General features: G+C 48.0%; 44 protein-coding genes (1 of these 44 running past the window's edge). 19 read left to right on the plus strand and 25 right to left on the minus strand.

What is annotated here, in order from left to right; all coding sequences use genetic code 11:
- From D9Y29_RS20025 to D9Y29_RS20045, 5 genes are all read right to left on the minus strand, one after another.
- Nucleotides 1–1,782, minus strand: the 5' portion of a protein-coding gene (locus D9Y29_RS20025) for an alpha-ketoacid dehydrogenase subunit alpha/beta (protein WP_127131574.1). The gene continues 210 nt to the left of window position 1, outside the view; the window shows 1,782 of its 1,992 coding nt (coding positions 1–1,782); the start codon lies at nt 1,780–1,782; its stop codon lies beyond the left edge, outside the window.
- Between the two features lie 36 nt (nt 1,783–1,818).
- Complete coding sequence (locus D9Y29_RS20030; RefSeq protein WP_127131576.1) at nt 1,819–2,175, minus strand: phage holin family protein; 357 nt, start codon at nt 2,173–2,175, stop codon at nt 1,819–1,821.
- 60 nt (nt 2,176–2,235) lie between these two features.
- Complete coding sequence (locus D9Y29_RS20035; protein ID WP_127131578.1) at nt 2,236–3,522, minus strand: M16 family metallopeptidase; 1,287 nt, start codon at nt 3,520–3,522, stop codon at nt 2,236–2,238.
- Between the two features lie 2 nt (nt 3,523–3,524).
- On the minus strand, nt 3,525–4,763 hold the full coding sequence (locus tag D9Y29_RS20040; RefSeq protein WP_127131580.1) for a M16 family metallopeptidase: 1,239 nt from the start codon (nt 4,761–4,763) through the stop codon (nt 3,525–3,527).
- Between the two features lie 82 nt (nt 4,764–4,845).
- Complete coding sequence (locus tag D9Y29_RS20045) at nt 4,846–6,045, minus strand: aspartyl protease family protein (RefSeq protein ID WP_127131582.1); 1,200 nt, start codon at nt 6,043–6,045, stop codon at nt 4,846–4,848.
- Nucleotides 6,046–6,244: 199 nt separating this feature from the next.
- On the opposite strand from D9Y29_RS20045, the gene mqnC reads away from it, so the two are divergent.
- The 3 genes from mqnC (at nt 6,245) to D9Y29_RS20060 (ending at nt 11,601) form a co-directional block, all read left to right on the plus strand.
- Nucleotides 6,245–7,369: a cyclic dehypoxanthinyl futalosine synthase gene (mqnC, locus tag D9Y29_RS20050; protein WP_127131584.1), complete on the plus strand. Its 1,125-nt coding sequence runs from the start codon at nt 6,245–6,247 to the stop codon at nt 7,367–7,369.
- A 186-nt stretch (nt 7,370–7,555) separates the two neighbouring features.
- Nucleotides 7,556–11,080, plus strand: coding sequence for a response regulator (locus D9Y29_RS20055; RefSeq protein WP_127131586.1), 3,525 nt, complete (start codon nt 7,556–7,558; stop codon nt 11,078–11,080).
- A 293-nt stretch (nt 11,081–11,373) separates the two neighbouring features.
- A complete protein-coding gene (locus D9Y29_RS20060) occupies nt 11,374–11,601 on the plus strand; it encodes a hypothetical protein (protein ID WP_241237993.1) in 228 nt (75 codons plus the stop codon).
- On the opposite strand, the gene D9Y29_RS20065 is transcribed toward D9Y29_RS20060, so the two are convergent.
- Nucleotides 11,564–12,259 (minus strand): response regulator transcription factor, encoded by a 696-nt coding sequence (locus D9Y29_RS20065; RefSeq protein WP_127131590.1) that lies wholly within the window; start codon nt 12,257–12,259, stop codon nt 11,564–11,566. The genes D9Y29_RS20060 and D9Y29_RS20065 overlap by 38 nt on opposite strands.
- Nucleotides 12,256–13,995 (minus strand): sensor histidine kinase, encoded by a 1,740-nt coding sequence (locus tag D9Y29_RS20070; protein WP_127131592.1) that lies wholly within the window; start codon nt 13,993–13,995, stop codon nt 12,256–12,258. The genes D9Y29_RS20065 and D9Y29_RS20070 overlap by 4 nt, the downstream gene beginning before the upstream one ends.
- A gap of 129 nt (nt 13,996–14,124) precedes the next feature.
- On the opposite strand from D9Y29_RS20070, the gene D9Y29_RS20075 reads away from it, so the two are divergent.
- The 4 genes from D9Y29_RS20075 (at nt 14,125) to D9Y29_RS20090 (ending at nt 18,143) form a co-directional block, all read left to right on the plus strand.
- Complete coding sequence (locus D9Y29_RS20075) at nt 14,125–14,958, plus strand: GLPGLI family protein (RefSeq protein ID WP_127131594.1); 834 nt, start codon at nt 14,125–14,127, stop codon at nt 14,956–14,958.
- A gap of 78 nt (nt 14,959–15,036) precedes the next feature.
- Nucleotides 15,037–15,783: a DUF3108 domain-containing protein gene (locus D9Y29_RS20080; protein ID WP_127131596.1), complete on the plus strand. Its 747-nt coding sequence runs from the start codon at nt 15,037–15,039 to the stop codon at nt 15,781–15,783.
- Nucleotides 15,784–15,876: 93 nt separating this feature from the next.
- A complete protein-coding gene (locus D9Y29_RS20085; RefSeq protein ID WP_127131598.1) occupies nt 15,877–17,073 on the plus strand; it encodes a multidrug effflux MFS transporter in 1,197 nt (398 codons plus the stop codon).
- A 32-nt stretch (nt 17,074–17,105) separates the two neighbouring features.
- On the plus strand, nt 17,106–18,143 hold the full coding sequence (locus D9Y29_RS20090) for an LLM class flavin-dependent oxidoreductase (RefSeq protein WP_127131600.1): 1,038 nt from the start codon (nt 17,106–17,108) through the stop codon (nt 18,141–18,143).
- Nucleotides 18,144–18,148: 5 nt separating this feature from the next.
- Here the strand turns inward: D9Y29_RS20090 and D9Y29_RS20095 are convergent, their stop codons facing one another.
- Genes D9Y29_RS20095 through D9Y29_RS20120 form a run of 6 tightly spaced genes read right to left on the minus strand, consistent with a single transcriptional unit; the run spans nt 18,149 to nt 23,942 of the window.
- Nucleotides 18,149–18,364 (minus strand): CsbD family protein, encoded by a 216-nt coding sequence (locus tag D9Y29_RS20095; RefSeq protein ID WP_127131602.1) that lies wholly within the window; start codon nt 18,362–18,364, stop codon nt 18,149–18,151.
- Between the two features lie 55 nt (nt 18,365–18,419).
- On the minus strand, nt 18,420–19,253 hold the full coding sequence (locus D9Y29_RS20100) for an endonuclease/exonuclease/phosphatase family protein (protein WP_127131604.1): 834 nt from the start codon (nt 19,251–19,253) through the stop codon (nt 18,420–18,422).
- Nucleotides 19,254–19,288: 35 nt separating this feature from the next.
- Nucleotides 19,289–19,852: a hypothetical protein gene (locus tag D9Y29_RS20105; protein WP_127131606.1), complete on the minus strand. Its 564-nt coding sequence runs from the start codon at nt 19,850–19,852 to the stop codon at nt 19,289–19,291.
- Nucleotides 19,853–19,910: 58 nt separating this feature from the next.
- Nucleotides 19,911–20,636, minus strand: coding sequence for a head GIN domain-containing protein (locus D9Y29_RS20110; RefSeq protein ID WP_127131608.1), 726 nt, complete (start codon nt 20,634–20,636; stop codon nt 19,911–19,913).
- Nucleotides 20,637–20,675: 39 nt separating this feature from the next.
- Nucleotides 20,676–21,542, minus strand: a complete 867-nt coding sequence (locus D9Y29_RS20115) for a DUF4249 domain-containing protein (protein WP_127131610.1) — start codon at nt 21,540–21,542, stop codon at nt 20,676–20,678.
- A 12-nt stretch (nt 21,543–21,554) separates the two neighbouring features.
- Entirely contained in the window at nt 21,555–23,942 is a 2,388-nt protein-coding gene (locus tag D9Y29_RS20120; RefSeq protein ID WP_127131612.1) for a TonB-dependent receptor, read from the minus strand.
- 184 nt (nt 23,943–24,126) lie between these two features.
- Here D9Y29_RS20120 and D9Y29_RS20125 point away from each other — a divergent pair, with 184 nt between their 5' ends.
- Together D9Y29_RS20125 and D9Y29_RS20130 are read left to right on the plus strand one after the other, a co-directional pair.
- Nucleotides 24,127–25,032 carry a DMT family transporter gene (locus tag D9Y29_RS20125; protein ID WP_241237994.1) on the plus strand — a complete coding sequence of 302 codons (906 nt, stop codon included), beginning with the start codon at nt 24,127–24,129 and terminating at the stop codon, nt 25,030–25,032.
- Between the two features lie 255 nt (nt 25,033–25,287).
- Entirely contained in the window at nt 25,288–27,564 is a 2,277-nt protein-coding gene (locus D9Y29_RS20130) for a PAS domain S-box protein (protein ID WP_127131614.1), read from the plus strand.
- Here D9Y29_RS20130 and D9Y29_RS20135 read toward each other — a convergent pair.
- A complete protein-coding gene (locus D9Y29_RS20135; RefSeq protein WP_127131616.1) occupies nt 27,527–27,997 on the minus strand; it encodes an acyl-CoA thioesterase in 471 nt (156 codons plus the stop codon). The genes D9Y29_RS20130 and D9Y29_RS20135 overlap by 38 nt on opposite strands.
- Before the next feature lie 341 nt (nt 27,998–28,338).
- Between D9Y29_RS20135 and D9Y29_RS20140 the strand changes: the two genes are divergently transcribed.
- From D9Y29_RS20140 to D9Y29_RS20150, 3 genes are all read left to right on the plus strand, one after another.
- Nucleotides 28,339–29,757 carry an MATE family efflux transporter gene (locus D9Y29_RS20140; RefSeq protein WP_127131618.1) on the plus strand — a complete coding sequence of 473 codons (1,419 nt, stop codon included), beginning with the start codon at nt 28,339–28,341 and terminating at the stop codon, nt 29,755–29,757.
- 52 nt (nt 29,758–29,809) lie between these two features.
- Nucleotides 29,810–30,847 (plus strand): AI-2E family transporter, encoded by a 1,038-nt coding sequence (locus tag D9Y29_RS20145; protein ID WP_127131620.1) that lies wholly within the window; start codon nt 29,810–29,812, stop codon nt 30,845–30,847.
- A gap of 176 nt (nt 30,848–31,023) precedes the next feature.
- Nucleotides 31,024–31,785, plus strand: coding sequence for a murein L,D-transpeptidase catalytic domain family protein (locus D9Y29_RS20150; RefSeq protein WP_127131622.1), 762 nt, complete (start codon nt 31,024–31,026; stop codon nt 31,783–31,785).
- Nucleotides 31,786–32,057: 272 nt separating this feature from the next.
- Here the strand turns inward: D9Y29_RS20150 and D9Y29_RS20155 are convergent, their stop codons facing one another.
- The gene (locus D9Y29_RS20155; protein ID WP_127131624.1) at nt 32,058–32,735 is read right to left on the minus strand and encodes a hypothetical protein; all 678 of its coding nucleotides are present in this window, start codon (nt 32,733–32,735) and stop codon (nt 32,058–32,060) included.
- On the minus strand, nt 32,735–34,225 hold the full coding sequence (rpoN, locus tag D9Y29_RS20160) for an RNA polymerase factor sigma-54 (RefSeq protein WP_127131626.1): 1,491 nt from the start codon (nt 34,223–34,225) through the stop codon (nt 32,735–32,737). Before rpoN ends, D9Y29_RS20155 begins: the two co-directional genes overlap by 1 nt.
- Before the next feature lie 93 nt (nt 34,226–34,318).
- Here rpoN and D9Y29_RS20165 point away from each other — a divergent pair, with 93 nt between their 5' ends.
- Complete coding sequence (locus D9Y29_RS20165; RefSeq protein ID WP_127131628.1) at nt 34,319–34,804, plus strand: hypothetical protein; 486 nt, start codon at nt 34,319–34,321, stop codon at nt 34,802–34,804.
- A gap of 25 nt (nt 34,805–34,829) precedes the next feature.
- On the opposite strand, the gene D9Y29_RS20170 is transcribed toward D9Y29_RS20165, so the two are convergent.
- The 5 genes from D9Y29_RS20170 to D9Y29_RS20190 form a co-directional block, all read right to left on the minus strand.
- Complete coding sequence (locus D9Y29_RS20170; protein ID WP_127131630.1) at nt 34,830–36,053, minus strand: DegT/DnrJ/EryC1/StrS family aminotransferase; 1,224 nt, start codon at nt 36,051–36,053, stop codon at nt 34,830–34,832.
- Nucleotides 36,054–36,134: 81 nt separating this feature from the next.
- Complete coding sequence (locus D9Y29_RS20175; RefSeq protein WP_127131632.1) at nt 36,135–37,679, minus strand: glycoside hydrolase family 10-like protein; 1,545 nt, start codon at nt 37,677–37,679, stop codon at nt 36,135–36,137.
- A 41-nt stretch (nt 37,680–37,720) separates the two neighbouring features.
- Entirely contained in the window at nt 37,721–38,173 is a 453-nt protein-coding gene (locus D9Y29_RS20180) for a MarR family winged helix-turn-helix transcriptional regulator (protein WP_127131634.1), read from the minus strand.
- 39 nt (nt 38,174–38,212) lie between these two features.
- Nucleotides 38,213–38,698, minus strand: a complete 486-nt coding sequence (locus D9Y29_RS20185; RefSeq protein ID WP_127131636.1) for a DinB family protein — start codon at nt 38,696–38,698, stop codon at nt 38,213–38,215.
- A 68-nt stretch (nt 38,699–38,766) separates the two neighbouring features.
- Nucleotides 38,767–39,798 (minus strand): radical SAM/SPASM domain-containing protein, encoded by a 1,032-nt coding sequence (locus tag D9Y29_RS20190; RefSeq protein ID WP_127131638.1) that lies wholly within the window; start codon nt 39,796–39,798, stop codon nt 38,767–38,769.
- A 148-nt stretch (nt 39,799–39,946) separates the two neighbouring features.
- Here D9Y29_RS20190 and D9Y29_RS20195 point away from each other — a divergent pair, with 148 nt between their 5' ends.
- Nucleotides 39,947–40,720 carry a glycoside hydrolase family 25 protein gene (locus D9Y29_RS20195; protein ID WP_127131640.1) on the plus strand — a complete coding sequence of 258 codons (774 nt, stop codon included), beginning with the start codon at nt 39,947–39,949 and terminating at the stop codon, nt 40,718–40,720.
- Nucleotides 40,721–40,861: 141 nt separating this feature from the next.
- On the opposite strand, the gene D9Y29_RS20200 is transcribed toward D9Y29_RS20195, so the two are convergent.
- The 4 genes from D9Y29_RS20200 to D9Y29_RS20215 are packed head-to-tail and all read right to left on the minus strand — an operon-like array spanning nt 40,862 to nt 44,633.
- Nucleotides 40,862–41,290, minus strand: a complete 429-nt coding sequence (locus tag D9Y29_RS20200; RefSeq protein WP_127131642.1) for a YybH family protein — start codon at nt 41,288–41,290, stop codon at nt 40,862–40,864.
- Between the two features lie 21 nt (nt 41,291–41,311).
- Complete coding sequence (locus D9Y29_RS20205) at nt 41,312–41,995, minus strand: gluconate 2-dehydrogenase subunit 3 family protein (protein ID WP_127131644.1); 684 nt, start codon at nt 41,993–41,995, stop codon at nt 41,312–41,314.
- A gap of 19 nt (nt 41,996–42,014) precedes the next feature.
- Nucleotides 42,015–43,694: a GMC oxidoreductase gene (locus D9Y29_RS20210; RefSeq protein WP_127131646.1), complete on the minus strand. Its 1,680-nt coding sequence runs from the start codon at nt 43,692–43,694 to the stop codon at nt 42,015–42,017.
- 51 nt (nt 43,695–43,745) lie between these two features.
- Nucleotides 43,746–44,633, minus strand: a complete 888-nt coding sequence (locus D9Y29_RS20215; protein WP_127131648.1) for a hydroxypyruvate isomerase family protein — start codon at nt 44,631–44,633, stop codon at nt 43,746–43,748.
- 62 nt (nt 44,634–44,695) lie between these two features.
- On the opposite strand from D9Y29_RS20215, the gene D9Y29_RS20220 reads away from it, so the two are divergent.
- The 5 genes from D9Y29_RS20220 (at nt 44,696) to D9Y29_RS20240 (ending at nt 49,049) form a co-directional block, all read left to right on the plus strand.
- Nucleotides 44,696–45,853 carry a Gfo/Idh/MocA family protein gene (locus tag D9Y29_RS20220; RefSeq protein WP_127131650.1) on the plus strand — a complete coding sequence of 386 codons (1,158 nt, stop codon included), beginning with the start codon at nt 44,696–44,698 and terminating at the stop codon, nt 45,851–45,853.
- Nucleotides 45,850–46,902 (plus strand): sugar phosphate isomerase/epimerase family protein, encoded by a 1,053-nt coding sequence (locus D9Y29_RS20225; protein WP_127131652.1) that lies wholly within the window; start codon nt 45,850–45,852, stop codon nt 46,900–46,902. Before D9Y29_RS20220 ends, D9Y29_RS20225 begins: the two co-directional genes overlap by 4 nt.
- A 44-nt stretch (nt 46,903–46,946) precedes the next feature.
- Entirely contained in the window at nt 46,947–47,339 is a 393-nt protein-coding gene (locus D9Y29_RS20230) for a c-type cytochrome (protein ID WP_127131654.1), read from the plus strand.
- Between the two features lie 150 nt (nt 47,340–47,489).
- The gene (locus D9Y29_RS20235) at nt 47,490–48,227 is read left to right on the plus strand and encodes a 3-keto-disaccharide hydrolase (protein ID WP_127131656.1); all 738 of its coding nucleotides are present in this window, start codon (nt 47,490–47,492) and stop codon (nt 48,225–48,227) included.
- 33 nt (nt 48,228–48,260) lie between these two features.
- Nucleotides 48,261–49,049: a 3-keto-disaccharide hydrolase gene (locus tag D9Y29_RS20240; protein ID WP_127131658.1), complete on the plus strand. Its 789-nt coding sequence runs from the start codon at nt 48,261–48,263 to the stop codon at nt 49,047–49,049.
- Nucleotides 49,050–49,203 lie beyond the last annotated feature (154 nt).

The raw sequence follows: 49,203 nt of genomic DNA on the forward strand, positions 1-49,203 counted from the left end.
CTTTCCGGTTGCCAGAACTGATTCACGGATGGCATCATAATCCAATGGCAATAACGTACGTAGGTCGAGTATATCGATAGAGATATCCGGATTTGCGGCCGCATATTGTTTTGCCCAATGCACACCGCTTCCATATGTGATGATGGAGATATCTGTTCCTTCCTGCACTTTCCTGGCTTTGCCGATGGGCGTTTCATAATATACATCGGGAACGTCGCCGCTTACGCTTCTGTAAAGGGCTTTGTGCTCGAAGAACATCACAGGATTGGGATCGTTGATAGCGGCTATGAGTAAGCCTTTGGCATCTTCAGGAGTAGAGGGGTATACCACTTTGAGACCGGGAGTATGCGTAAACCAGGCTTCATTGCTTTGTGAATGGAAAGGCCCGGCCCCAACTCCGCCGCCGGTTGGCATGCGTACCACTACATCGGCGGCATGGCCCCAGCGGTAATAGATCTTGGCCAGGTTATTTACGATCTGGTTGAAAGCCACAGACACAAAATCCGCAAACTGCATTTCCACGATACCCTTGTAACCTTCCAAACTCAGGCCAAGTGCGGTCCCTATGATTGCGCTTTCGCAAATTGGAGTATTCCGCACCCGGCTCTTTCCGTATTTCTCTACAAACCCTTCGGTGATCTTGAAAGCGCCACCGTATTCGGCAATATCCTGTCCCATGATAACGAGATTCGGATGGCGTTCCATGCTTTGGTCCAACCCTTCTTTCACGGCATCGATCAAACGAAGTTCATTTTTGTTTTCATCGTCCACCAAACTAACATCAGGCACATCGGTTTCCGGAACAGGCGCGTATACATCGGCGAGCTCTTTATTGGTGTCTATCCTCACAGAAGCTGACTCCTGCGCCATCGCCAGTTCCACTTCGATATATTCCCTGATATTCTCTTTGATGCCAGCAATCCGGTCTTCAGGTATGATCTGCTCTTCCAGCAACCATTGTTCAAAACTCTTCACGGGATCTTTCTTCTCCCATTCTTCAAACAGGTGTGGCGGAACATATTTAGTGCCGCTGGCTTCTTCATGACCCCGCATGCGGAATGTCATACATTCGATGAGATAGGGCTTTTGTTCGCGGATGCAGTATTCACGTACGCCCTTGATGGTATCGTATACGGTGAGGATATTGTTACCGTCGATCTGAACGCCTTCCATACCGTAGCCGCGTGCGCGGTCTACCAGGTTCCCGCAACGGTATTGCTCACTAACGGGAGTGCTTAGTCCATAACCATTATTCTCAATAAGAAAAATTACAGGCAGGTCCCAAACAGCAGCAGTATTGAGGGCTTCATGAAAATCACCTTCGCTGGTGCCACCTTCGCCGGTGAAGGCAAGCGAAACTTTCTGTTCATTACGAAGTTTAGCCGCCAGCGACACGCCATCAGCAATGGCCAGTTGCGGACCGAGGTGACTGATCATGCCACAGATATGATGTGATTTATTGCCGAAGTGAAAGCTTCTTTCGCGCCCATTGCTGTAGCCGTCCTGACTGCCTTGCCATTGCCTGAAGAGTTTGCTGAGCGGCATGTTGCGGGTAGTGAACACACCGAGATTACGATGCAGTGGCATGATCCACTCATCTGGTTGCAGCGCCAGGGTGGCTCCTACTGCAATGGCTTCCTGGCCAATGCCGCTGAACCATTTTGAAATTCGTCCCTGCCTCAATAAGACCAGCATCTTTTCTTCAATCATGCGCGGAAGCAACAGGCTTCTGTAAAATTGGACCAATTGATCATTGCCCAGGTCTTTGCGATCGAATTGCATACGGCATACAAATATGGAAGGTGAATGGAGTAAAGTCTATTGATCTGTGTTCCGCTCTTTATTGTCTTCCCTGTACAACATGGATGACACGATCGATAATAACAAAGAGAATAGCAACGCCCACCAGAAACCGTCCACCACAAAACCGGGGACCACTTTTTCCGCGAGCAGAATAATACAGGCATTGATTACGAACAGGAACAACCCGAATGTGACCAATGTGATGGGGAATGTAAGCAGAATGAGAATGGGTTTCAGTATGGCATTGAAAATGGCCAGCACAACAGCAAAGATGATGGCCGTCCAGAAAGTATCGATATGAACGCCGCTCAAAATATAAGAAAGTCCGAACGCGATAACGGAGGTAACTACTACCCGCATAATAAATTTCATAACTGCCGATTTACATCCGGGAGTTAAGTTACCAATATTTCCGTTATCCGGATCAGCTTTTTAGATCACAACCAGTTCGTAAAAATCGTCGGGCTGCAGGTAGGTATTGGCCAGGTCCTGCAACTCTTTTGCGGTAATGCTGCGCACTACCTGCAGGCTCTGGTAAAAATAGGCTTCATCAACACCGTTCAGGATCATATTCTTCCAGCGACCGATCACCTGGAACGGGCCATCCAGGTCGCCCAGCACTGTTCCGATGATGAAATTGCGGGTCATCATCAGTTCTTCTTCGTCCACTTCTTCTTCGCGGAGCAGGGCCATTTCATTGTAGATCTCTTTCACGGTCTCTTCCGCCACATCCCTACCGGCTTCGGTGGTGATCATCCAGCCGCTTTCGTGCACGAAGTTGAGGAGATAACTGTAGATGCCGTAGGTATAGCCTTTGTCTTCCCGGATATTACCCATCAATCTCGATCCGAAGAAACCACCAAGCACATTGTTGAGCACCTGCGCTTTTTGAAAATCCGGGTGGTGACGGTTCGGGAATGGACGCAGTAAACGTATGGCGGCCTGCACACCATTGGGATCGTTCATGATCCTGTACTTCTTCTGTGTGGCCGGTTCTATCTTGTGTTGCACGCCCACGACTGTTTCGCGGTGTTTGCGAACAGGAAGACTGCCGAAATATTTTTCAAGTTCGGCGATCATATTCTCCGGCAGTTTGCCGGCAGCAAAGATCACCATGCGGCCTTTGCGGTAATATTCTTCATAGAAGCCCACCAGGTCTTCCCGGGTGAGGGCTTCATAATCTTCTGCATTGTTGTATTTCCCGTAAGGATGTTTCTCACCGAAAAGATAGGAGTCGATGAGCCGGCCAGCTACAAATTCACTTTTCTGCAAATTCACTTTAAGACGTTGCAGCGAGTTCTGTTTGTAGATGGCGATCTCCTCTTCAGGAAAAGTAGCATCGGTGAACATTTCTGCAATCACGGGGATCAGCGCATGCACATGCTTGTTAAGGCAGTGCAGGGTTACTTCAGAAGTTTCCGAGTAACAACTACGGTTCACATATGCGCCGTAGTAATCGAAATGTTCATTGATCTCGAAAGCGGTGCGGCCGGATGTGCCATTCTTCATGAGGAAGTTGGTGGCGGCAGCCAGGGCTTTCTTTTTTTCGTACCAGGCGCCGGCATAGAACACCCAGTTGATCTGGAGCGTGTCCTCACTGCCCATATTGAGCGCGTACACTTCAACGCCATTACTGAGTACATGATGATCGCAGCGGGGCAGCGCCAATTCAAAGTCAACTGCATCTTTTATAGGAGGAGCGATAGTTCTGTTGGGCATAATTACTGTTTACTGTAATAACAAAGGGTACAACTGTTGTTCACATCAAAGTACTTGCGGCTGTAGTTGAGTACATCTTCCACGGTAACTGAAAAATACTTTTCACGGTCGCTGTTGAAAAGCGAGGCGTCTCCCAGCAGCTCATAGAAAGCGAGATTGTTACAGCGCGTCATCACACTCATGTCTTCGAACGCGATGGCAGACTCTGTTTTATTCTTCACCTTGGTGAGCTCTTTTTCGGATATGCCTTCGCGTTTGAGCTTCTCCAGCTCTTCTTCGATGGCGGCCTCCGCCTCTTCCATCTTCACGCCTTTCACCAGTTTTCCCTCGATGGTGAGCAGGCCCTTATCAACAGTCCCGAAATGATAGCATTCGATATTGCTGAACAGTTTCTTTTCTTTCACCAGGCTCTGGAACAAACGGGAAGATCCGCCGCCACCCATCACTTCAGTGATGAGATCGGCTACATAGTAACCATGACTAAGACGGTTATCCATATGGTATACCTTGTACAGCGCATCCAGCGGCACATCGGCATACACAATTTCCCTGCGGGGTGCAGTCTGTACCGGCTCTTCAGGAGTATGACGCTCCCATTTCTTTCCGGCAGGGATATCGCCGAACCATTTCTCCGTGAGCTCGCGCACCTGTGCGGTGTTTACATGTCCGCCCACTACCATAATGGCATTGGAAGGATTGTAATGTTCTGCAAAGAATGCTTTCACATCAGCGAGTGTGGCGTTCTCGATATGAGAGAGTTCCTTTCCGATGGTGAGCCAGCGGTAAGGATGCACTTTGTAAGCCATTTCGCGGAGCTTGAACCAGACATCGCCATAAGGCTTATTGATATAATGCTCTTTGAACTCTTCGCTTACTACTTTCCGTTGTACTTCCAGGCTTTTTTCGCTGAAAGCGAGGGAGAGCATCCGATCGCTTTCCAGCCAGAATGCGGTTTCCACATTCTCTGCCGGTAATTGCACGTAGTAGTTGGTAAGATCGTTGCTGGTATAGGCATTGTTTTCGCCGCCTGCCATCTGGAGGGGCGTTTCATAATCTTCTATGTTGATGGAGCCGCCGAACATCAGGTGCTCGAACAGGTGAGCAAATCCGGTTTTATTGGGGTCTTCATCCCTGGCGCCCACATCGTACATAATATTCACAACGGCCATAGGCGTGGTATGGTCTTCATGTACGATCACGCGTAAACCATTGGGGAGCGTGAATTTTTCAAATTGTATCATGTGTCATTTTCCTTTATGCGGACAGCAAATTAACGACACAAAGTACAATTTTGAACCTCCTATTGTTCGAAAAGCTTCGATATTACCTTCCGGTGAGGATATTTTTTACCTTGAGAGTGAGTACAACCGGGCCCTGGTCCCGCAGTACCAGCACTTTCAGCTTTTCACCGGGCGATTGCAGAAGATTTTTGTAGGCCTGGATATTCTTGCTGAAATTATTGCCAACGGCCAGTACGATATCCCCGGACTGGAAGCCGGCCTGTTCAGCGGGCGATCCCGGCATGATATCAACGATCTCGATCTCCCCGTCTACCAGGTACATGCCAAGCCCGGTATAAGAATAATCGAATATGTCTTTGAAGTGGGAATTGGGCGTCATGTAAATATCGCGGCGTTCGTAGTTGATGATGAGGTTGAAGCGCCGGAGAAGATCGTTACCGATCAGTCCACCCAGGTAAGGATAAGATGTAACATTGAATTCATCCTCGAAGATATAGGTGGGTACATTCCTGAATTTGTAAGGGCCGAGCTTTACCTGTTTGATCACGCCTTGCCGCATCGGGGCTTTACCACCCAGCCCTTCTGCCTGAGTGGCGTACCATCGCCTGCGCGGTTTGATCAGGGAACTGTCTGCAACAAAATCGGAGCTCAGTAACAGGCACATGCCAGCGCCGGTATCGAAATAGAAACGTGATGTGATATCTCTTTGATCTCGTATTTCAGTTTGCATGATAGGAATATTCACCAGCAGTGTCTTCAATAAAAATCCGCCCTTCGGATATTTGATGGTGCCTTTGGTGAGAACATGGATCATCGAGCTGTCGTAATCGATCTTCACAATATAGCGGCTGAGGAAACTGTAACCGATGATGCCATCGATCTTTTCACCATAGGCGCTGGTGAGCACCGTATAATCATTAACGTGAAAGTTGAGACTGTCTACATCCAGTCCGGGCAGGTGCAGGGTTTGATTGTAAACGAATTTTACGCGGCGGATGCCGGCAATGCCGCGGATGGTGCGGTCACTCAGCGTTGCGTTTATCTTGAGGGAGTCTACGGTGGAGGAATCGAGGGAGATGCCGCCACTGCCGGTGTCGAGAATGAAATTGAGTGTGTCAGGATAATGGCCCACTTTCGCTTTGAGGGTGATGATACCGCCCGTAAGCAAACGGAAAGGGAAGTGGGCGATCTCTTCAGCCGGAGGTCCGGAAATGATCTCCTGTGCAGGAAGCAATGGCCTGATAAGGGTTATTAGGAACAGAAAAATGGCAAGGCGTCGCATGCAGCTAGTTTAATACATTTCCCCGGAATGCTCACTGTTTTATCAACGAACGGCAGACTTCAGTGTACATATAACACGCAAGGCTGTCCTGTATTTTGACATTCAATAGTAAGTTAATAGATTTTAGGTTACAAAGCCTTACCGATGATATAAAATAAATACGGGGCCGATTGCGTATTTTTGTGGCTCAATAGTTCCTATGCACCTACAAGATTTGTATCAGAAGGCCCTGAACTTTGAGTTTCTGACCATTGAAGAAGGAATGATGCTGTTTGAAGAATCGCCCTTGTCAGAGCTGATGTTCGTAGCGGATGAGCTCCGTAAGAAACAGGTGCCGCACGGTAAAGTGACCTGGCAGATAGACCGCAACGTGAATACTACCAATGTTTGTATCGCCAATTGCAAATTCTGTAATTTCTATCGCATTCCCGGTCACGCTGAAGCGTACATTACAGATATCGAAACCTATAAAAAGAAGATCGAAGAAACCATCCGCTGGGGCGGCGACCAGTTGCTGCTGCAGGGTGGGCACCATCCCGGTCTTGGCCTTCAGTTCTATGTTGATCTCTTCAAACAACTGAAGCAACTCTATCCCAATATCAAATTGCATACACTCGGGCCACCCGAAGTGGCGCATATCACCAAGCTGGAAAAATCCACACACCGCGAAGTACTCAGCGCATTGAAAGAAGCAGGGATGGACAGCCTTCCCGGCGCCGGTGCGGAGATCCTGGTAGACCGTGTCCGCCGCCTCATCTCCAAAGGAAAATGCGGCGCACAGGAATGGCTCGATATCATGGCGGAGGCACATCAGCTGGACATCACCACTTCCGGCACCATGATGTTCGGTCATGTGGAAACCGTTCGTGAAAGATTCGAGCACCTGGTGAAGATCCGTGAAGTGCAATCCCGTAAGCCGGAACATGCCAATGGCTTCCTGGCTTTCATTCCCTGGACATTCCAGGATGTTGACACACTCCTCACCCGCATCCGCGGTGTGCAGAACCTCACCACTCCTGATGAATATATCCGCATGATCGCGATCAGCCGGATCATGCTGCCCAACGTGAAAAACATCCAGGCATCCTGGCTGACTGTTGGTAAAAAAACCGCACAGATCTGCCTGCATGCCGGCGCCAATGACTTCGGCAGCATCATGCTGGAAGAGAATGTAGTGAGTGCAGCGGGTGCCCCTCACCGTTTTACGTACAGGAGCATCCAGGAAGCTATTACTGAAGCTGGCTTCACCCCACAGCTGCGCACCCAGAAATACCAGTTCAGGGAAATGCCGGCTGTGATCGAAGAACAGGTGATCAATTATTAAAGCAGGGTGTTGCCCAGTCGCTCGCCTCTGGCGAGTGACTTGTATTTAGTCGCCTCCGGCGACGCGGTGTTCGCCGGAGGCGAACAAATAGAGGTCACTCGCCAGAGGCGAGCGACTGGGCACACCCTGAGTATACTCTTCTTCCGGTTAAGGCTTGTGTTTGGTTGCGCATAAACCATAACGCTTATGTCAACACGCTTGCCCATTTCCCCCACCCGTAAACCGCTGCGTGTTGGATTGGCCATCCTGGCCGTCCTGATGCTTTGCATTTTCCTGTGGAAAATGATCTTCGATCCGCCCTCTCACGGCTATGCATACCTGCTATGGCTGATGGGGACCCTTTGCTGTCTCATCATTATCATGCTCGATCTTTTTGTTGCCGCCCGCAACCAACTGATCGCAAAAGCACTCCAGGAAAAAGACCTCAATTCACTCTCCTATGCCCTCAACTTTGGCTGGATGGGAAGCTGGAAGCTCAACCTCCTCAGCAGTGAAGTAACCCTCAGCAAAGAATTCATGAGCCTGCTGGGCGAAGAACCCAAAGAAACCAGTATGGTGTTCTCCACTTATATGCAACGCTATGTTCCGCCAGACACACATGTCAAGCTCAAAGAGATGCTCATCCTGGCCATGGAGAACCGCCACAATCCTGATTTTGAGGCCAGCTTCGATCATCCCATCAGAAGAAGGAATGGCAGCATCGCGCATATCTTCGTCCGGGCCAGGATCATGAACGAGAACGAAGGCTTCGGCATCGCCAGGGATATCACAGACCTCAAGAATGCCGAAACAGAACTGGCCCTGAAAGAAAAAAGATTCCGGCTACTGGCCGAATACTCGGATGATATCATCTCTGAGCACAAACCCAACAGCGAATTCGTATATATCTCTCCGTCAGTGAAAAAGATCCTTGGCTATACGCCGGAAGAGATCGAAGGGCGAACCGTGCTGGAATTCCTTCACCCGGAAGACATTCACAAATTCGCCCCCACCAGTCAGTATTTGGACGCATTCAATACCCGTGATAATCTCATTGTTCGCTATCGCATGCGCACCAGGCAGGGAACTTACACCTGGCTGGAAAGCATCGTAAAACCCATCAGGGAGAATGGTAAGGTTACCGGCGTGATCTCTACCTCCCGCGATATCACTGAGCGTAAGATCTATGAAGACGAAGTGAAACAGAACAAGGAACTACTCCGCACCGTAATCGATTCAACGCCGGACTGGATCTTCATCAAAGACAATGATTTCAAATTCCGCCTGGTGAACCAGGGCTTTGCCAATGCATTGAACAAATTGCCTGAAGACTTTATCGGCAAAACCGATATCGAAGTTGGCTTCCCCGAAGAAGCCGTGATGGGCAACAAGGAAAAAGGCATTCACGGTTTCCATGAAGACGACGCACAGGTGCTGCAAACAGGCAAGAGCAAAATGGTGATCGAAGAATCCTATATGCTCAATGGGCGTCGCATCACCATGAGCGTTGTAAAAGTACCCGTGCTGGACGCTGACAAAAAGAGGGTCACCGGGATCCTGGGCTATGCTCACGATATTTCAGAACTCAAGGAAGCCAGTGAAAAGTTATTGCAGGACGAGAAGCTGCGCCGCTCCCTGGCTTCCGCCTCTCATCTGCTCCTCAGCAATGCCAACCTGGAAGCTGCGATGGGAGATGCGATGAAAAGATTGGGCGAAGACTTGCTGGTGGACCATGTGGAAGTATTCACCAATGAACAACAACGTGAAACCAATGAATGGAAATGCACCCGCCTGCTCACCTGGAAAAGGAATATGGACGATGTGATCCAGCATCGTAATCCAGCCGAATCCACAACACTTTACCCTGACTCTCCTGTTTTCATCGCTTTACAAAATAGAAAAGTGTACCACGGCAACGTGTCCAATATCGTGAGTGAACGCATCAGGGAATATTATCATTCGGAAGGAGTGCAGAGTATTGCCGTGATCCCAATCTTCAATCAGCAGTTCTTCTGGGGCTTTGCCGTTTTCAGGAATAACCAGGTAAAGAAAAGTTGGAGCGATGCAGAGGTCTCCGCACTGGAGTTCTTCAGTACAACTCTAACGGCTGCGGTTGAACGTAAACAGATGGAGAAGGAGCTGATCGAAGCCCGGAACCTGGCGGAATCGGCCAGCCTGGCCAAAAGTAATTTCATGGCCAATATGAGCCATGAACTGCGTACTCCCATGAACGGCATCATCGGATTCACGGACCTGGTGCTCACCACCAACCTGCAAACTGTGCAGTACGAATATCTTTCCAACGTAAAGAAATCAGCCTACGGCCTGCTGGAGATTATCAATGATATCCTCGAATTCTCCAAAATAGAAGCAGGTAAACTGCAGATCGATCATATTCAATTCCCGCTGGATACGCTGGTACAGGAATCTGTAGACATTCTCACGGTGAAAGCCCACGAGAAAAAACTTGAAGTGATCTGTCATATCGATCCGGAACTACCTTCACAATTTGTGGGAGACCCCACCCGTATCCGTCAGATACTGGTGAACCTGTTGGGCAATGCCATCAAGTTCACTCCTGCAGGTGAGATCTTTATTTCTTTGATCGTAGGAAGAGGCATTCACCTGGAAAATGAAAAAAGGATCATGGATGTGGTACTCTCTGTACAGGATACTGGTATCGGCATTTCGCCTCAACAACTGGCTCGCATCTTCGATAGCTTCACGCAGGCAGATGTGGCCACCACCCGCAACTACGGCGGAACAGGGCTCGGTCTCACCATTTCCAAAAGTCTTGCAGAAATGATGGGCGGCGCCATCACAGTAGCCAGTGAGCTGGGCAAAGGCAGTACATTCAGTCTTACGCTTCCGATGGAAGTAGCGGATGAGGTACCCCATTCGGCCGGAGAAGAAAAACCACCGCTCCGCAAAGTGCTGGTGATAGATGATAACAGCACCAACCGGTGGCTGATGCAGGAGATCCTTCGTCATTTCAATATCAGTTCTGAAACAGCGTCCGGCGCCCGCGAAGCGCTCGAAGTACTGGACCGTGTTCAACAGAACAATGAACCACTTGACCTCATCATCACAGACCATCATATGCCCGAAATGAACGGCATTCAACTGGTACAGGAAATGCGCAAGCGCCTGGGAGAACTGAGCCAGCCAACGATACTCATGTTATCCAGCATTGAAAAGAACGAACACCAGGAAGCAGCTACAGCGCTGGGCATTCATCGTTTCCTTACCAAACCGGTAAAAATGCATGAGCTGCACGAACTGCTCTGCTCTATTTTCAACACCACCCAGGAAAAGACTACAACCGCACCGAAGAAAGAAAACAAATTGCAAAAAGGCAATGGCGCAGCCATCCTGGTGGTGGAAGACGAACCGGTGAACATGATGCTTATCAGTGAGATCCTCGGCAGAATGGGCTTTAAAGTTTTACAGGCAAAAAATGGCAGGGAAGCCATCAACCTGCTGCAGCAAACAAGCCCGGCCCTGATCTTCATGGATGTGAACATGCCGGAAATGGACGGCTACGCAACAACCAGGCATATCCGCAGCATGCCGGGCCCCAATCAACATATTCCGATCATCGCCCTCACCGCTGATGCCATGGAAGGCGATAAAGAGAATTGTCTCCGCAATGGCATGGACGATTACCTTGCCAAACCATTCCAGATAGAAGAACTCACCGAAATGTTAAAAAGACAGGAATTGGTTAGTTGAATTTTCAGAGTGCTGACTAGAAGGTCGGAGAGTTGGCAGTCGCTCGCCTCCGGCGAGTGACTTTTATTTAGTCGCCTCCGGCGACGCAGGGTTCGCCGGAGGCGAACAAGTAGAAGTCACTCGCCGGAGGCGAGCGACTGCCACACCCTGCTCCAGCTGCCACACCCAGCTCCAGCTGCCGCACCCTGCAACGCCAGGCATACTAATTGCGTCTTATCACCAAAAGATTCAGCATGAACCGACCTGGTCAGCCTTCTTTGGCCATCTGTTTGTTAATGGACTTAATTGGCTTTATGAGTTATGCCATCCCCGGCCTCGGAGAATTTGCGGATATTATCTGGGCTCCTGTTTCAGCCTTTATCTTCTTCAGGTTATTCGGCGGTTGGAAAGGCGCTTTCGGCGGACTTTTCAATTTCATCGAAGAACTGATGCCCGGACTGGATTTCATTCCCAGCTTTACACTGATGTATTTCTGGCAAAGATCTAGCCGCCCACTGCAAACCGGTATCCAACGCCCTTGATGGTAATGATGCTCAGCCGCTCATCTTCGCGCAGGTAACTGCGCAGCTTGGTAATATATACATCCAGGTTCCTGGAATTGAAGAAAGAATCATTTCCCCACAGGAGATTCAGTATTTCCTTTCGATCTATAATGCGATCCCGGTGCGCATACAATAAACGAAGCAACTCGCTCTCACGGAAACTGAGCTTACGTTCATCTGTACCCGCAGTAAGCGTCTGCCGGATGAAATGAAAACTGTACTTTCCGATATTAACTGTTTCAATAGCCTCCTCATTTACTTTTGCGGACCTCTTTCCTTTCAGCACATTTTCAATACGGACAATCAACTCTTCCATGCTGAAAGGCTTTCGGATATAATCATTACCGCCAACAGAGAAGCCTTTCACCAGGTCAGCGGTCTGCGTTTTGGCCGTAAGGAAAATGATAGGAATATTTTCGTTGAACTGCCTGATCTCTGTAGCCAGCGTGAAGCCATCAACGCCGGGCAGCATTACGTCCAGCACGCATACATCGGGATTGCATTGGCAGAATTGAGCCACCACCTGCGCACCATCGCTTTCCATGATCACATGGTAGCCCCTGCTCTCCAGGCTTTCCTTTACGATCTTGCCCAGGAACAATTCATCTTCTACATACAGGATTGTGCCGGAACTCATATGGGGTCGGGTAATTGAATGATGAAACTGCTGCCCTGCCCGGGCTCGCTCAATACTTCTATCTTTCCCTTGTGGCGCTCCACTACATAGGCCACATAGCTCAGGCCCAGCCCATATCCCTTCACATTATGCGTATCGCCGGAAGGCACCCGGAAAAATTTGTCGAATACTTTTTTACGGTAAGCAGCAGGAATTCCTATGCCATTATCTGAAACGGTGAACTGCACCCCGTTTTCATTACGGCTAATGCTAATCCTTATTAAAGGATTTTCTTTGCTATACTTCAGTGCATTGTCGAGCAGGTTGAAGATCACGCTGGTGGTATGCAAGCGATCAGCTTCGATGCTGAGATCTTCTCCTTCCGCTTGTAACTGCACGTCAGCTTTTACTTTCTCGAACTGTAGCCGCATGCTGAACATCACTTCCTCCGTCAACTGCCTGAGATCGAACCTTTCTTTTCTTAATTCTACCTGCTGCTTTTCAAACATGGAAAGTCGAAGTACTTTGTCTACAAGCAATGAAAGTCTTTGCAGCTCGCTATTGGAGATATCGAGGTATTCTTCCGTGCGGCGGGGATCATCCATGGCATGGAAACTCTTCAACGCTTCGATGGCCACACTCACCGTAGCAATGGGCGTTTTCAACTCATGCGTGATATTGCTGATGAGGTCGTTCTTGAACTGGGTTAGTCTTCGTTGCTTCATCAAGTTGCGATAGAGCAACACGAAAGTAAAGCTGGTCAGTGCAATGAGGAGCAACGACAATCCTATCTGCGGCGATAATTTCCTGGTGATGTATTGAAAACTGTTCTGCAAATGGTACCTGAGAAAATAGGTGCTGGTGTAACCCATCATCAGTTCGTTGGTGCGGGTGGGATCGATGGTAGCATTAGGCGCATACAGGCTCAGAGAATCTTTTTCGATGGTGAAATCCAGTTTCATCGACTCTTTAAGCAAAGCATCACGGAAACTTTTGTCCAGCTCATCCAGGCTGAGTGTGTCAGATATGGAATCCGCCCTGTGTAACAGACTTTGAAAACTGCCGTCTTCCATTAATCGCGATAACACAAGGTATTCGAAAACTGTATCCTTTCCATTGGTTCTTACATTCATTTTTGCTGGCATCGCCCTATCGGTAATGCCTGTGACCACCCTCTCTGGTCCATTGGTCTTGATATTAATTGAACTGATCCTGCCATGCAGTTTTTCAACAGGCATTAATCTGGGTGACGCATCAGAGTTATTATTGACAGTGATAGTAATTCCTGAGTCTGTTCTTGTTTCCCTGACCCTGGAAAATGCGGCTCTTCTCTGAAAATCGATAGACCTGACCTGGTCAATTTTGAGTGAATCAAGCGGCATGGTATTGCGAAAGTCCGGATGGGAATCAGCAGCAGCAGGAAAAGCGTTGATGAAGATCCTGCCCCGGGAATCTGGCATTGATCTGTCAGCCGTATCCCGGAACCTGCGCAAAGGCAATATGGTTTTGGCTGGAAGAGCTTTTGTGCCGGCATTTGGTGGGCGGGTTGTAGTCCAGATCGTAAAACTGGTATCCTCGTTCAACTTTTCCGCCTGCATCTTATAGGCCACATTACGGAAAATAGCGGCACTACGGATCTGGAGCGTCTTTTCTTCTTCCTCATAATTCTTATACATCCAGTATGCCTGGAAGGCAATGATCGCGAGGATGGCCATCACCATCAGAATCGCTGGAATATTAATACGCTTGCCGGTCATCTTGTACAAATGTAAAGTTTCCCATTAACCACAAGGAAAAGCATTAACCTTAATTAACATTAAACCCATCATCATTAACCTGAAAGCGAAGCCCTGTATGATAGCTTTGATGGAACAAACAGACATCACATGATCAAATATGCATTTCCTGCCATTGCCATGCTGGCCATATTGTTGAACAATGGCGCATCGGCGCAGAACAATAAACCGCTGAAGCAGGGGCGGGTGGTATACGAACAATTGATCAAAGGCGGCGAATCAAAAGTTACCATCAATGGCAATACGCAGACTTTCACCCGGCCGGACCGGACCCTGAAATGGGAACTGCTTTTCACTGCCGATCAATCACTGCGCAGGTCAATCGAATCGGATGAGCGTCCTGAAGCGGAAATGGCCGTTCCGGGAATGGGTGGGGGAATGGCCGGTAACGTGCGCATGGTTTCAGCCTTCATGCCCGAATCTACCATCTGGCACAATTTCCCCGCCGGCAGAAGAGTTGATCAGCGCGAAGCCGTCGGAAAAAAATTCCTGGTAGAGGACAGTATCACCAAACATACCTGGAAACTGACAGGAGAATCCAAAACCATTCTCGGTTATACCTGCCAGAAAGCCATTACGCAAACGCCGGTGAAATCCTTCAATATGCAGATGCAGGACGGAGAATTCAAACGCACTGAAAAATGGGATACCATCAGTGTTACTGCCTGGTTTGCTCCTGCCATCCCTGTCCCTGCCGGACCGGAATTCCAGGGTGAACTCCCGGGACTTATCCTTGAATACGATTCCCGCAACGGCGTCAGCGTTACCAGGGCTGTTGAGATCTCAGAAACAGTGAAGACCGCCGATATCAAAGAGCCGAAAACCGGTAAGCGTGTATCCAAAGCGGAATACGACAAAGAAGTAGAAAATTCGCAGAAAGAAATGATGGATCGAATGAGATCATCCCGAAGGGCAAGTTTCTGATGACCATCTTTTCTTCCATTCACAAAAATTCTCATGAAGGAGTTGAAAGCGAACTTTAATTTAGCATAAAACTACTTCATGAGAATTCTTTTACCCCTGATCTTCCTGACTACCGGTTTCACCGCACAGGCCCAGATCGATACCATCAACGCCGGCAACAACCGCCTGCAAACCGAACGTTTGACAGAAGGTACAGCCCGCTATCTCGTGTACAATGTAGACAGCATGACCGGCATCACCAGCACCGCCGATGTTTGGGAAAGGTCCGTTTCCTTTGGCGCTCTGCCAGGCAATCCACAACCCATTGTGATGTTCGAATGGAAATGGTTTCACAATGAATCTTTCTTCCGTCATGTGAAAGCAGTGGCCGATCGCAAAACACTGGCGCCTATTTCTGAGATCGCCCTCTTCAAAGGCTATGCATTTGCCGGATATAAATTCACCAATGGCTTCATGATCCCAGACAGCACTGTAGCCAATAACAGGGTGAACAAAACATTGAAGGTCCCACTCAACCCGTCTGTACTCAACTGGGAATGGGATATGGAAACTTTCTCCACACTTCCGATCAATCGCATTGGTCAAAAATTTGCTATTGCTTTCATGGACCCGAACAGCCCGCAACCCGCTTATTATTTATATGAGATCTCCGGAGAGGACAACCTGCCGCTGAACAAAGAAGTCAGCATCAAATGCTGGAAACTCCATATCAATTATGGCAATGGCGCTTACGCTACTTTCTGGATCAGTCAACAAAGCAGGGAAGTACTTAAAATGAAAGAATATTATAACGGTTCATACAGGTATAAGGTTAAATTGTATTGATCCGGACTTCCTGAAGAAAATCTGAACCATTTTTCTTAGCTGCTGTTATTCCTTGCCCGCGCCCTGACCAAAATCCTGAAAGCGGCAATGTTTATGAGCAGCAAAAGATATCTTCTTACCATCCTGATTCTGGGAACGCTAACGGCATTAGTGCCGTTTTCCATAGATATGTACCTGCCTGGCTTCAAGGCAATCGCCGGCGCACTGCATACCACTGTTACCGATGTTGCGCTTTCCCTGAGCAGTTTCTTCATCGGCGTATGTTTTGCACAACTGATCTATGGTCCGCTGATGGACCGGTTCGGCCGCAAGAGACCTTTGTATATTGGACTGCTCCTTTATATCATCAGCTCTGTAGCCTGCGTAATGGCCGGCTCGCTGGAAACATTGGTAGCGCTTCGTTTTGTTCAGGCATTCGGAGCCTGCGCTGCAGCAGTGGCTGCCAATGCCATGGTGCGCGATCTCTTTCCCGTCGAAGACAATGCAAAAGTCTTTTCCGCACTCATGCTGGTGCTGAGCACTTCTCCACTCATTGCGCCTACAGCAGGCGGTTATATGATCGCAGCATGGGGCTGGCCTTCTGTATTCATAGCATTGGCTGTGATAGCGCTGCTCATCATCTTCGCCATCCGCTTCGGACTGCCTGAAAGCAGCAGGCCCGACCCCAATTATTCTTTGAAACCTGCATCCATCCTGAGCAATTACTGGCAGGTGATCAGGAATCCGCAGTTCTTCACTTATGCCATCTCAGGTTCAGTGGCCTTCTCCGGTCTGTTCGCATATATTTCCGTTTCGCCTTCCATCTTCATGGAGCTGTACAAAGTTTCTGAAAAAACTTACGGATGGATCTTTGCATTACTGGCATCCGGTGTGATCGGCGGCACACAGGCCAATCGTTTCATGTTGAAATATTTCACCAGCAAACAGATCGTGCGAACGGCTATGATCACACAGTCATTGATCGGCATTGCGATGTTTCTCTCTGCATATTACGGACTGATCGGTCTCACCGGCATCATCGCATTTTTGTTCCTCTTTCTCACCTGCGTTGGATTTGTTTTGCCGAATACATCGGCGCTATGCATGCAACCCTTCACCCGCAATGCAGGTAGCGCCTCCGCACTGATGGGTGCATTGCAGATGGGCATCGGATCACTGGGTGCATTCATGGTAAGCCTCTTCAATAATTCCACACCCATACCAATGACAGGCATGATGTCGGCACTCGCTTTATTGGCTCTTTCTATACTTATGACAAGCAGCAGGCGCAAACAACCCATTGCCGCCTGAACTTTCTGAGGTCCGCGACTGTTATCTTCATTATGCAGTTGCAATTAAGTATACTGGACCAGACGCCGGTCCGGAAGGGAAGCAATCCTGTGGAAGCACTCCGGGAATCAGTGGAGTTGGCAAAACTGGCTGACAGGCTCGGATATACCCGCTACTGGGTTTCTGAACATCATAATACCGGCACGCTCGCAGGATCGGCTCCTGAAGTGCTGATCGCCAGGCTGGGTGCCGAAACGAAACAGATCCGCTTCGGATCGGGTGGTATCATGTTGCCCAATCACAGTACACTTAAAGTTGCCGAGAACTTCAGATTGCTGGAAGCGCTCTACCCAGGCCGCATCGATCTCGGCATCGGCCGCGCACCGGGCGGCGACAGGCTTACAGCACAACTGCTGAATCCCACCAATACTTTCGATCCTCAGGAATATGTGCAACAGATCAGCACGCTGCAGGCCATGCTGGCCGATAAGCCAATACCCGGCAATGCAGAAGGCAAAGTGAAGGCGATGCCTTTCATCGAAACAAAACCGGAGATCTGGATGCTTACATCCAGCGGTGAGAGCGCTTACCTGGCCGCTCATTTTGGTCTGGCCTTATCATACGCACAATTCATCAATCCCATCGGTGGGCCGCAGGCCATGGAAGCATACCGTCAACGGTTCGTACCATCCGATGAATTGTCTGCCCCACTCGGAAACGTAGGCGTGTTCGCATTTGTATCGGATGACATTGAAAAGGTGAACGAAGTGAGGGCCGTAATGGACTACCGGTTACTGAGCTTCGAAAAAGGAAGATTCGATGAGCAGCCTACTTTCGAAGTAGCTAAAGCCTACCAATACACGATGGCGGAATGGCAGCGCGTTCTGTTCAACAGGCAGCGCACGATAGTTGGAACGCCTGATGTGGTAAAAGACAAATTCGAAGAACTGGCCGCCAGCTTTGGCGTGAACGAAATTGTGGTGTCCACTTTTACGGAACATGCAGAAGACAGGACCAGGAGTTATGAACTGCTGGCAGAGATATTCAGGTTGAAAGAATATCGATATTCGGAAGAAAAAGCTGTTCAGTAATGATGCTACGAAGCCGCATCCTTATTATGCGAAACGCTTTCAATATACACCCTCACCTGCTCGGGTGTCCTGTCCATTTTTTCTGCTAATCGTTTCAATAGAACATCTTCTTTCCCTGGTTCAAGGAACAGGTCTTCATCTGTGAGATAAATGTTTCGCTCCTTGATCCTTTCTTTCACTTCATCCCAGTTTGTACCGGGTTTGAGATTAAAGCTTGCCATAAAAAAGAGTTTATACAGTAACCTGCACAAACAGCGTGCCCACCCAGGCGCAGACTCAAAGCTTTACTACAGAAAGGATTGGAAAGTGATCGGAAGGGAATTTTCCGTAATAGGTATCCGTAAGAACTCCCCAGCTCAATGCTTTGAACGGCGCTGTAATGAAAATATGATCGATGATCTTATCGTTCATTTTTCCTTTTCCGAAATTATTGAAGGAGCCATTGGGAGCATAGGGATGACCTGCCAGGTTGTAGGTATCTTTCAGCCAGCCAGAGCTGGCGATGGATTGATACCATTCGCTGAGGTGGTCGCCATTGAAATCGCCTGTGAGCATTGCCGGACTTTTGCCGGCAATGGTTTTGATCTTCTCCAGGATCAGCAGGCTGCTGTTCACGCGGGCTTTCACACCCTGGTGATCATAGTGTGCATTGAAAACGAAGAATGTCTTTTTTGATTTTTTATGCTTCAGTTTTATCCAGGAGCAGATCCTGTTCAATCGGGCATCCCAGCCGGGTCCAGGTTTTTCGGGTGTTTCAGACAACCAGAAATCGCCTTTATCCAGCAGATCGAAAATTTCAGTTTTATAGAAAATAGCGGAGTGTTCGCCTTTGGCATCACCATCGTCCCTGCCTTTCCCATACCAGGCATAGCCCGGAAGTTGAGATGAAAGTGAATCCAGCTGATGACGCAAACCTTCCTGGGTGCCAAAGACTTCGAACTGGTGGAACTGAATGAGCCGGCTGATTACAGGAAGGCGGTCCTCCCAGAGATTACCGCTGTCAGTCCTGTTGGCATAGCGCAGGTTATATGATGCGATTCGTATATCCTGCGCTGTTAGACGAAGAGTTGCCAACAAGATGAATGCTACTGACCAGAAATACTTTTTCATTTTTGCAGTGTATTATCTGGAAGAAAGGTACGGTATTACTGCAATTGAGCAAACGTAAATGTGTGCTGGTAAACCTGCATTGGAGAAAGCAGCTCCAGTATGGTTTCCGGCAGGCGTTCCGCGTACAGGCTCTGCATCACCATTTCGGTGATCAGCCTTGAGTTGGCGGGACGCAGGTTTTCCACTTCCATCTTGCAGGCCGGCAGCATGTATACCAGGGGAATGAAAAGACATTGCCGGCTACGCTCGGCATAAGGCTTCTTCATCAGCGGGCAGCCATCTTTATGCGTGCAAATGGAACAATAGTTTTGTTCCCTGGGAAGGGCGGCAGAAGTCTGCACGCTGCCGCCCTTTGTCAGCCGGTTCATAAATAATTCATGGTCCAGGTTTACGAGGTCTTCCACGGAATGCAGACTATACACCACCTGGTTGATCTCGAGATAATATTGGTCCTTCTTTTTGCCATTCTGGTCCGAATACATCCCGTAGTACCGGCTGGTAACATGGTCGTCCCATTCATGTCTGTGCCATAGTACAGATTGGGGTAATATCTTTTTGATGAACCTGTAATAATTGATCAGCCTGAATTTGATTCTCATCTGAACAGGGTGTTGAAACGCTTCAAAATCGGCCACCCGTGCGGCTTACAGGCGGCTATTACTGGGCTCTGCTCACATTTCCCGAGCCCGAGATCTTTGTGGTCACCTGTGGATTGCCACTGTAGACCACGTTACCACTTCCCGAAATTCTTACGTTCAGCAGCTCCGTGGCGGTTGTTCTCACATTGCCTGACCCACTGATATCTGCATCCACTTTCTTTATTGTAACGGGCAGCATATCTATACCACCACTGCCGCTGATGGCATATTTCGCATACCCGGATGAACCTCCCAAAGCAAACATGTTTCCGGAACCACTGATACTGGCATAAAGCTCATTGGCTACCTGGATATTCTTTGCCTTCAATTCTCCCGATCCGCTTACACGCAGGCTTAGCCCATTGGTGCTGATATCATTCGTTACCAGCAGATCACCGGACCCTTCAAGGCCCAGCTCTTCAATAACGGGAGCGCTCACCCGAACAATTACCGGATCATGCCTTCCTATTCTCTTTCCTCTTTTGAACCGGATGATGAGCTTTCCGGCAATCACCGGCGTTTCGATCACATCCAGGATATTTTGTTGGGCTTCAATGGTAAGCCTATGACCGGTTTCCTGTGTTACATATGCCGTACCGTCTACGTTTGTTTCAATGCGCGTGTAACCATCTACGGTACGTTCCTGCTTTACAACAGGGCCATCGCCTTTTAGTTTTTGACAACTCACCATCACAAAGCTGCCAACTGCCAGCAGCATTCCGGTCAACAATTGTTTGCTTTTCATAACTTGATCAAGGTTTAACAGTAGTGTTTGAAAAAGAACCTATTCTATTTTTTTAGACAACTCCGTTTCAGATACGGTGCCGAACCAGCCTACTATCTTTTCGGAATCTGCCTTTTGTTTTGCCACATTGGTGGGCACATTGGCCAGTACTTTTGCAAATAAACCGCCATTGGCCAGTTGATCAGTCAACATTCGGACGAAGCCGTAAGCATCCTTGCTGATCCCCCTTAAAACCACCTTGACTTCATCATCCTTCAGATAAGGTTTATCTCCGGAAGTGATGCCTTCACTGATCGGAACTATGAAATTGAAGCCATCGGAATCCGCATCTTCATAATAAGCGCCGTCCACGCTCCACATTTCATTCACATTCTGGTTCAGCACCCCATTGCGGTAAGTGCGGATCCAGTAATAGTCCATTGCCCCTTTGAGATCAACTGCAAAGAACCTGGCATAATACCCTTCTTCTTCTCCCCCATTCTCTTCCTTGAATTCCACAGTGATACTATCGATGGGCGGCACACGGTTCAGCTTGTCTTTCGCTTCATATGTTTCGCCTTTCCAGTTGATGGTGAGCTTGTATTCGTGCCCGATCACACCGATGCTGTTGCCTGCGCCGGGATCGTGCGTATAGGCGCCATTGTTATATGTGAAATCATAAGTTTGATTGAGCGTAAGATCAGTTACACTGATTTGCGCATCGGAGATCACGGGCGGCGTTGAATTGTCGAGATAACCAACTGCACGCTGGAATTTGATCTGCTGCACGCCGGGCTTATCGGTGATCCAGGCATCGATATAGGGGATCTGATCGCCAGCCGGCACATCCAGATCGATCACTTTTTCACAACTGGTGAAAGCGCCTGCCGACAGAATAAATACGATATATAAAATGAATTGCTTCATGACAATGTTTTTTTAGAATTTGAAGTTCCAGGTGATAGAAGGAATGATGGAACCGAGGATGCTCAACCGGATTGCCTCTCTGATCTTCGGATCATCTTCATTCTGTCTGAAATAAATGGAGTAAGCATTCTGGCGCGCATACAGGTTATAGATACCGAATACCCACTCCTGTTTCAGCTTCTTGCCCTGGCGCCCTTTCATGGTGGCGGCTACATCCAGCCTGTGATAAGCAGGCAGTCTGAAATCATTACGCTTACCGGTGGTGTTGTAAGGAATGGGAATTCCCTGGATATCCAGCTTCACGTTCGGATAAGTAGCAGGTGTACCAGATCCGTAATTGAAGTTGGCGCTCACACTCCACTTGTCGTTCAGCTCACGGGTAACAGCCATATTGATCACATGCGTTCTGTCGTAGCGGTTCAGGAACCATTCGTTATTGCTGATACCTTCGGTTTTGCGGTAAGACCTGCTCCAGGTATAGTTGACCCATCCCTGCCATTTGCCGGTCTCTTTTTTCACTTCCAGTTCCACACCATAAGATTTTCCTTTGCCAGTAAGGAGATCAGCTTCCACCTGCGGATTCAATTCCAGGTTGGCGTTATCGATATAGTCCAGTACATTCTTCATTCTCTTGTAGAATACTTCTGCAGAGAATTCCAGGTTGAGGAACTCAGGCACTGTTACAACGCCAACGCTCACCTGGTCTGTTACAGATGGCTCGATATTGTTGGTGCTGGGGAAGTACAGATCGATAGGAGTTGGTGATGCCGTATTGCTCAGCAGGTGCATGTACTGTGAGCTCCTGGCATAACCCGCTTTCAGGAATGTTCCTTTCTTCAGTTCATAACGCACACTCACGCGTGGCTCGAAATAAGTCCAGTCGGTGATCTTCTTCTTTGAACCGGTACCGTTGCCAACCTTCTCTTCATAATCCAGTGGCTTGCGGATATTGGCCGTAGTGTCCCTGTAATGGTACACAGAAGAATTACTCAGGTAAGCATAATAGTTCAAACGAACACCTGCCTGAACAGACAATGCTCTAGACACTTTCCAGGTATCCTCCACAAATGCAGCAGATTCTACACCATACCTGCGCACGAGATTGATCTCGGCTTTGTTCTCATCATCCACCATCACACCTTTGCCGGGATAGAAATTATACATAGTGAAATTCAGACCGGTCTTAACCTGGTGCTTGTTGCTGATATACCAGGTGAGCGTAGGCTTCACGCCATATGTCTGGATATCCGACTTCCAGTTGTAGCTCTGTTGCTTCGTGTCTTTTGCCTCGGAGTTGAACTTCAGACTGTAATCATATTTGGAATAATACACGCTGGTGTTGAGGAAGAGCTTTTGTGTGAAAAGATGATTCCATCTCAATGTGGTGGTCATATTACCCCAGTCCATGAATGCCTGGTTGTTGAAAGAGAAAACGTCCCTTCCGTAGTAACCACTCAGGTAAATAGTGTTCTTATCATTGAGTTGCCAGTTAGCCTTGCCCGTTAGATCGTAGAAATAGAACTGGTTGTCCCTGTTATCTTTCTTCATGAAAGGCTTACTCAGCACATCGATGTAGGAGCGACGGCCTGCAATGATGAACGATGATTCATCTTTCTTCAATGGTCCTTCGATGCTGATCCGGCTGAAGATGGTGCTGATACCGCCATTCACGGCAAGTTTCTGATTATTGCCATCTTTCATGCGGATATCGAGCACCGATGAAGTTCTTCCGCCAAACTCTGCAGGGAAAGCTCCTTTATAAAGGGTGACGTTCTTCACTGCATCTGGATTGAACACGGAGAAGAAGCCAAGCATGTGTGAAGAGTTGTATACCGGTGCTTCGTCCATGATGATGAGGTTCTCATCTACATTGCCACCACGCACGTTGAAGCCATTGGCGCCTTCGCCAACAGACGTGATACCGGGCAGCGTCAGCATCGCTTTCAAAACGTCCGGCTCTCCCAGGAATGCGGGGATCTTTTTGATCTGACCGATGCTCATCTGCTGGATGCCGAGTGCAACGGTATTGGTCCGCTTCAATCTTTTCTCACCAGTTACCACTACTTCGCTGAGCTCGCCTGCAGATGATTTCATCTGAAGATCGAGTGTTTGATTTTCTGTAAGCGCAATTTCCCTGTTGATTACCGCAAAGCCTGTGTAAGTGGCCGTGAGCGTGTATTTGCCGGGAATAAGGGAAATGGAGAAGAATCCATAGGAGTTAGACTGTACAGTAGCATTTCCCGGGTTAATGGAAATGGTAGCATTGATCAAAGCCTCTCCACTGGATGCGTCCCGCACATAACCACTGATGGTGAACTTCTTTGGTTGTGCAAAACCAACCATCACCAGCATGAGCAGGATTACTAAAACCGAAAGAATCCGGATCGTCGAACGTATCATAAATTGATTGTTTTGGAAACTATGACAACAGCAAATCGTTTTCCCCCTACGCGGAGGAAGTTGTTTAGAAAAAATTAACAAATATAGCCTGTAACGGTGGCAGGCCTAAATTTATGGTCCACTATCATCACATTGTATTTTGTTTAATTTTGCTTCCCACAATTATCAAGACATACAACAGACAATGGCACATGAGATTACGGTGAATAAAGCACAATCGAGAGGATTCTTGTTATTTTCGGCAGGCGTATTGTTTGCATTCCTCTGGGCTTCCGCTGCCACAGCAACCAAGCTGGGCCTGCAATCAGCGCAGCCTTTCGTGATCTGTATTGCCCGTTTTTTCTTTGCAGGTATCATCATGCTGGTAATTACGCATCTGTTCATGGGCAACAGGATGCCGGCCAGAACAGAATGGAAGCCATTGGCTATTTACGGTATCCTGAATATTTCCATTTACCTCGGTTTGTATGTAGTGGCAATGAAGAATGTATCGCCGGGCCTCGGTTCCATGGCCATTGCCACCAACCCCGTAATGATCAGTCTTACCAGTGCGTTGCTGTTCAAACAACGCATCAAAGCTATTACCTGGACCAGCCTTTTTCTTTGCACAGCTGGTGTATTGATTGCCGCATACCCGCTGTTGCAGTCGAGTTATGCCACACCTACTGGTCTCACTATTTTATTTTGCAGCATGCTGAGCTATTCCATCGGCGTATTGTATTTCTCCAAACAGAACTGGAGTGACCTGCATATTCTCACCATCAACGGATGGCAAACATTACTGGGAGGTGTCTTTCTGTTACCCATAGCCGCAATTACATACGAACCTTCGTTGAACCACTGGGACCTCAAATTTTCCGGTTCAGTATTATGGCTAGCCGTTCCGGTATCCATATTAGGTGTTCAGCTCTGGTTGTTCCTGCTGCGCGACAATCCCCTGAAAGCAAGCTTCTGGTTATTTCTTTGTCCGGTATTCGGCTACGTGATCGCTAATGTAGTGATGAAAGAACCCATTAATGCCTGGACCGTCACCGGTCTGGCACTGGTTCTGGGCGGACTTTACCTGGTACAAAGAGCGAAGAAAGGCTGACCAATACATTATATTTTTTTGTATGCCGGATACTTTTTTATGCGGCATATAATACCGGTAAAGGATCACCATATTTGACCGATTCTTTTTATATTTGATACGCTCTGTATATAAACCTCCCACTCGGCGGAGTTCTGAAAACCTTTATTAACCCCTGCGGCTCTGATAGTTCTGATTGTAGCACTGATGCTGTTCATAACTAAATGTACTGTTTGATTACAGTTACTGATCATTTTATCAATTACACCATTAAACATGCGAACTGCGTTGATCAAAACCGGTCAGGGACAGCCCCGTCATAATTCGCGCTCCTCAAAAGAGCAGCGCCTTATCACGGACCAGGAAGCCAATCTCCTGGCCCTGGTAGAGCATATTGATGGGTTGGTGTGGAGTATAGACCGCAACATGCAATACATCATCCTCAACTCCGCTCTCCGGAAAAAGATCAGGGAGCTGATCGGCGTGGATGCGTTACCGGGAGATAAGATGCTGGACCTCCTGGCATTGCTGGACCCCACCAAGAAAAAAGAATGGGAAAAGATCTACGAGCATGCCTTCAAAGGCAAGAGTCAGCGATTGCTGCAAAAATTCATCCTCAACAACAAGCCTGCATTTTTCGATATTTCCATCAATCCCATCCGCAACGGAAATGAGATCACCGGGCTCTCCTGTTTTGCTCTGGATGTTACAGAAAAGATCACTTATGATGCGCGGATCAAAGCCAGCGAGGCGCATTTCAGAACATTGATCGAGAACAGTACGGATATCATTGCCGTGCTGAACAAGGATGGAGAAGTGATCTATGGAAGCCCTTCCATCGAGAATCAATTCGGCGTAACGCCGCAGCAATACCTGAATGCAAATGTTTTCCATTTCATCGCAGAAGAAGACAGGGCCTATGCCGAGAAGAAATTCCTGGAAGCCCTGAAGCGCCCGGGAAAGCCGTTGCCAGTTCAAACACGTACGCTCAGACCCGATGGCAGCATCGGTTATGTGGAAGGACTGGTCACCAACCTGCTGGCCAAACCTGAGATCCAGGGCATAGTTTGTAATTTCAGGGATGTAACCGAACGTGTGATGGCAGAAGAAGCACAGAAACAGGTGGACCTGAAATTCCGTGCACTTATCGAGAACAGCGCAGACCTGATCATGATGGCCAATGCCATGGGACAATTCACTTACGGATCACCGTCAGTAAAGAAACTGCTGGGCTGGTCCGGCAAGGATTATCTCAATAAGAATGTTTTTTCCTTTATTCATCCTGACAGCATTCCCGAGGCCACGCAACTGCTTGGCGGATTGATGCAACAACCTGGAAAAGCATTCACCATATATCTTACACTGCTGCACCGCAACGGGAAGTCCGTACAGGTGGAAGGCATTGCTACCAATTTCCTGCATGTGCCAGGCATCAATGCCCTGGTGGCCAATTTCAGGGATATAACCGAAAGAAAAAAGGCACAGAAACGTATTCACGAATCCGAAAACCTTTACAGGGACCTTTTCAATAAAAGTCCCCTCCCCATCTGCGTTTGCGATGCCGTATCATTGAAATTCCTGGAAGCCAACGATGCTGCAGTAAAGCATTACGGTTACTCGAGAAAAGAATTCATGGGCCTCTCCGCCCCTGATCTTTGTATGACGGATGGTCTCGAAGAGCTCAGGGCCCTGCTGCATTCAGGCAGGAAAAGCAGTAATCAGCGACTACTCCGTAAGCAGGCAAGGAAGAACGGAGAGATCGTGTATGCAGAAGTGATCAGTCATATGATCATCTATAAGGGAAGGGAATCTTTCATGATCCTTGCGAATGATATCACGGAAAAAGTGAAACTGCGCCATGAGCTGATGGAAGAAAAGATCTATCGCCAGAAAGAGATCATGAAAGCCAGTATCGATGCGCAGGAAAAAGAAAGAGAGGAGATCGGAAGAGAGATGCACGATAATGTAACACAGATCCTCACCACCGCCAGGCTTTGTCTCAGCCTGGCCGCAGACGATAAAGAACCGAAAGTGCTGATCAACCGCAGCAGCGATATCATTGCTGCCGCTATTGAAGAGATCCGCAAATTATCCAGGGACCTTACGCAATCCTATCACCGGGATGTGGGGCTGCAACTCAGTCTTGAAGACCTCACAGACAGTATCCGCATAGCCAGTCAGCTGCAAGTGGACTTCCAGTTCGCTATCAATGATGAATACCAACTGGACGACAAATTGAAAATGACCATCTTCCGCATCACTCAGGAACAGCTCAACAATGTACTGAAGCATGCGAAAGCGGGATCTGTATTTGTTTCGGTTGTGCAAGAGGGTGATACCATCACGCTGACAGTGGAAGATGATGGAAAAGGATTCAGCATGCAGGAGAAGAGGAATGGCATCGGCCTCCTGAACATTATCAACCGGGCAGACCTTTTCAATGGCAGGGTAAAAATAGATTCCGCACCCGGCACAGGATGCCGGATGACCATCACATTCAAACCCATGAGCCAGCTCAGGCCAGACTTCTCAGGGCTTTCACACGTTCAGTGATTCCGCCCTCCATATCTACTTCGCCAATACCGAGCCTTGTTGCCAGCCCGATGAATTCCGGTGTATGGTCTTTCCGTTTGCCGGTTTTGGGGTCGATGCAGGTGAAATGCGTCCAGAGGATAGCTTTGAGGCTCGCTTCCTTCTCATCGAACATTTTCAATTCCACTACCAGGTTGGAGGTTTCCAGTTTTATGATCTGGGAAGTGATGCAGATCTTCTCGTTGTACACGGCTGGTCGCAGGTACTGGATCTCGTGTTGCCTTACCACCCATCCCATGCCCTGTTGAAGAAAATCAGTAATGCGCAGGTCAAAATTTTCGCGCAGATGATCTTCGCGCGCATTCAGGAAATAATCCAGGTAACGGCTGTTGTTGAGATGCGCCAGCGGATCGCAGTCCGGGAAACGTACGATGTAAAAACTTTTGAGTTCCATAATGATGAAGGTATAATCATCGGAAGAATTACCGCGGAGAGCCACTTATTTTTTCAGTTCATCCGGTTTAACCCTTGCCAATTGAAAGAACAGATTGATTATTGTACAGTTTTTGTCTGATCAATAACAGTATTACCAGAAAAAAAGATCAGTTCACCAGAAAATAAAATCATTATTTTTGAAACTCAAGCCTCAGCATATGAAGTTTTAACATCGTTCCGCAGGCTGTTGCAATAACAATCACGGAACAACTTTTACTACTCTTTCGCTTCTGCCATTGCAGGCAGGTCCCTGTGATCTCATTATTTATTGGATTCAATTAATCAAGACAGGAGGATTTTATGTCGTTTGAACAAAACCCTATGGGTGAATTGCAACGCAGGCAAAGTATCTTCTCAATCATAAAAGAGTCTTTCAAAAGCGAAAACCAGGATTTCACCAAAGGCAGTATCCGCAAAGGGGTGATACTACTGGCCATACCTATGGTACTGGAAATGATGATGGAAAGTGTGTTTGCCCTGGTGGACATTTATTTCGTGGGCCATATCGAAGGTCATGCTTCACAGGCCGTAACCACCGTGATATTGACGGAATCGGTACTGATGATCCTTTACTCCGCTGCGATGGCGCTAAGTATGGGAGCTACTGCCGTGGTGGCCCGCCGGGTAGGTGAGAAGAATATAGAAGGCGCTTCGCGAAGTGCAGCACAAGGTATCAATCTCGCTTTGATGGTAACGGTGGTGATCAGTTTGCTCGGTTCTTTTTTTGCCAGCGATGTATTGCGCATCATGGGCGGATCAGCCGAAGTGATTGAAGTGGGCACCAGTTATACCAGGATCATGTTCGGCGGATCGGTGGTGATCATGTTGCTGTTCCTGATCAATGGAGTTTTCCGTGGTGCCGGAAATGCCAATATAGCGATGTGGTCCCTCTGGATCGCGAACGGGATCAATATCATTTTATGTCCTGTCCTGATCCACTTTTTCGGATTACCTGGTGCGGCGATGGCAACTACCATTGGTCGTGGTACGGGCGTATGTTATCAACTCTATCATCTTTTTAAATCACGTCGCGGTCTCCTGAATATCAAACGTGCATTTTTCAAAATAGACTGGGCCATTCTGAAAACATTGTACAGTCTGAGCTGGGTCGCTTTTCTCCAGTTTTTTATTGCATCGGCCAGCTGGATGTTCCTCAACAGGCTGGTAGCACAGTTCGGAGATGATGCAGTGGCAGGTTATGGAGTGGCGCTTCGAGTACTGATGTTCTTTCTCTTACCTGCCTGGGGACTCAGCAATGCGGCGGCAACTTTGGTTGGGCAGAACCTCGGGGCAGGACAACCGGAGCGGGCCGAGAAATCAGTTTGGACAACCGCCCTGTACAATGCCATCTTCATGGCATTCGTATCCCTCGTCTGCCTGGTGTTTGCCGATCAGATCATTTACTTCATGAATGATAATGAAGCCATGGCAGTGTATGGGAAGAAAGCATTGCACATCATTTCACTCGGTTATATTTTCTATGGCGTTGGTATGGTGGTGACCAATTCGTTCAATGGAGCAGGTGATACCAAAACACCCACCTTCATCAACCTCTTCGGATTCTGGGCATTCCAGATCCCGCTGGCCTGGCTATTGAGTATGCAACTGCAACTGGGTCCAACCGGAGTGTTCATTGCAGTGGTTACAGCCGAAACGCTGATCAGCATTGCAGGTGTTATTCTTTTCCGCAGAGGTAAATGGAAGCAGGTAAAGATCTGATGATGCCGGAAGCCCTTTTATTCAGTACATTTAGTGCATAATAAAAGGAGGCATGAATTATTTATCCAACAATATTGTACGACAGGTACTGATCCTCATGGTGATCATATTTGTGGGGATCGTACTTTTCGTACAACTGCAATTCTTTCTGCCATCATTCCTGGGTGCTTATACCTTTTATGTTCTGCTGCGCAAATGGATGTTCCTGCTGGTGGATAAATACAAATGGAAGAAAGCGCTGGCGGCCACCGTGCTGATGCTGATCTCCTTCCTGGTGATCCTGTTGCCAATATTGTTACTGGTGAACATGATGAGCTCCAAAGTAGCATTCGCCATCGAACACTCTAATGAGATTCTCACATCCATTGAAAGATATGTGAACCAGTATGAAGCCCGCTTCAATATCGAGATCATAACGGATGAGAACATACGAAAGATCACATCCTATACAGCGGAATTCCTTCCCAAGATATTAGGCGCCACCTTCAATACCCTCTTCACCATCGTGATGTTGTACTTCATTCTTTATTTCATGCTGGTGGAAGGCCGGAAGATGGAATCGAAGTTCTACGACTGGGTACCCCTGAAAGATGAAAATGTGATCACGATCCGGAAAGAGATGAACGGGATGGTATTCTCCAATGCCGTGGGTATTCCGCTGATCGCCTTGTTCCAGGGCATAGTAGCCTTACTGGGATTTATACTGCTGGGTGTGAATGAACCGATGTTCTGGTTTGTGATCGTTTGTATCGCAGCCATGCTGCCCGTTGTTGGCGCGGCCGTTGCCTATGTGCCACTGGCCCTGATCTTCTTTGCTGAAGGCTCTCCTATCAAAGGCGTACTGATGCTGGTTTATGGCTTCGGCATCATCGGTACGGTTGACAATATCGCCCGCTTCTGGCTGCAGAAGAAACTGGGCGACGTACATCCACTGATCACAGCCTTCGGCGTGATCATCGGTATTCCGATCTTCGGATTCATTGGATTGATCTTCGGTCCTATCCTCATATCTTTTTTCCTGTTGATGATCAAGGTATATGCCAGTGAATTCAATGATGGAGGCAAGAGAGTACGCCAATCTTCCCAATGATTTTCAGCTTTATACATATTATTGGTAGATGAGCCGGGTAGTTTTACCCTAAGACCCGGATAAAGAAAATGCATTATTGCCCGTTTTTTTTCGGCGATCCTACGATACTATTTTTCAACATTCCCCGTTTACATACCGGATAATACGTGTTCCGTAACCTTTGAAAACCCTGTACCATGTACCGTCCAGTAAAATCCATCACCTACAGCCTGCTGTCTGTATTAGTATTATCACCGGTATTCATGACCGGTACCTCCAAAAAAACAGATCCTTCCTCCGGGAAGATCGTTCTGTACATTCCCAAAGATGTTGTGCGCTACACTGCCAATCCGGAACTGATGCCGGAAGAAGCCGCCAATGTTTACAATAGCATGCAGCTGAAAAAACTGGGATTGACAAAGAAAGCATTCGCATGCGCATGGAAAGGTTACTCCAGCCTGGTGGAAGCAGGCAGATTGGCAAAAGATGGAATCCTCTCTATCTGTGATTTTAGCCAGAGCTCCCGCAGAAAGCGCTTATACGTACTCGATATAAACAGTCAAAAACTCCTGGTGAATACTTATGTGGCGCATGGCCGTAAATCAGGAGGCGAATACGCAAAATCATTTTCCAATAGCCCGGAATCCCATAAGAGCAGTCTCGGATTCTATGTAACCCGCAACACTTATTTCGGGGAACATGGACTGGCGCTAAAGATCCAGGGACTGGAACGCGGCTTCAACGACAAAGCTAATGCGCGCAATATCGTGATCCACGGATCACGCTATGTTGGCAAACAATTTATCCGCAATAACAAATTCAACGGAAGAAGCTTCGGGTGCCCGGCATTGCCTGCCAAAGAAGCATCAAACGTTATTCACCAGATCAAGAATGGCTCCTGCCTTTTCATCTATCATCCTACAAAGAATTATATCAGCCAGTCGAGGCTGTTGAACTGAACTTAGCGTGGACTAAACTTCAGATGGTTTGATGGCAAAAACAAGCTCAATGTAGGATTCGTACCCTATGATTGAGCTTTTTCGCTCTGGGGTACTGATCTGCGGCTGTAAAACATACCACTACTTTTGTAGGGATGTTGGGCTGTGGAATGGAGAGATGGGGCTGAAGATTAAAGCCGGGCTTCTTCGCTTATGTTTTGAAGGCCGAAGATCAGCACCCCTTCGCTCAATGGGGGTGAAGGTGCGAGGCCGTAGAATACAATTAATACAACTTATAGCCAGACTGCGATCAGCTGGAAAAAGGCTCCTACGATAAGGCCGGAATAGATCTCTTTGGGGCTGTGATCACTTACGAGGAAGCGGGCCGTACATACAAGACCGGCAATAAAGAAAGCGATGGCTACAAAGAGAGCGGTTTCTTCGCGCTGGTTGAATGCCAGGAGAAGGAAGAAGGCGATCAGTCCACCAACGCCGGTGGCATGCATGCTGATCTTATAACGAATGTTGAAAAGCCAGGCCCCGCAGACGGCGAGAAAGGTGCCCAGCAGGAATTTGACAAAGTATTCGGGGATGTCCTGGAGGTTGTGGAATACGTACCAGATCCAGAAATAGAAAGTGATGGCAGCTACGTAAGGGATGATCCTTTCTTTTTGGGTGCGCAGCTGGAAGCTTTGAACGAAACCGAGGGCTCGCATCAGTAAAACGGCAAATGCAGGCAGGAAGCCGGTGCTGAAGAATACACTGGCAAGGGTGAATACCTTTTGCTTTTCAGCCATGCCGGCGAATGCATAAGGATGAATGAAAAGCAGGTAGGCAGTAACGTAGGCAGGCAGGAAGAGTGGATGGAATATATATGAAATTATCTGTGCAATGGTACGGATCAACGCAGGTTGATCAGGTAGTGGGCGAGATTCAGTAATCAGCTGGTCCATGAAATTGTTCTTCTCCATTATAATTCTTTTCGCAACCTGGCTACGGGAATATTTAGTTGCTCCCTGTATTTGGCTACGGTTCTGCGTGCAATATTATATCCTTTTTCCTGGAGCATCTCGGTTAACTTTTCATCGCTCAGCGGTTTTTTCTTGCTTTCGCCTTCGATCATATCGCTGAGGATCTTTTTCACTTCACGGGTGCTCACTTCTTCGCCGCTTTCAGTGCTGAGGGACTCACTGAAGAAGAATTTCAAACGGTAAGTACCGAATTCGGTTTGCACGAATTTGCTGTTGGCCACACGGCTTACCGTGGAAATATCCAGCATGGTGCGCTCGGCAATATCTTTCAGGATCATGGGTTTCAGGCTGGTCTCGTCGCCGGTGAGGAAGAACTCGCGCTGATATTCCATGATGGTGCCCATTACGCTGCTGAGGGTATGTTGTCTTTGTTTGATGGCATCGATGAACCATTTGGCAGCATCGATCTTTTGCTTGATGAAGAGCACGGCTTCTTTCTGCCGTTTGTCTTTTTTGCTGGCGCGGTCGTATTCGCGCAGCATATCCTTGTACCCTTCGCTGATGCGGAGGTCCGGAGCATTCTTTGAGTTGAGAGTGAGCTCCAGTTTGCCGCCATTATTGTACACGAAGAAATCTGGCACCACATAGCTTTCGGCTTTGTTGGTCTCGGCATGATTGCCGCCGGGCTTGGGTGTGAGACGGATGATCTGACCGATCACTTCTTTCAGACCTTCATCGTTCATACCAAGGCCGCGCTGGATCTTATCGTAATGCTTCTTGGTGAATTCATCGAAATAATCAGTGAGCACGGCGATGGCTTTTTCAACTTCCTTGCCTTCGGCTTTCTGACGCTGCAATTGTAAGAGCAGGCATTCCTGCAGATCGCGCGCAGCAACGCCGGCGGGATCGAAGCTCTGGATCAGGCGGATCACTTCTTCCACCTCCTGTTCATTACTGTCGATATTCTGGCGGAAGGCCAGGTCATCTACAATGGAAGCGCCATCGCGGCGGAGATAACCATCATCGTCGATGCTGCCCACTATCTGCTCTGCGATGCGCTTCTTGCGATCATCGAGTTTGAGCATGCCCAATTGTTCCAGCAGGAACTCGTGGAAGGATGTTTCGATGCGGTAAGGCACCACTTTGTTATCATCCACTTCGGGATAGTTATCATCGCGGAGTTTGTAATCTGCGATCTCTCCATCTTCATCACCTACATATTCGCTGATATCGATATTGTCGTATTCCTCTTCACTGCCATCTGGTTCATAATCCTCGTCCGCGTTATTTTCGAATTCGTCTTTCAGATCGTTATCGAACTGATCATCGTGATCTTCTTCCGACTGTTCCAGAGCAGGGTTTTCTTCCAGTTCCTCTTTGATCCTCTCTTCGAGGTTGGCAGTAGGAACCTGCAACAGCTTCATCAGTTGAATCTGTTGGGGCGAAAGTTTTTGTAGTAGCTTTTGTTGTAAACTCTGACTCAGTGCCATGTGCGTCTTAGGGATTTTTTCCCGCCATTCACCAAATTTTGGAAAATTTCGCGGTTCCACAAAAATCAGGCCGTAAATTTACAGACAAATGTAATGCAGGTGGTAAAACGATTTTATAAAATTATTGTTGTGGCGGCATTTTGCCTGCAAACCCTTGCTGTAACTGGATTGTACGCGCAAAATTATTTTCCGTCCGTTGTTGGTAAAAAGCAAGGGCCAGGGCTTTGGCAACTTGACAAATATCAAACAAAACTTAAGGTGCCGCAAGCCGCTCGCCTCCTGGCGAGTGGCAACTATTTTGTCGCCTCCGGCGACACAACAGGGTGCTGCAAACTGCTCTTCGCCGGAGGCGAAGGAATAAAAGTCACTCGTCGGGAGGCGAGCGACTGGCACTCCCTGCTCCGTAGGATGCAGGCTGCGAGCGGCTTTCGGCCGACATCAATCATTACCCCTAATCACTACACCAACCATTTCGGATTCTTCTGCAAACAGGAGCTAAGAATAGAAAAAGCGACCAGGATACCCTTCCGTTTCCGGTTAGGATCCCTGGCCGCCTGTAATGCCATTGAAGGAAAATGACTTCCAACAACTGCTTATAAGATGATTATACTTTCAGTTTGATCACTTCTCCGCTGAGTGACTTTTTGATCACCTGTGCCATTTTCTCCCCTTTTTCGCGGGCCTGTTCCTCAGACCAGAGCAGGCTGATCTGTGTACTCACACTGCGGCCGATCACGGCATCGCTGGCGGAGAAATCTTTGTTCGCATGATGGATCACTGCTTTTTTCTGATCAGGATGCAGTTCATTGAGCGATGCTGCGGATTTCAGATGCGCCCAATTACGGATATAATGCCAGTTGTGATCGTACCAGTAGATGCTGCCCGCGATCTGTCCCTCTGCTTTGAGCAATGCAACGGCATTGGCAGTGGCTTCGCGGGTAGGCAGGAACCAGCTCACATGCGTATGACTATCACCGGTAGGATCGGGGATCCTGCGGAAGCTGATCTCAGGAACCTCTGCCAGTGCAGATTTCAGCGCATCGAAGTTCCGTTTCATGATCGCGAGGAATTCTTCCAGCCTATTAAATTGCGCAAGGCCCACGGCAGCATGCAGTTCAGAGATACGGAAATTGTATCCAAGGAAAGGGTGAAGGTCTGCGCCGCGGTCAACACCGAGGTGATCATGACCGTGATCACTGAACCCATCGCATTTACGCCAGATCTCTTCTGAATTGGTGGTGATGGCGCCGCCTTCGCCGCAGGTAACAGTCTTCACAAAATCGAAAGAGAAAGTTCCGGCATCACCAATTGTGCCGAGATATTTTCCTTTGTATTTGGCGCCGGTACTCTGGCAGGCATCTTCCAGCAAAAGCAGTTTGTGTTCTTTACAGATCTGCATCAGCGCATCCATATCGGACATGCTGCCGCACATATGCACTGGCATGATCACTTTTGTTTTGGGTGTGATGGCTGCGCGAACAGCGGCAGGATCGAGGGTGAGGGTATCATCCACATCAACCAGCACAGGCACAGCCCCTACGGTGATCACCGCTTCAAAACTGGCCACGAAAGTAAAAGTAGGCATGATCACTTCATCACCAGAACCCACGCCCATAGCGGCGAGAGCTGTTACAAGTGCAGCAGTGCCGCTTGATACAACCTGTGTGTATTGAGCTCCGAGTTTATTACTGATGGCAGCTTCCAGTTCTTTTGATTTCCAAATTCCTTTGCGGGGGCCGTCGAAACCGTAACGCATGATGATACCGGTGTTCAGTACATCATTCACGTGTTTACGTTCTGATTCACCAAATAATTCAAAGCCTGGCATAATAATATGCGCTGGGGTTTTATATTGGAGGTCCAATTCCAGCAGGAAGCAAAGTTATAAAAAACAGGAATTAAGAAGATCCTATTTCATAGTCCAGCCCATACGTTGATCGCGAATGGCGTCCAGTTTCATCGGCCAGTTGATATAGGGTTTACTTTCCTGGTTGTTTTCGTCGATGGTGGTTACATAAAACCTCGCAAACTGCTTGTCTCCGGGCAGCGGGGCCTGGAAAGTGCAGGAGTCAGTATGGTATTGCGTTCCCACCAGCGCGGAATTGTAGAAGTTATTGTTGGGCCCGTTGATATAACAGGCATAGAGCCGGAATCCTTTGATCTGTTTACCTTCTTCAGTATCTTTTTTCACGCCGATCTGCAGACCATTGTTGATGGTACTAACGGTAGTAACAACCGGCGCAGCAGGTAGCAGCGAATCCAGCCATGGCATGTCTGGGATCAGCGCAGGTTCTTTGTAATAATTGAGGCGAAGGCTATCGCTCCATCCCAGTGGGTTGTTCACAAAGCTTTTGCTGCTGAAATAGATGGCGCCCTGTACTTCAGGATAGTCGCGCATTTCACGTATCTGGCGGGGTAATTGGTTTCTTTGTCTCCAGGCAGCATTGCTATTGGCGCGATAGATACCGAGGCCGATATAAAGATGTCTGCCATAAGTATGCTGACTCCACCAATCGAGCAATACTTCATAAGGAGCGTTCTTCTGACCGAACTCCCAGTAGAGTTGTGGCGCCACATAATCGATCCAGCCTTCTTTCAACCATAATAAAATATCTGCATAGAGATCATCATAATTGGTTACACCTGCACGGGTATCGCTGCCCATCGGGTCTTTGCTGGCATTTCGCCATACACCAAAAGGCGAGATACCGAATTTCACATGGGGGTTTTCTTCCTTGATCGCCTGGCTGAGCGCCACGATCACGGAATCCACATTCCCTCTTCTCCAATCGGATTTGCTCAGTCCATTGCCATATTTATTGTATGAGCCCTGATCAGGAAATTCCTTTCCGGCAATTTTGTAAGGATAGAAATAATCATCGAAGTGGATGGCATCTACATTGTAGCGGCTCACTATGTCCCGCACCACTTTCACTACAAACTTTTGCACATCTTTATTACCGGGGTCGAAATACCTGGCGGTCCCATAAGTAACAAACCATTCGGGATGTAGCCTGGTGATATGCGTTGCCGCGATGGAACTCTTGCCAATGCTGAATTCCGCACGGTAGGGATTACACCAGGCATGGAATTCCATTCCACGTTTGTGTGCTTCTTCGATCATGAATTCGAGGGGATCATAATACGGATTGGGCGGCGTGCCCTGCTTGCCGGTGAGCCATTGGCTCCAGGGTTCGTACTGCGAAGGATAGAACGCATCGGCGGCAGGCCGCACCTGTACGATCACGGCATTGAGGCCATTGCGCTGGTGCATGTCCAGTAAACTGATGTATTCCGCTTTCTGACTTTCTGTATTGTAATTGCCGCGTGAAGGCCAGTCGATATTATCAACGGTAGCAATCCATGCTGCTCTGAACTCTCTGGGGGGTTGTGCATGCAGGCTACCGTTCACAAGCAGGATGGCCAGCAGAACAACGGACAATACTCTTTTCATAATTTCGGATCCTGTTTACGCAAAACGCCGAAATTACTGGATTATTCTGAGTTCCGGAGCTTATCCAGCAGTTGATTTAACGTTTTGGCTTCGTCTCCGGTAAGCTTTCCCAGGATGCCGTCCATCTCATCAGTATAGGAGTCCAGCTTGTCCAGAAGGGCCAGTCCTTTTTCTGAAATGGTAACGTCCACCAGTCTTCTGTCTGTTTTGCAGATCACTTTTGTAGCCAGGTCTTTACGGATGAGCCTGTCCACAATTCTACTTGTGTCGCTCATTTTGTCCAGCATCCTGTTACGGATCTGCAGGGTAGACAAGGGAGTGGTAGCGCCTCTGAGGATACGCAGGATGTTGAACTGCTGAGGAGTGATATCTTCTCGGCCGAAGATGTCTTTGAGTCTCTCCATCACCCAGTTATAAGTGAAGATGAGGTTCACCATAGAGCGTTGATGCTCGTTGCGGAACTTCGTTTGTTGAATGTCGTTATCTATGCTCATGTCCAATGCTGAAAGGGTGTTAATATGATATATATACAATTAAACCGGCCGGATCGTTGCACGAAAAATACTGGTGAGCTGAAAAATGCTGAACAGATGATGGGCTTCGTGAAGAAGGAACATTTCCGTCCACTCTGAAATGCTGAGCTGGCCATACTTTTTGTGCATTCCTGTTCTGCGAAGGATGGGATCAGGTAATGATACCAGGTGATTGATCAATATGAAGCGCTGGGTAGTAAAGTCTTCCGAGATTTCATTGATTGGCCTCTGTACGCAATCAGGGAATAAAGGATCATTATCCGCCACATAGGGTTCAAATTCAGGCTGCTCTTCCTGCTCAATTCTTTTCAGTCTATTGTAAAACATCGGCTGGTAGGCCGTCAGGTGCGCCATTTGTTCATAGGCGCTCCATTTTTCAGGAATCACGTGGGTACGGAGTTCTGGCTCCGTGAAGCCTCTTACCAGGTCCTGCAACACATCCTGCTGGTGTTGCAGCCGGATGGTGGTAATGGTGGAAAGTGGCATGCGACTGACTTTAGGCTTATCAAATTACAAACAATAAATTGGGCAGCCGGCAGTTTTGCATTTGTTTATCAATCGCTCCAAACACGGGTGCCTTCGCTGCAGTTAGCACATATGTCGATATTCTTCCTGCTTTGTAACAGTTGTTTCCGGAAATTGATGTACTGATCATTGTGCCAGATCTCTTTGAACTTTTTTCCTTTGAGATCACCAAGCGTATGCTGTGCATCTTTATCAAAGCAACAGGGCACCACCAGGCCGTCCCAACTGATCACAGTAGCATGCCATAAACGCCAGCAGTGATTGTTCAGCGAATTCTTGAATTCGTATTCACCATTGCTGTTCTTTTTATAACGACTGTATTTATCATTGGTGGGGATGAGATTATTGGGATCATTTTCATAATCATATACCTGCGCAGTTTTGAAACGCACTTCATCCACTCCTATTTCTTTGGCCAATTGTTTGATTTCCTCAATCTGGTGTTCATTGTGTTTCACCACCAGGAACTGGAAAAAAACAAATGGTGTTTTACTTTTCAGTTCTTTTTTCCATTTAACGATATTGCGGGCGCCTTCCAGCACTTTCTCCAGTTTACCACCCACACGATAACTCTGATAGGTATCCTGTGTGGTGCCGTCGATGGAAATGATGAGCCTGTCTAACCCGCTTTCCACGGTCTTTCGTGCATTGTTGTCGTTCAGGTAATGCGCATTGGTGCTGGTAGCGGTGTATACGCCTTTGTCCGATGCATATTTCACCATGTCCAGGAAAGCCGGATTGAGATAGGGCTCGCCCTGGAAATAGAACACGAGATAGAGCAACTCTTTAGAGAGCTGGTCGATGGTTTCCCGGAAGAAATCTTTCTGCAGCATACCGGTGGGCCTGGTGAATGCGCGCAGTCCGCTGGGACATTCCGGGCATCGCAGGTTGCAACTGGTGGTGGGCTCAAATGAAATAGAAATGGGATAGCCCCATTGTACAGGGCGTTTGGTCCACTTACTTATATAATAACTGCTGAGCACCTTCGTGGCATTGAAGGTGCGTCTCAAGGTAAGCTTGGATAAAAGATTGATACTATCGTGCCAGTTGAATCCGGGCATTAGAGTATAAAATTAAGGGTAAGGCAGTAATGGACAATGAATTGAACCACGTAACGTTTAATAAATCCTGATTGTTCGCTTATTGGGAACTTTTTGGCGGGTTGCATTCTTACGGTAAGGCGCACTCCTATATATTTGTATGCAGATTATGGCGAAGGTCAAAAAAAGTAATTTAGGCTGGAAGATCCTGATGGGAGCTGTTTTTCTCGGACTGCTGGTGATGGCGGGCTTCCGATTGTATGAATGGTGGATAGAGAGAAAAGCGCATTTTGTTCGATATGAGGCTTTTGGTATCGAAGTGCCCACCAATTACGAGATCCACGGCATCGATGTTTCGAAGTACCAGGAAACAATCGACTGGGAATCTGTCCGCGCCATGAATGTGGAAGGCATCAAGCTACACTTTGCTTTCATCAAAGCCACTGAAGGCAATGGCAATGAAGACCGGCAGTTCAAACGCAACTGGAAAAGATCCAGGGAAGCCGGCATGATCCGGGGCGCTTATCATTTCTTCATCTCCAGCAAAAGCGGCAAAACCCAGGCAGAGAATTTCATCAACTCCGTTGAATTGCAGCCTGGCGACCTCCCCCCAGTTCTTGATGTAGAACAAACCAATGGCCAGCGAAGCGATAAGATCCGCCAGCGTGTGCAGGAATGGCTCACCACCGTGGAGAACTATTATGGCGTAAAGCCCATTATCTATACGAATGTGGATTTTTATAAACAGATCCTCAAAGACGATTTTGATCACTATCCCCTATGGGTAGCCCATTATCTCCAAAAAGAAAAGCCGCGGATATACCGCGACTGGCATTTCTGGCAATACAGTGAGCAGGGCCGTGCGAATGGCATCCTGTATAAAACAGACTTCAATGTTTTCAATGGGGATTCAACGGCGTTCAGGGAGCTGCTGATTAATTGATGCTGCAACAAATAATCAGCGTGTGCCCAGTCGCTCGCCTCCTGGCGAGTGACTTTTGTTTAGTCGCCTCCGGCGACGCGGTGTTCGCCGGAGGCGAACAAATACAAGTCACTCGCCGGGAGGCGAGCGACTGGCAGCACCCTAACTACTATGATCCGCCACTATCACCCATTCCTTATTTATCTTTCGGACCAGCAGATTGAAATGGCCACTCAGGTCCCCATCCTTTCTCGCCAACTCCCATTTCCCCACCACGAAATAATACTCCGGGCTGAGACGTGAAAATCGTATGAACGTGAACGTGAGCTTACCCATCTGTTCTGCATTGCCGTAGCTCTTCTTATAATTATCTAGCGTATTCTTATACCCATAGGTAACGCCATTCTTCCCAACGAACATGAGGGAATCATTGTTCCAGTAACCCTTCATGAATCCATCTATATCCCCGCGGTTCCAGGCCTCATTCTGTTGGGCCAGAACAGCGCGGATGGCTTTTTCATCGGCGGACTGCGCTTTCAATGAAGCAGGAGCCAGCAGCCCGATGAATACAACAAGCAATAAAGTTCTCATATCATGTTTTGTTTTTTGCCTTTATCCCGAGAAAGCCCTATCACCCTTTTTGTAAGGATAATCACCAACATATTTGCCGGGAACAGGTTCGTAGCGCAGCGCCTGCTTCATTCCGATCTCGGAAGTGAAATATCCAAGCATGGTGAGCTGCTTCATCAGCATAAAGAAGTGGGGACCTCCTTCTGCTTTCACTTCTTCCAGCTTCGCTTCCAGTGACCTGATCTTTGCAGTATCGGCATTGGCAGAATCTTTCTTCAATGCTGCGATCTCTTTTTTGATCTCCCTGGTTTCCTTCTCTCCACTCATATGATTTTTCATATCAGCGTCCCATTCTTTAAGCAGTTCAGTGCGTTGTTCCGGCGTGAGCTTCATGAAGCCTTTGCTGAATTTCTTTTCACTGCTGGCTTCAATTTCTTTCATGCCTTTCAGGAAAGATTTCTGTTGCTTCTCATCATAGGAGTCACGCACCATTACAGTCATGAAGGCGCCTGTTTTGGCTGCTTTTGCGCCGGGCGTATCAGTAGTGGGGATGATGGTTTCAGCAATTTCATCCAGGTAGGCGATATCGTCTTTGGTGAAATCGAGGGAAGCTCCCTTCTTTTCGTCCTTATCGGAGAGTTTGCAACCAGAGAGGAAAAATTCTGCTCCTATCACGGAAGCTCCGAGTAATAATGCAACTCTCGACACGGCATCTCTTCTATTCATATTGAGATAGTTTCTGTGTTTAAAGGTTTCCTTTTTTCAGTTCTTCCACTGCAAAGTTGGCGGCCCTTGCAGTAAGCGCCATATAGGTGAGCGATGGATTCACACAAGCGGCGGATGTCATACAGGCGCCGTCTGTAACAAATACATTCTTCGCTTCCCATACCTGGTTATTGCCATTGAGTACGGAGGTTTTCGGGTCCTTACCCATACGCGCAGTTCCCATTTCGTGGATGCCCATGCCCATCGCATAACCATTATCGAAAGTGTGGGGATCTTTCACGCCTGCTACGGAAAGCATTTCCTGTGCATCGGCCATCATGTCTTTGCGCATCTTGAGCTCATTCTCTTTCAGTTCTGCATCGATGGCCAGTACTGGCAGCCCCCATTTATCTTTCTTCTCTTTGTCGAGGAAGATCCTGTTCTCGTGATGTGGCAGGATCTCACCAAAGGCAGTGATACCGATGCTCCAGTTTCCGGGCTCGGAGAGCATTTCCTTGAGGTCCACGCCAATGCTGAGTTCGGCTACATTGCGGCTCCAACCCTGGCGGCTGGCGCCACCCTGGTAACCGAATCCGCGAACATAATCCCGCTTATCGCCAAAGAGATTGCGATAACGCGGAATGTAAATACCGTTAGGCCTTTTGCCGAAATAATATTTATCATCGAACCCATCTACTGCACCGCTGGCGCCGAGACGGAAATGGTGGTCCATTACATTATGACCGAGCTCGCCGGAGCTACTGCCCAATCCGCCGGGCCAGATATCGGTAGCGGAGTTGAAGAGTACCCAGGTACTGTTGAATGCGGAAGCACAGAGGAAAACGATCTTCGCTTTGTATTCTGTGGTCTTGCTGGTTATTGCGTCTACTACTTCCACGCCGGTGGCCTTCTTCTTGTCTTTATCGTACAATACTCTTGTAACAATGGAGTCACATTGAACAGTGAGATTACCAGTTGCCACAGCTGCAGGCAGCGTACTGCTCTGGGTGCTGAAATACGCGCCGAACGGACATCCCAGCCAGCACTTATTGCGGAACTGGCATTGCGTTCTGCCGGGTACAGGCGCTGTAAGGTTCGCAGTACGACCAATGGTCATCAGGCGCTTGCCGCCATAATGTTTCTTGATGCCTTCGGCTACATGCTTTTCCACCACGTTCATATCCATCGGAGGAAGGAATTGTCCATCGGGTAATTGCGCCAGTCCATCCCTATTACCACTGATACCCGCGAATTTCTCCACATGATCATACCAGGGAGCGATCTCTTTGTATCGGATCGGCCAGTCAACACCAAAACCATCTTTTGAATTGGCTTCGAAATCGAAATCGCTGAAGCGATAGCTCTGACGGCCCCACATGATGGACCTACCGCCGAGATGGTAGCCACGATACCAGTCGAACCGTTTCACTTCTGTATATGGACAATCCTTTTCATTGGTCCAGTAGTGGAGGTTCTTTTCATTGAGGGGGTAGTCGCGTTTCAGGACCGGATAATCTTTGATCATTTCCTGGGTGCGTCCGCCGCGGTGCGGGAATTCCCAATCCGGTTTATTGGCTTCTTCATAATCTTTTATATGCTTGAGATCGTTACCTCTTTCAAGCATGAGTACTTTAAGACCTTTTTCAGTAAGCTCTTTAGCGGCCCAACCGCCACTGATTCCTGAGCCAACTACAATTGCGTCATATACATTGTCGGGCATGCGGGATCGATTGATAATGTGGAAAAAATATGTTACTCGTGATTCTCCTGATTAGATGTCGCAGATCTGGATCGCTTTCTGTAGTGCTGCGAGTTTTTCTTCATTCACTTTGGATGAAGGTATGAATTCCTGTGCTACATAGCCTTTGAAACCTGTGTCAACAATGGCTTGCATGATGGCAGGATAATATAATTCCTGTTTTTCATCTATCTCATGTCTTCCAGGGACACCGGCAGTATGATAATGCGTGATGTACTGGTGATTATCGCGAATGGTGCGGATCACATCTCCTTCATCGATCTGCATATGATAGATATCGTACAGCAATTTGAAATTCTCTGAGCCCAGTCGCTTGGCGAGTTCCACACCCCAGGCAGTTTTGTCGCACTGATAATCTTTATGATCGATCTTGCTGTTGAGCAGTTCCATCACCAGTGTTACATTATGTTTTTCTGCGAGGCCGATGATCTGTTTCAATCCGGCAACAGAATTCTTCCAGCCGGTTTCCGCATCCTTGCCCCTTGCATTGCCACTGAAGCAGATCAGATTCTTGTATCCGGCCTTTGCCACCAGCGGGATCATCTCTGTATAATTCTTAACGAGTATGGCATGGAACTGCGGATCGTTGAAACCGTCTACCAGGTTGATCTCCGCGCCATTGCACATGGAAGAAAAGATGCCATGCTTTTGCAGTGTGGGCCAGTCTTTCGGACCTACGAGATCGATTGCATAAATACCCATTTTTTTAACGGCCACAGCGAACTCTTCCAGCGGAACAGAACCGAAGCACCAGCGGCATACGGAATGATTTATTTTCCCTTTCAATGTTTGTTGATTATCTGATGTAGTGGTGAATGAGGAGAGCATGCCTGCAGTACCCACAGCAGCAGTACCTGCAACGAGATTTTTGATGGCAAGTCTTCGTGAATGATTGGTCATGTTTAATCGTTGGATCCGAAAAATACAAAATGTTACTTTATCTTAGACCATCAAATGTTTGCATGAACAGAAAATTAAGAATGGGAATGATCGGTGGAGGGAATAATGCCTTCATCGGCGCCATCCACCGCATCGCGGCCAATATGGACGGATTGATAGAACTCTCCTGTGGCGCACTAAGCTCAAACCCTGATACAGCAAGGGATTCAGGGAAATCGTTATTGCTGCCGGAGAACCGGATCTACACCAGCTATGAAGAGATGATCAAGAACGAACGATCGTTATCCGAAAATGAACGAATGGATTTCGTGAGTATCGTTACACCCAATCACGCGCATATTGGTCCGGCACTCATGGCGCTCGACAATGGCTTCCATGTTGTGATAGAAAAGCCAATGACCTTCACACTCGAAGAAGCAAAACAATTACAGCAGAAAGTTAAAGAGACCGGGCTCACACTCGCACTCACACATACCTATGCAGGCTACCCGATGGTAAAACAGGCCAGATCGATGGTACAGAGCGGCACTATTGGTAAAGTGAGAAAGATCTATGTGGAATATCCGCAGGGATGGCTCAGCCAGCTCAGTGAAAAAGAAGGAAACAAACAGGCCAGCTGGCGCACAGATCCCAGCCGCTCCGGAAAAGCAGGGGCCATGGGCGATATCGGCACACATGCCGCACACCTCGCAGAATATATTTCAGGATTGCAGATCACTGAACTCTGTGCAGATCTGAATATAGTTGTAGAAGGAAGGGCATTGGATGATGATGGCGCAGTACTGTTGCGATTCAACAATGGCGCATCGGGCGTGCTCATTGCATCGCAGGTGGCAGCCGGGGAAGAGAATGCACTCAAGATCCGCGTCTATGGCGAGAAAGGCGGCCTCGAATGGCACCAGATGGAACCCAACACACTCCTGGTGAAATGGCTGGACCAACCCACACAGGTATATCGCGCAGGACAAGGTTATCTTTCTTCCTTCGCCAAATTCAATACACGTACACCCGGTGGTCACCCCGAAGGTTATCTCGAAGCCTTCGCCAATATTTACCGCTGCTTCGCACTCACACTCGATGCAAAAATGAATGGGAATGTTCCCACACCTGAGATGCTCGACTTCCCCGGCGTTGAAGAAGGTGTTCGCGGTATGGCCTTCATCGATAATGTTGTGGCCAGCAGTAAGTCTTCACAAAAATGGACAAGTTTTAAAATATGAGAACCTTAAAAGGACCTGGCATTTTCCTGGCACAGTTTGCCGGCGACAATGCTCCATTCAATACATTGCCTTCCATTTGCAAATGGGCGGCAGGACTGGGTTTCAAAGGTGTTCAAATCCCCACCTGGGACAGTCGCCTGATAGATCTGCAACGCGCTGCCGAAAGCAAAACCTATGCGGACGAGCTCAAAGGCATCGTGGCAGAACATGGAATGGAGATCACGGAACTGAGCACACACCTGCAGGGTCAGCTCATTGCCGTGCATCCTGCTTACAATACTTTGTTCGATGGTTTCGCACCTGCGCAGTATCATAATAATCCAACTGCAAGAACTGACTGGGCCATTCAACAACTGAAATGGGCCGCGAAAGCTTCACAGAACCTGGGACTCAATGCCCACGCCACTTTCAGCGGAGCGTTACTCTGGCAGAATGTTTATCCCTGGCCGCAGAGACCTGCTGGTTTGGTAGAAACCGGATTCAAAGAACTTGCAGCAAGATGGCTCCCCATTCTGAATACTTTCGATGAACATGGAGTGGATGTTTGTTACGAACTGCATCCCGGAGAAGATCTTCATGATGGCATCACCTTCGAAACCTTCCTGGAGCATACCAATAATCATATTCGCGCCAATGTTCTCTACGATCCATCACATATGGTATTGCAGGGAATGGATTACCTCTCTTTCATCGATCATTATCATCAGCGCATCCGCGCCTTCCATGTGAAAGATGCAGAGTTCAACCCCACCGGCAAACAGGGCGTGTACGGCGGCTACCAGAGCTGGATCGACCGCGCGGGAAGATTCCGCTCACTGGGAGATGGACAGGTGAACTTCAAAGGCATCTTCAGCAAACTGGCGCAGTATGATTTTGCAGGATGGGCTGTTCTCGAATGGGAGTGCTGTATCAAACATCCCGAAGTGGGCGCAGCAGAAGGCGCAGTATTCATCAAAAACCATATCATCCCTGTTACTGATAAAGCCTTCGACGACTTTGCCGGAACAGGTAGCGATGAAAAATTTAATCGGGCAGTTCTCGGTTTGTAGAGTAAATTGCCATATTGATTGATGATTGATAAAACTGGTAACGAATGAAAAAGTTAATGGTTGTTTGCGCACTTGGCGCAGGCCTTATGATCTACGCTTGCGGTGGCAATGAAACCAAGACCGCAGAAACAAAAGAAGAAACAACGGAAAAGAAAGCCGCCACTTCCGATGCGGATGCAGAGAAAGCACTTGAAATGATCGCTTCTCTCGATTGCACTACCTGCCATAAGATCGAAGAAAAAAATATCGGGCCTTCTTACCGCGAAGTAGGTAATAAATATGAAGCAACCGATGCAGTGATCACAGACCTCAGCAACAAGATCATCAAGGGCGGCCAGGGCGTTTGGGGTTCTGTTCCCATGACGCCGCATCCGAATTTATCGATGGACAGCGCTAAAGTGATGGTGAAATACATCCTCAGCCTGAAAAATAAGTAAAGAGAACGGACAGTTCTCTTTTCCCGCGCGGCAGATGCAATCGCAACCAACACCGTTAACGGGATAATAACGAAGAAGAAGCTTCCAGGACAAACTTTTTTTGAATACAAGCCGGGGATTTACTTATTTTTAAACTATAATGAATCCCTTATGCTAAATCGATTTTGCAGCGCCCTGGCATTGATCGTTCTGTGCAGTTGCCACAGCGGACGTCAATCAACAGCTTCTTCTTCTCCCAACACACTCAGTTCCGCCGAAAAGCGGGAAGGCTGGCAGCTATTGTTCGATGGCACCAGCAAAAATGGCTGGCATATTTTCAATAACCGCACAGATGGTTCCGCCTGGAAAGTGGAAGAAGGTATTCTTTATCTCGATCCAAAAGCCAAAGGCCCCAAAGGTGAAGGGGGCGGCGAACTGATCTCTGATCAATCATTCAGCAATTTTCATTTGAAAGCTGACTGGAAGATCGATATCAACGGCAATAGCGGTATCATGTTCCTGGCGCAGGAAGACCCCAAATACAAGTATGCCTATCTCACCGGTCCGGAAATGCAGATCATCGATAATAACGGTCATGCTGATGCGAAAAATATCAAACACCGCGCCGGCGATCTCTATGATCTTATCACTGCCGTTCCTGAAAACGCCAAACCAGCCGGCGAATGGAATTCCAGCGAGATCATCCTCGATAATGGCAAACTCACCCTCATTCAGAATGGCACGAAAGTGGTTACCACCACCCTATGGAACGAACAATGGCAGGAACTGATCGCCAAAAGTAAATTCGTGAAGCTGCCGGACTTCGCCAAAGTTCGTGAAGGCAAATTCGTATTACAGGACCATGGCGATAAAGTATGGTTCAGAAATATTAAAGTGAAGCCGTTATAATGCTTATTTTAGAGCCAATTCAAAATATCTACTATGCGTTCAATGCTCGCCGTACTATTGCTTGCTGCCGGAATCACCGGATGTGCAGACAGTTCCAGTAACTCCGCTGATCAAACTAAAACAGATTCAACCATGGGTGGACCTGCAATAGATGTAACGCCTGCCAACAACGAATTGACAGGACAGGAAAAAGAAGAAGGCTGGCAACTCCTGTTCGATGGAAAGACAAAAAATGGCTGGCATGTATACAATAACAAATCCGATGGCAGCGCCTGGACAGTTGTTGATGGCACACTGCACCTCGATCCCAAAAACAAAAAGGACTGGCAAACTGTAGGCGGCGGCGATATCGTATCCGCTGAAGAGTTCGATAACTACCATCTCAAACTCGAATGGAAGCTGGACTCTGCCGGTAACAGCGGCATCATCCTCTTCATCAGGGAAGATCCCAAATTCGAGCATACCTGGCATACAGGCCCTGAAATGCAGGTGCTCGACAATGCAGCGCATCCCGATTCAAAGATCATCAAGCACCGCGCCGGCGACCTGTATGATCTCATCACCTCTTCTCCTGAAATGGTGAAACCCGCCGGAGAATGGAACCAGGTGGAGATCATTTCAAAAGATGCCAGACTGGAATTCATCCTCAACGGTACAATGGTTGTAAGCACTACAATGTGGGATGACAACTGGAAGAAAATGATCGCAGGCAGTAAATTCAAAGACATGCCTGCTTTTGGTACCATTAAAAAAGGAAGGATTGGTCTGCAGGACCATGGCGATCCCGTTTGGTACAGGAATATCAAGATCAAAAAATTGTAATAGAAAGGTTGAGATCCTGAACTGAAAAGTTCAGGCAAGAAAAAGCGAGGCTGCACAATGTGTTGCCTCGCTTTTCATTTGAGTTTTGGCAGTCGCTCGCCTCTGGCGAGTGACTTCTTTTTAGTCGCCTCCGGCGACGCGGTGGGGCTGACTA

This window comes from Pseudoflavitalea rhizosphaerae, assembly GCF_003991355.1.
In the GTDB taxonomy this organism is placed as follows: Bacteria; Bacteroidota; Bacteroidia; order Chitinophagales; family Chitinophagaceae; genus Pseudobacter; species Pseudobacter rhizosphaerae.

What these genes read in the sequence shown, in the direction of transcription:
- D9Y29_RS20130 (WP_127131614.1), top strand. Translation starts at nt 25,288, where the DNA reads ATGCGAACTGCGTTGATCAAAACCGGTCAGGGACAGCCCCGTCATAAT.
- D9Y29_RS20225 (WP_127131652.1), top strand. Translation starts at nt 45,850, where the DNA reads ATGAGAACCTTAAAAGGACCTGGCATTTTCCTGGCACAGTTTGCCGGC.
- D9Y29_RS20205 (WP_127131644.1), bottom strand. Translation starts at nt 41,995, where the DNA reads ATGAATAGAAGAGATGCCGTGTCGAGAGTTGCATTATTACTCGGAGCT.
- D9Y29_RS20165 (WP_127131628.1), top strand. Translation starts at nt 34,319, where the DNA reads ATGCAGGTGGTAAAACGATTTTATAAAATTATTGTTGTGGCGGCATTT.
- D9Y29_RS20210 (WP_127131646.1), bottom strand. Translation starts at nt 43,694, where the DNA reads ATGCCCGACAATGTATATGACGCAATTGTAGTTGGCTCAGGAATCAGT.
- D9Y29_RS20030 (WP_127131576.1), bottom strand. Translation starts at nt 2,175, where the DNA reads ATGAAATTTATTATGCGGGTAGTAGTTACCTCCGTTATCGCGTTCGGA.
- D9Y29_RS20105 (WP_127131606.1), bottom strand. Translation starts at nt 19,852, where the DNA reads ATGAGAATCAAATTCAGGCTGATCAATTATTACAGGTTCATCAAAAAG.
- D9Y29_RS20155 (WP_127131624.1), bottom strand. Translation starts at nt 32,735, where the DNA reads ATGGAGAAGAACAATTTCATGGACCAGCTGATTACTGAATCTCGCCCA.
- D9Y29_RS20185 (WP_127131636.1), bottom strand. Translation starts at nt 38,698, where the DNA reads ATGCCACTTTCCACCATTACCACCATCCGGCTGCAACACCAGCAGGAT.
- D9Y29_RS20140 (WP_127131618.1), top strand. Translation starts at nt 28,339, where the DNA reads ATGTCGTTTGAACAAAACCCTATGGGTGAATTGCAACGCAGGCAAAGT.
- D9Y29_RS20090 (WP_127131600.1), top strand. Translation starts at nt 17,106, where the DNA reads ATGCAGTTGCAATTAAGTATACTGGACCAGACGCCGGTCCGGAAGGGA.
- D9Y29_RS20170 (WP_127131630.1), bottom strand. Translation starts at nt 36,053, where the DNA reads ATGCCAGGCTTTGAATTATTTGGTGAATCAGAACGTAAACACGTGAAT.
- D9Y29_RS20180 (WP_127131634.1), bottom strand. Translation starts at nt 38,173, where the DNA reads ATGAGCATAGATAACGACATTCAACAAACGAAGTTCCGCAACGAGCAT.
- D9Y29_RS20195 (WP_127131640.1), top strand. Translation starts at nt 39,947, where the DNA reads ATGGCGAAGGTCAAAAAAAGTAATTTAGGCTGGAAGATCCTGATGGGA.
- rpoN (WP_127131626.1), bottom strand. Translation starts at nt 34,225, where the DNA reads ATGGCACTGAGTCAGAGTTTACAACAAAAGCTACTACAAAAACTTTCG.
- D9Y29_RS20065 (WP_127131590.1), bottom strand. Translation starts at nt 12,259, where the DNA reads ATGAGTTCCGGCACAATCCTGTATGTAGAAGATGAATTGTTCCTGGGC.
- D9Y29_RS20235 (WP_127131656.1), top strand. Translation starts at nt 47,490, where the DNA reads ATGCTAAATCGATTTTGCAGCGCCCTGGCATTGATCGTTCTGTGCAGT.
- D9Y29_RS20040 (WP_127131580.1), bottom strand. Translation starts at nt 4,763, where the DNA reads ATGATACAATTTGAAAAATTCACGCTCCCCAATGGTTTACGCGTGATC.
- D9Y29_RS20070 (WP_127131592.1), bottom strand. Translation starts at nt 13,995, where the DNA reads ATGACCGGCAAGCGTATTAATATTCCAGCGATTCTGATGGTGATGGCC.
- D9Y29_RS20100 (WP_127131604.1), bottom strand. Translation starts at nt 19,253, where the DNA reads ATGAAAAAGTATTTCTGGTCAGTAGCATTCATCTTGTTGGCAACTCTT.
- D9Y29_RS20240 (WP_127131658.1), top strand. Translation starts at nt 48,261, where the DNA reads ATGCGTTCAATGCTCGCCGTACTATTGCTTGCTGCCGGAATCACCGGA.
- D9Y29_RS20035 (WP_127131578.1), bottom strand. Translation starts at nt 3,522, where the DNA reads ATGCCCAACAGAACTATCGCTCCTCCTATAAAAGATGCAGTTGACTTT.
- D9Y29_RS20095 (WP_127131602.1), bottom strand. Translation starts at nt 18,364, where the DNA reads ATGGCAAGCTTTAATCTCAAACCCGGTACAAACTGGGATGAAGTGAAA.
- D9Y29_RS20110 (WP_127131608.1), bottom strand. Translation starts at nt 20,636, where the DNA reads ATGAAAAGCAAACAATTGTTGACCGGAATGCTGCTGGCAGTTGGCAGC.
- D9Y29_RS20200 (WP_127131642.1), bottom strand. Translation starts at nt 41,290, where the DNA reads ATGAGAACTTTATTGCTTGTTGTATTCATCGGGCTGCTGGCTCCTGCT.
- D9Y29_RS20060 (WP_241237993.1), top strand. Translation starts at nt 11,374, where the DNA reads ATGAGTTATGCCATCCCCGGCCTCGGAGAATTTGCGGATATTATCTGG.
- D9Y29_RS20145 (WP_127131620.1), top strand. Translation starts at nt 29,810, where the DNA reads ATGAATTATTTATCCAACAATATTGTACGACAGGTACTGATCCTCATG.
- D9Y29_RS20175 (WP_127131632.1), bottom strand. Translation starts at nt 37,679, where the DNA reads ATGAAAAGAGTATTGTCCGTTGTTCTGCTGGCCATCCTGCTTGTGAAC.
- D9Y29_RS20120 (WP_127131612.1), bottom strand. Translation starts at nt 23,942, where the DNA reads ATGATACGTTCGACGATCCGGATTCTTTCGGTTTTAGTAATCCTGCTC.
- D9Y29_RS20075 (WP_127131594.1), top strand. Translation starts at nt 14,125, where the DNA reads ATGATCAAATATGCATTTCCTGCCATTGCCATGCTGGCCATATTGTTG.
- D9Y29_RS20230 (WP_127131654.1), top strand. Translation starts at nt 46,947, where the DNA reads ATGAAAAAGTTAATGGTTGTTTGCGCACTTGGCGCAGGCCTTATGATC.
- mqnC (WP_127131584.1), top strand. Translation starts at nt 6,245, where the DNA reads ATGCACCTACAAGATTTGTATCAGAAGGCCCTGAACTTTGAGTTTCTG.
- D9Y29_RS20215 (WP_127131648.1), bottom strand. Translation starts at nt 44,633, where the DNA reads ATGACCAATCATTCACGAAGACTTGCCATCAAAAATCTCGTTGCAGGT.
- D9Y29_RS20080 (WP_127131596.1), top strand. Translation starts at nt 15,037, where the DNA reads ATGAGAATTCTTTTACCCCTGATCTTCCTGACTACCGGTTTCACCGCA.
- D9Y29_RS20115 (WP_127131610.1), bottom strand. Translation starts at nt 21,542, where the DNA reads ATGAAGCAATTCATTTTATATATCGTATTTATTCTGTCGGCAGGCGCT.
- D9Y29_RS20150 (WP_127131622.1), top strand. Translation starts at nt 31,024, where the DNA reads ATGTACCGTCCAGTAAAATCCATCACCTACAGCCTGCTGTCTGTATTA.
- D9Y29_RS20055 (WP_127131586.1), top strand. Translation starts at nt 7,556, where the DNA reads ATGTCAACACGCTTGCCCATTTCCCCCACCCGTAAACCGCTGCGTGTT.
- D9Y29_RS20045 (WP_127131582.1), bottom strand. Translation starts at nt 6,045, where the DNA reads ATGCGACGCCTTGCCATTTTTCTGTTCCTAATAACCCTTATCAGGCCA.
- D9Y29_RS20085 (WP_127131598.1), top strand. Translation starts at nt 15,877, where the DNA reads ATGAGCAGCAAAAGATATCTTCTTACCATCCTGATTCTGGGAACGCTA.
- D9Y29_RS20220 (WP_127131650.1), top strand. Translation starts at nt 44,696, where the DNA reads ATGAACAGAAAATTAAGAATGGGAATGATCGGTGGAGGGAATAATGCC.
- D9Y29_RS20125 (WP_241237994.1), top strand. Translation starts at nt 24,127, where the DNA reads ATGGCACATGAGATTACGGTGAATAAAGCACAATCGAGAGGATTCTTG.
- D9Y29_RS20190 (WP_127131638.1), bottom strand. Translation starts at nt 39,798, where the DNA reads ATGCCCGGATTCAACTGGCACGATAGTATCAATCTTTTATCCAAGCTT.
- D9Y29_RS20135 (WP_127131616.1), bottom strand. Translation starts at nt 27,997, where the DNA reads ATGGAACTCAAAAGTTTTTACATCGTACGTTTCCCGGACTGCGATCCG.